Annotated in this window: 48 protein-coding genes (1 of these 48 running past the window's edge); 27 read left to right on the top strand and 21 right to left on the bottom strand. The window is 33.1% G+C overall.

The genetic code is table 11. The annotated features are described in order from the left end of the window. The 3 genes from der to HNQ90_RS09845 form a co-directional block, all read left to right on the top strand. Positions 1-1173 carry the 3' portion of a ribosome biogenesis GTPase Der gene (gene der, locus HNQ90_RS09855; RefSeq protein ID WP_144115629.1) on the top strand. It extends 132 nt beyond the left edge of the window, so 1173 of the gene's 1305 nt are visible here — the last part of the coding sequence; its start codon lies beyond the left edge, outside the window; the stop codon is at positions 1171-1173. A gap of 175 nt (positions 1174-1348) precedes the next feature. After that, positions 1349-4132 (top strand): outer membrane beta-barrel protein, encoded by a 2784-nt coding sequence (locus HNQ90_RS09850; protein ID WP_144115628.1) that lies wholly within the window; start codon positions 1349-1351, stop codon positions 4130-4132. Positions 4133-4222: 90 nt separating this feature from the next. Next, positions 4223-5227 (top strand): sugar kinase, encoded by a 1005-nt coding sequence (locus HNQ90_RS09845; protein WP_144115627.1) that lies wholly within the window; start codon positions 4223-4225, stop codon positions 5225-5227. 96 nt (positions 5228-5323) lie between these two features. On the opposite strand, the gene HNQ90_RS09840 is transcribed toward HNQ90_RS09845, so the two are convergent. The 5 genes from HNQ90_RS09840 to HNQ90_RS09820 all read right to left on the bottom strand — a co-directional run bounded on the left by HNQ90_RS09840 (position 5324) and on the right by HNQ90_RS09820 (position 8626). Continuing rightward, positions 5324-6169 carry a TPM domain-containing protein gene (locus tag HNQ90_RS09840; protein WP_144115626.1) on the bottom strand — a complete coding sequence of 282 codons (846 nt, stop codon included), beginning with the start codon at positions 6167-6169 and terminating at the stop codon, positions 5324-5326. Positions 6170-6178: 9 nt separating this feature from the next. Next, positions 6179-6622 (bottom strand): TPM domain-containing protein, encoded by a 444-nt coding sequence (locus HNQ90_RS09835; protein WP_144115625.1) that lies wholly within the window; start codon positions 6620-6622, stop codon positions 6179-6181. Between the two features lie 5 nt (positions 6623-6627). Further along, positions 6628-7224, bottom strand: coding sequence for a LemA family protein (locus HNQ90_RS09830; RefSeq protein ID WP_144115624.1), 597 nt, complete (start codon positions 7222-7224; stop codon positions 6628-6630). Between the two features lie 101 nt (positions 7225-7325). Further along, complete coding sequence (locus HNQ90_RS09825; protein WP_092851243.1) at positions 7326-7655, bottom strand: MerR family transcriptional regulator; 330 nt, start codon at positions 7653-7655, stop codon at positions 7326-7328. Beyond that, a complete protein-coding gene (locus HNQ90_RS09820; RefSeq protein ID WP_092851245.1) occupies positions 7655-8626 on the bottom strand; it encodes a M23 family metallopeptidase in 972 nt (323 codons plus the stop codon). The genes HNQ90_RS09825 and HNQ90_RS09820 overlap by 1 nt, the downstream gene beginning before the upstream one ends. 223 nt (positions 8627-8849) lie before the next feature. Here HNQ90_RS09820 and alaS point away from each other — a divergent pair, with 223 nt between their 5' ends. From alaS to HNQ90_RS09805, 3 genes are all read left to right on the top strand, one after another. Continuing rightward, complete coding sequence (alaS, locus tag HNQ90_RS09815; RefSeq protein WP_144115623.1) at positions 8850-11465, top strand: alanine--tRNA ligase; 2616 nt, start codon at positions 8850-8852, stop codon at positions 11463-11465. A 26-nt stretch (positions 11466-11491) separates the two neighbouring features. Then, positions 11492-12436: a GSCFA domain-containing protein gene (locus HNQ90_RS09810; protein WP_144115622.1), complete on the top strand. Its 945-nt coding sequence runs from the start codon at positions 11492-11494 to the stop codon at positions 12434-12436. Between the two features lie 484 nt (positions 12437-12920). After that, on the top strand, positions 12921-13535 hold the full coding sequence (locus HNQ90_RS09805) for a DUF4230 domain-containing protein (RefSeq protein WP_144115621.1): 615 nt from the start codon (positions 12921-12923) through the stop codon (positions 13533-13535). Here the strand turns inward: HNQ90_RS09805 and HNQ90_RS09800 are convergent. Further along, positions 13530-13835, bottom strand: coding sequence for a rhodanese-like domain-containing protein (locus HNQ90_RS09800; RefSeq protein ID WP_144115620.1), 306 nt, complete (start codon positions 13833-13835; stop codon positions 13530-13532). The two genes, HNQ90_RS09805 and HNQ90_RS09800, sit on opposite strands and share 6 nt — an antisense overlap. A gap of 111 nt (positions 13836-13946) precedes the next feature. Here HNQ90_RS09800 and HNQ90_RS09795 point away from each other — a divergent pair, with 111 nt between their 5' ends. The 3 genes from HNQ90_RS09795 (at position 13947) to HNQ90_RS09785 (ending at position 16979) form a co-directional block, all read left to right on the top strand. Continuing rightward, the gene (locus HNQ90_RS09795) at positions 13947-14696 is read left to right on the top strand and encodes an enoyl-CoA hydratase/isomerase family protein (RefSeq protein ID WP_144115619.1); all 750 of its coding nucleotides are present in this window, start codon (positions 13947-13949) and stop codon (positions 14694-14696) included. Between the two features lie 185 nt (positions 14697-14881). Beyond that, entirely contained in the window at positions 14882-15424 is a 543-nt protein-coding gene (locus tag HNQ90_RS09790) for a hypothetical protein (RefSeq protein ID WP_144115618.1), read from the top strand. Positions 15425-15518: 94 nt separating this feature from the next. Then, positions 15519-16979 (top strand): potassium/proton antiporter, encoded by a 1461-nt coding sequence (locus HNQ90_RS09785; protein ID WP_144115617.1) that lies wholly within the window; start codon positions 15519-15521, stop codon positions 16977-16979. A gap of 43 nt (positions 16980-17022) precedes the next feature. On the opposite strand, the gene HNQ90_RS09780 is transcribed toward HNQ90_RS09785, so the two are convergent. After that, positions 17023-18780: an aromatic amino acid hydroxylase gene (locus HNQ90_RS09780; protein WP_144115616.1), complete on the bottom strand. Its 1758-nt coding sequence runs from the start codon at positions 18778-18780 to the stop codon at positions 17023-17025. A gap of 144 nt (positions 18781-18924) precedes the next feature. On the opposite strand from HNQ90_RS09780, the gene HNQ90_RS09775 reads away from it, so the two are divergent. Beyond that, positions 18925-20484, top strand: coding sequence for a tetratricopeptide repeat protein (locus tag HNQ90_RS09775; RefSeq protein WP_144115615.1), 1560 nt, complete (start codon positions 18925-18927; stop codon positions 20482-20484). Positions 20485-20533: 49 nt separating this feature from the next. Here the strand turns inward: HNQ90_RS09775 and HNQ90_RS09770 are convergent, their stop codons facing one another. Further along, positions 20534-21091, bottom strand: a complete 558-nt coding sequence (locus tag HNQ90_RS09770; protein WP_144115614.1) for a DUF4136 domain-containing protein — start codon at positions 21089-21091, stop codon at positions 20534-20536. A 114-nt stretch (positions 21092-21205) separates the two neighbouring features. Further along, positions 21206-21370: a C1orf53 family protein gene (locus HNQ90_RS09765; protein ID WP_172625830.1), complete on the bottom strand. Its 165-nt coding sequence runs from the start codon at positions 21368-21370 to the stop codon at positions 21206-21208. Between the two features lie 156 nt (positions 21371-21526). Between HNQ90_RS09765 and HNQ90_RS09760 the strand changes: the two genes are divergently transcribed. From HNQ90_RS09760 to HNQ90_RS09740, 5 genes are read left to right on the top strand one after another with little or no spacing between them, the layout of a single operon-like run. Next, the gene (locus tag HNQ90_RS09760; RefSeq protein ID WP_144115613.1) at positions 21527-21865 is read left to right on the top strand and encodes a hypothetical protein; all 339 of its coding nucleotides are present in this window, start codon (positions 21527-21529) and stop codon (positions 21863-21865) included. Further along, on the top strand, positions 21855-22763 hold the full coding sequence (locus HNQ90_RS09755) for a 1-aminocyclopropane-1-carboxylate deaminase/D-cysteine desulfhydrase (protein ID WP_144115612.1): 909 nt from the start codon (positions 21855-21857) through the stop codon (positions 22761-22763). Before HNQ90_RS09760 ends, HNQ90_RS09755 begins: the two co-directional genes overlap by 11 nt. A gap of 4 nt (positions 22764-22767) precedes the next feature. Then, positions 22768-23553, top strand: a complete 786-nt coding sequence (locus HNQ90_RS09750; protein ID WP_144115611.1) for a glucosaminidase domain-containing protein — start codon at positions 22768-22770, stop codon at positions 23551-23553. Between the two features lie 5 nt (positions 23554-23558). After that, positions 23559-24845, top strand: coding sequence for a glutamate-1-semialdehyde 2,1-aminomutase (gene hemL / locus HNQ90_RS09745; RefSeq protein ID WP_144115610.1), 1287 nt, complete (start codon positions 23559-23561; stop codon positions 24843-24845). A 16-nt stretch (positions 24846-24861) separates the two neighbouring features. Next, positions 24862-25344 (top strand): SRPBCC family protein, encoded by a 483-nt coding sequence (locus tag HNQ90_RS09740; RefSeq protein WP_144115609.1) that lies wholly within the window; start codon positions 24862-24864, stop codon positions 25342-25344. Between the two features lie 98 nt (positions 25345-25442). On the opposite strand, the gene HNQ90_RS09735 is transcribed toward HNQ90_RS09740, so the two are convergent. The 3 genes from HNQ90_RS09735 to HNQ90_RS09725 form a co-directional block, all read right to left on the bottom strand. Further along, entirely contained in the window at positions 25443-25928 is a 486-nt protein-coding gene (locus HNQ90_RS09735) for a hypothetical protein (RefSeq protein WP_144115608.1), read from the bottom strand. Between the two features lie 334 nt (positions 25929-26262). Next, on the bottom strand, positions 26263-27480 hold the full coding sequence (locus HNQ90_RS09730) for a hypothetical protein (protein WP_144115607.1): 1218 nt from the start codon (positions 27478-27480) through the stop codon (positions 26263-26265). A 35-nt stretch (positions 27481-27515) separates the two neighbouring features. Further along, positions 27516-29033: a hypothetical protein gene (locus HNQ90_RS09725; RefSeq protein ID WP_144115606.1), complete on the bottom strand. Its 1518-nt coding sequence runs from the start codon at positions 29031-29033 to the stop codon at positions 27516-27518. 153 nt (positions 29034-29186) lie between these two features. Between HNQ90_RS09725 and yiaA the strand changes: the two genes are divergently transcribed. The 5 genes from yiaA to HNQ90_RS09700 all read left to right on the top strand — a co-directional run bounded on the left by yiaA (position 29187) and on the right by HNQ90_RS09700 (position 33369). After that, positions 29187-29669, top strand: a complete 483-nt coding sequence (gene yiaA, locus HNQ90_RS09720) for an inner membrane protein YiaA (protein ID WP_144115605.1) — start codon at positions 29187-29189, stop codon at positions 29667-29669. Positions 29670-29805: 136 nt separating this feature from the next. Further along, a complete protein-coding gene (locus HNQ90_RS09715; protein WP_144115604.1) occupies positions 29806-31092 on the top strand; it encodes a DUF2157 domain-containing protein in 1287 nt (428 codons plus the stop codon). A 5-nt stretch (positions 31093-31097) separates the two neighbouring features. Beyond that, positions 31098-31661: a GDYXXLXY domain-containing protein gene (locus HNQ90_RS09710; RefSeq protein WP_144115603.1), complete on the top strand. Its 564-nt coding sequence runs from the start codon at positions 31098-31100 to the stop codon at positions 31659-31661. 45 nt (positions 31662-31706) lie between these two features. Next, entirely contained in the window at positions 31707-32585 is an 879-nt protein-coding gene (locus HNQ90_RS09705; protein WP_144115602.1) for an alpha/beta hydrolase, read from the top strand. Next, the gene (locus HNQ90_RS09700; protein ID WP_144115601.1) at positions 32545-33369 is read left to right on the top strand and encodes an alpha/beta hydrolase; all 825 of its coding nucleotides are present in this window, start codon (positions 32545-32547) and stop codon (positions 33367-33369) included. The genes HNQ90_RS09705 and HNQ90_RS09700 overlap by 41 nt, the downstream gene beginning before the upstream one ends. Before the next feature lies 1 nt (position 33370). On the opposite strand, the gene HNQ90_RS09695 is transcribed toward HNQ90_RS09700, so the two are convergent. Both HNQ90_RS09695 and lysS read right to left on the bottom strand, forming a co-directional pair. Continuing rightward, a complete protein-coding gene (locus HNQ90_RS09695) occupies positions 33371-35839 on the bottom strand; it encodes a hypothetical protein (RefSeq protein WP_144115600.1) in 2469 nt (822 codons plus the stop codon). Between the two features lie 331 nt (positions 35840-36170). Then, entirely contained in the window at positions 36171-37865 is a 1695-nt protein-coding gene (gene lysS, locus HNQ90_RS09690) for a lysine--tRNA ligase (protein ID WP_144115599.1), read from the bottom strand. Between the two features lie 319 nt (positions 37866-38184). Here lysS and HNQ90_RS09685 point away from each other — a divergent pair, with 319 nt between their 5' ends. Together HNQ90_RS09685 and lipB are read left to right on the top strand one after the other, a co-directional pair. Then, entirely contained in the window at positions 38185-38343 is a 159-nt protein-coding gene (locus HNQ90_RS09685) for a YqaE/Pmp3 family membrane protein (RefSeq protein WP_092851274.1), read from the top strand. Between the two features lie 63 nt (positions 38344-38406). Then, positions 38407-39105 (top strand): lipoyl(octanoyl) transferase LipB, encoded by a 699-nt coding sequence (gene lipB, locus HNQ90_RS09680; RefSeq protein WP_144115598.1) that lies wholly within the window; start codon positions 38407-38409, stop codon positions 39103-39105. 103 nt (positions 39106-39208) lie between these two features. On the opposite strand, the gene HNQ90_RS09675 is transcribed toward lipB, so the two are convergent. The 7 genes from HNQ90_RS09675 to HNQ90_RS09645 form a co-directional block, all read right to left on the bottom strand. Next, a complete protein-coding gene (locus tag HNQ90_RS09675; protein WP_144115597.1) occupies positions 39209-39601 on the bottom strand; it encodes a response regulator in 393 nt (130 codons plus the stop codon). Next, positions 39588-41459 (bottom strand): sensor histidine kinase, encoded by a 1872-nt coding sequence (locus HNQ90_RS09670; RefSeq protein WP_144115596.1) that lies wholly within the window; start codon positions 41457-41459, stop codon positions 39588-39590. The genes HNQ90_RS09675 and HNQ90_RS09670 overlap by 14 nt, the downstream gene beginning before the upstream one ends. Before the next feature lie 307 nt (positions 41460-41766). Then, complete coding sequence (locus HNQ90_RS09665) at positions 41767-42816, bottom strand: nucleoid-associated protein (RefSeq protein WP_144115595.1); 1050 nt, start codon at positions 42814-42816, stop codon at positions 41767-41769. 123 nt (positions 42817-42939) lie between these two features. After that, positions 42940-43617, bottom strand: a complete 678-nt coding sequence (locus HNQ90_RS09660) for a TapB family protein (protein WP_144115594.1) — start codon at positions 43615-43617, stop codon at positions 42940-42942. A gap of 77 nt (positions 43618-43694) precedes the next feature. Next, positions 43695-44147 (bottom strand): hypothetical protein, encoded by a 453-nt coding sequence (locus HNQ90_RS09655; protein ID WP_183822328.1) that lies wholly within the window; start codon positions 44145-44147, stop codon positions 43695-43697. A 95-nt stretch (positions 44148-44242) separates the two neighbouring features. Further along, positions 44243-46675, bottom strand: a complete 2433-nt coding sequence (locus tag HNQ90_RS09650; protein WP_144115593.1) for a ribonuclease HII — start codon at positions 46673-46675, stop codon at positions 44243-44245. A 31-nt stretch (positions 46676-46706) separates the two neighbouring features. Continuing rightward, entirely contained in the window at positions 46707-47306 is a 600-nt protein-coding gene (locus HNQ90_RS09645; RefSeq protein ID WP_144115592.1) for a ribonuclease HII, read from the bottom strand. A gap of 273 nt (positions 47307-47579) precedes the next feature. Between HNQ90_RS09645 and HNQ90_RS09640 the strand changes: the two genes are divergently transcribed. The 5 genes from HNQ90_RS09640 (at position 47580) to HNQ90_RS09620 (ending at position 56981) form a co-directional block, all read left to right on the top strand. After that, positions 47580-50924, top strand: coding sequence for a SusC/RagA family TonB-linked outer membrane protein (locus HNQ90_RS09640; protein WP_144115591.1), 3345 nt, complete (start codon positions 47580-47582; stop codon positions 50922-50924). Positions 50925-50935: 11 nt separating this feature from the next. Beyond that, positions 50936-52438: a RagB/SusD family nutrient uptake outer membrane protein gene (locus tag HNQ90_RS09635; RefSeq protein WP_144115590.1), complete on the top strand. Its 1503-nt coding sequence runs from the start codon at positions 50936-50938 to the stop codon at positions 52436-52438. Positions 52439-52464: 26 nt separating this feature from the next. Continuing rightward, positions 52465-53322, top strand: a complete 858-nt coding sequence (locus HNQ90_RS09630; RefSeq protein ID WP_144115589.1) for a substrate import-associated zinc metallohydrolase lipoprotein — start codon at positions 52465-52467, stop codon at positions 53320-53322. Between the two features lie 11 nt (positions 53323-53333). Continuing rightward, positions 53334-54737, top strand: a complete 1404-nt coding sequence (locus HNQ90_RS09625) for a DUF4302 domain-containing protein (RefSeq protein ID WP_144115588.1) — start codon at positions 53334-53336, stop codon at positions 54735-54737. 240 nt (positions 54738-54977) lie between these two features. Beyond that, a complete protein-coding gene (locus tag HNQ90_RS09620) occupies positions 54978-56981 on the top strand; it encodes a putative porin (RefSeq protein ID WP_172625829.1) in 2004 nt (667 codons plus the stop codon). Positions 56982-57671: the final 690 nt, after the last annotated feature.

The following is a 57671-nucleotide window of genomic DNA, read 5'->3' as shown; positions in this document are numbered from 1 at the left end:
AGTGATTGGAACGGAAAAGAGTTTTCTTTAATAGATACTGGAGGTTACGTTTTAGGAAGTGATGATGTTTTTGAAGCTGAAATTGATAAGCAAGTAGAATTGGCTATTGATGAGGCCGATGCTATTATTTTCATGGTCGATGTAGAATCTGGTGTAACCGGAATGGATGAGGATGTAGCAAAGTTGCTTCGTAAGGTAAGTAAACCTGTATTTCTTGTCGTTAATAAAGTAGATAATGGTAAGCGTGCAGAAGATGCTGTAGAGTTTTATGCCTTAGGTTTAGGAGAATATTACACTGTTGCTAGTATAAACGGAAGTGGAACAGGAGAATTACTAGATGCTTTGGTTGAAGCTTTACCAGAAAAGGAAGAAGTTGTAGAGGAAGCGTTACCTAGGTTTGCCGTAGTGGGGCGTCCAAACGCAGGGAAATCATCCTTTATAAATGCACTTATTGGAGAAGATAGATATATTGTTACCGATATTGCAGGAACAACTAGAGATTCTATAGATACTAAATACAATCGTTTTGGTTTTGAGTTTAATTTGGTTGATACTGCCGGAATTAGAAGAAAATCTAAAGTAAAAGAAGATTTAGAGTTTTACTCGGTAATGCGTAGTGTAAGAGCTATCGAGCATGCCGATGTCTGTTTAGTAGTATTAGATGCCAACCGTGGTTTTGATGGACAGGTACAAAATATTTTCTGGCTTGCAGAACGTAACCGTAAAGGTATTGTAGTGCTAGTTAATAAATGGGATTTGGTTGAAAAAGACCATAAATCGGTTAAGGAATACGAAAAAGTAATTAGAAAACAAATGGAGCCGTTTACCGATGTGCCAATTGTTTTTATCTCTGCATTAACCAAACAACGTATTTTTAAGGCTATTGAAACTGCTGTGGAGGTGTACCAAAACCGTTCTAAAAAAATTAAAACAAGTCAGCTTAACGAAGTCCTACTTCCAATTATAGAAAATTATCCGCCACCAGCATATAAAGCAAAATTTGTTAAAATTAAATATATTATGCAGTTGCCAACACCGCAACCACAATTTGCTTTCTTTTGTAATTTACCTCAATATGTAAAGGAGCCTTACAAGCGTTTCTTAGAGAATAAATTAAGAGAAAAATTTGGTTTTAACGGTGTGCCTATTAGTGTTTACATGCGTAAAAAGTAATACATATCTTGGGTAAGAATTTCTTATTCAAGTCAAAGTTCAAGTTTATTTAAAGTCTTAAAGCTTAAAAAATTAAATATTAGTTTTTTAAGTTTTAAGACTTTTTTAAGAAAAATCACATGATGTTCAAACTATATTAGAGGTTTTAAATAAAAATCAATCAAAAATCAATACAATGAAGTCTATTCTTTTAGTAATAGTCATTTTGTTTGCATCATTATCTTTTTCTCAATCTAAATCCTTCGAAATCTCTGGTACACTACTATCCGAGGAAGATGCTGTTCCTTTGGAGTCTGCAACGGTTTATTTACAACGCGTTACCGATAGTAGCTTAGTTACTTATGGGTTAACCAATAAAGAAGGTAAATTTACTTTAGAAGGAAAACTGGCGCATAAAAAAGGTAATCTATTTATTTCTTACGTTGGGTATCAAACCTATTTCCGTGAGGTTAATATGGATAAAAAAATCATTGATTTAGGAACTATAAATTTACAAGTAAGCTCTGATGCTTTAGATGCTATAATTATTAAATCAACAGCTCCAATAACCATTAAAAAGGATACTTTAGAGTTTAATGCAAAGTCTTTTAAAACAAAAAAGGATGCCAATGTAGAAGACTTGTTAAAACAGCTTCCTGGAGTAGAAATTGATGAAGAAGGTAATATTAAAGTTAATGGAAAAGAAGTAAACAAAATACTCGTTAATGGAAAACCATTTTTTGGAGACGATCCCACAATAACAACCAGAAATTTAACCAAAGATATTGTAGAGAAAATACAAGTTTTAGATACTAAAACTAAAGATCAAGCATTTACAGGCGCAACTGCCGATGGCGAAAATAAAACCGTAAACCTTGTTATAAAAGAAGAAAACAATAAAGGTGATTTTGGTAGGGTAGCTGCAGGGAAAGGAACCGATAAACATTATGAGTTTGCAGGTATGTATAATCATTTTGATAACGACCAACGCGTTAGTGTTTTGGCAGGTGGTAACGATATTAACTCACCAGGTTTTAGCTTTGGCGAAATTCGTAAAATGTTTGGTGGCGGTAATAGTGTCCGGTTTAATGGAAATGGTTCTTTTTCTATAGATGGTAGGTCTTTTGGAGGTGGTCAAGGTATTACAGAATCTCAAAATTATGGTGCTAATTATGCCGATGAGTATGGTGAAGGTAAAGATATAGCAGCTAACTATTTTTATTCTGGAAGTAGTTCAGAAAATAGAAGTAAAAGAGATCGAGAAAATATTTTATCTGATTCAAGATATTTTACATCTTCAAACTCCAGTTCTTTCAGTGATAACGAAAGTCACAGTGCTAATGTGGAGTTTGATGTTAAGGTAGATTCTACACTTTTAATTAATTTTGAGCCGTCATTCAGCTATACAAAAAGTAAAAATTATTATAATGAAGATGAGTCTTCAACCAACGACTCCAATGCATTAATTAACGAATCAACATCCAATTCTAATGTTGAAAATATTGGTAAAAATTTTAGTAGTGATCTTGATATTACTAAAAAATTTGGTTCTAATGGTGCGTTTATAAAGTTTAGTTTTGATAATGATATTAGAACACGAGAACTCGATGATTATTTAGTTTCAAAAACAAATATTTACGGAAATGCGCCAGAAGAAATTAACAGAAATCAGTATACTGAAGGTGAAAATAAAGTCAATAATTTTAGATCCAATTTTACTTATAGATTACCCTTAGTAGGGAAAACGTTTTTCTTGGAATTTAAATATGGGTACACGAGAAACAAGCAACAAGACAGACGAAGCACTTTTGATAAAGAAGACCCTGATGCTGAAGATTATACCGATTTTAATGACGAGTTAAGTACAGATTTTGAGTATATTAATGAAATGTCAACGCCCGCGTTAGAGTTGGAGTTTAAAAACGAAAAAATATCTGCAAGGTTTGAAACCACCTATGTATTTAGAACTTTAGAAAATAATGATATTTTAAGGCCAACCTTAAGTTTAAAACGAAATTTTGAAGCTATCGAATTTCGATCAAGATTTCGTTATAAATTTAGTGATAAAGCGTCCATGCGAATGGGGTATAACTTAGATAATAATCCGCCGCAATTATCTCAATTACAACCGTTTTTAAATGTGTCTAATCCTTTAAATACTGTAATTGGAAATCCTAATTTGGTACCTCAAAATAACCATAGAGTTTATGCGAGTTACAATACCTTCGATTTTCAAAAAGGTTCTGGTTTTTACGGATATTTAAGTGCTAATTTTGATAATAATAAAGTCGTTTCTAAAACTATTATTGATGAGGATTTGGTAAGAGAAACAACCTACGATAACGTAAACGGTTCGTATAATGTAAATGGTTATTTATCGGTTAACAAGAAGGTGAAAGTAGATAGTTTACGCACGGTTACATTTTACTTAGGCGTTGGGCCAAGTATTAGAAAATCAATAAACTTCAATAACGGTGTTAAATATTCGAGTACTAATAATTCGGCTTCTCCAAACGTGGGCTTACGTTTTAACTGGAAAGATGTTTTAGAGTTCAACCCTAATTATAGACTGTCTTTTACCAGAAATACATTTGATTTAGAAGCCTTCGAAAATCAAGAGTTTGTCAGTCATTCACTTAATTTGAATACAGCTACTTTTTTGCCAAAAGGTTTCGAATGGCGAAATGATATGAGATATAGTTACAATCCCAATATTGCAGATGGGTTTCAAAAAAGTGCATGGTTTTGGAACGCTACACTAGCATACTCGATGCTTAAGGATAAAGGTACCCTTACTTTAAAGGCTTACGATTTACTAAACCAAAACACCAATGCCAGACGAATTGCCACAGCCAACTATATAGAAGATTCTCAAAGCACCGTATTGCAACAATATTTCATGCTTAGTTTTAGTTGGAAATTTAATAGCTTAGGTAAGGCCGGAGAAACAGGAGGCGGTTCTAGGTATTATAGACATTAATTCGGGCAAAGTAAAAGTTTATAAATATTCTTCCAGTTTCAATGTAATATTTAAACTGATATTTCCTATTTTAGTTTAAAATAGAATACTATGAGTCAGATTATTACATTTGGTGAAGTGCTTATGCGTATATCACCGCGAGGAAATAGAAAATTTATCCAATCCAATACAGTTGAGTTTTATTTTGGTGGTACAGAACTAAACGTAGGACTTTCTATTGCTCATTTTGGTGAAAGTGTAAAACATATCACATGTATTTCTAATGATTTTATAGGCAATACAGCTTTGGCTTACCTAAATAAATTCGATTTAGATACAACGGCTATTGTTCGGTCAAATAGACCTTTAGGGGTTTATTTCTTAGAGGTTGGAGCCGTTATGCGTCCTAGTCAAATTTCGTATAACAGATCGCATTCTGCTTTTTCTGAAATTAAACCAAGTATGGTAGATTGGGAAAAATCTTTGGCAAATGGCAGCTGGTTTCATTGGACGGGTATTACACCTGCATTAACTCAAGGCAGTTTCGATACTTTAAAAGAAGGCTTAAAACTGGCTAGAAAAAAAGGGATGCAAGTTTCGGCAGACCCAACATATAGAAGTGGTTTATGGAAATATGGAGTCGATCCTAAAGAGGCTTTAACCGAATTACTGCATTGCTCTACTATTTTTATTGGAGGTATTAACGAAATGAATGAGGTTTTAGGTACCGATTTTGGTTATAGTAACGACGAGTTTATTGAAGCTAGTAAGTTACTTATTGAAAAATTCCCAACTATAGTTAAAGTATTCGATAAAATAAGAACATCCATAAATTCTTCATGGCATAAAATTAGAGCAAGAATGTGGAATGGTAAAAAATTCTACGAAACTCAAGATTTCGATATTACACATATTGTAGATCGTATTGGAACAGGTGATGCCTTTGCAGCAGGTTTAATTTATGGTTTGCAACACTTTAAGGATACTAAATCTATGGAGTTTGCAAGTGCAGCCTGTGCTTTAAAACACACGTATGTAGGCGATGTTAATTACGCTACTATCGATGAGGTAATGCGTATTGTTGAAGGTAATGTGTCCGGACGTTTTAATAGATAATAAACGCAGTAATTAAGCAAAAAGAGTTAGGTTTTTTTGAGTTCTCCTAAAATTGAACAGTTTACTGAGACTGAAACTGAGACTGCAAACTAAACCTTACCAGCCACCAGAAGCACCGCCACCGCCAAAGCCACCGCCGCCGAAACCGCCACCAAAGCCACCACCTCCAGAAAAACCGCCACCGCCAGAACTTCCGCCCCAACCGCTAGATCCACGTCGGTAACTACCACGGCCCATATTACTTAAAATTATGGCTTCTAAAATATCGCTTCCTGTCGATCTATGACCGCCATTGCGTCCACCACCACCTCGTCTGTTTTTCGATATGGATATTAGAATAATAATAAAAATAAAGATGAGGATAAAGATAATGCCAATAGGAAATTCGCCTTCACTAGATTGACGTGTGCCTGTGTATTCGCCATTTAAAACTTCAAAAATGGCATCGGCACCTCGGTTTAATCCGCCAGGGTAGTCATTCTGTCTAAAATAAGGAATAATGTCTCGTTCTATAATTCGCTTAGACATGGCGTCGGTTAACAAATGCTCTACGCCATAACCTGTGCTAATGGCTATTTTTCTATCATTTCTAGCTAATAGAATTAATACGCCGTTGTCTTTTTCCTTACTGCCACCAATTCCCCATTTCTGACCCCATTTAGCACCTAAGTAACTAATGTTTTCACCGTTGGTGGAATTTATAATAGCCACAACAATTTGTGTTGAGGTAGTATCGGAATATTTTATAAGTTTATTTTCTAAGCTAGATTTTTCTGAAGCACTTAATAAATTAATATAGTCATATACACTAGTTTGAAACTTGGGTGTTTCAGGAATTTCGAATTGAGCATGAGCAACATTCAAAACAAAGCATAACATTAAAAAACTAATAATGCTTTTTGTTTTTAAAAATGCTGGTAAACTGAATATTGAAAACTGCATACTAGCTATTTATCCTTTAGAAATTTCGTTTGTTAATTCGTTAGTGTCAGTATCAGAATAAGGAAAATACCTTTTAAGTTCTTCGCCAGATTTTAAAATGCCTTCAATTAACCCTTTTTTAAAATTACCTTGTTTGAAACGCATTTGCATCACATTTTTAGTGCTATCCCAAAAAGTGCTTTCCACTTTATCGTTTATACCTTTATCGCCATAAATGGCAAAGGCTTTATCATCAATAGCTACATAAATTAACACGCCATTTTGAAGTTTTGTGTTATCCATTTTTAAGGTGTGAAATAAATCTAAAGCACGAGTAGTTATACCATTGCCTTTGCAGGTTTGTTCGATGTGCACACGTATTTCTCCCGAAGTATTTAGTTCGGCAACTCTAATAGCTTCAACAATCTCTTGCTCTTCGCTAGTACTTAAGAAATCTTCAACGTTATTTGGCATATGGTTTAGTTAAAATCGAAATCAACATCTGGAGCTTTTTCACTTCCAGCTTCAGATTTAAAATAAGTCATAGGTTCAAAACCTAAAATACCAGCAAGTATAGAATTAGGGAATACTTTAACGTGGTTGTTATATGGCTCTACGCTTTCGTTAAAACGATCTCTAGCTACGTTAATTCTGTTTTCTGTACCTTCTAATTGGCTTTGTAATTCTAAAAAGTTTTGGTTTGCTTTTAGTTCTGGGTAACGCTCAACAGTTACTAATAAACTTTTTAATGCACCAGATAAACCACCTTGTACTTCATTGAATTTAGCAAGTTGCTCTGGCGTAATGTTCGATGGATCTATGGTAACAGAAGTTGCCTTTGCTCTAGCTTCTATAACGGCAGTTAGTGTGCCTTTTTCGAAATCGGCAGCACCTTGTACGGTTTTTACTAAATTACCTATTAAATCGTTTCTTCGTTGGTAGCTACTTTCAACATTAGCCCACGTTTTAGTTGCGCTTTCTTGAAGGTTTACAGCAGTATTGTTAAATCCTTTTCCCCAAGAATAAATTCCTATTGCAACAATTGCTATAATAATTAATGGTAAAAATTTTTTCATGATATAATATGTATTGGTTTTTGGTATTGTTTGTTAGACTCCGCTTTTAAATAAAAGTTACTTGTTTTAAGCGTTTTTTTTATTTTTTTAACTCAAGCACTTTAAAGATGCTCCTTAATCTTGGTAAGTTGGCTTTTAATATCCTCCAGTTTACTAATAATTTCGAAGTTATTAAGGGCTTGTTTTTTTTCTTCTTTTAGGTGGGTTTTGGCACCTTCTAAAGTAAAACCACGTTCCTTTACTAGATGATAAATAAATTTTAAGTTTTTTATATCCTCTGGCGTAAATTTACGATTGCCTTTGGCATTTTTTTTAGGTTTAAGTACATCAAACTCGCCTTCCCAGAAACGAATAAGCGATGTGTTAACCCCGAAAGCTTTCGCGACCTCTCCAATAGCATAATAGCGTTTTTCTGGTAAATCTATATACATTAATCTAGCGATTGGTTTTCTAAAGAAGCATGCTCCAATAGTTTGTTAAATTCTTCGGCGGTTAAACTACCATAGTAAAAGTTTATTGGGTTAATACGGTCGCCGTCTTTAAAAATCTCATAATGTAAGTGAGGTGCTTCAGAGCGTCCCGTGCTTCCAACAAAGCCTATTAAATCGCCACGTTTTACCTTTTGGTTTTTTCTAACATTGTATTTGTACAAATGCGCGTATAAACTAGTGTAACCGTAACCATGGTCTATTCTTATATGTTTTCCGTAACCCGATGAGTTACTGTCGGCACGTTCCACAACACCATCGCCACTGGCATAAACAGGTGTGCCTCTTGGAGCAGTAAAATCCATGCCCCAATGCATTTTTCTAACCTTTGTAAATGGATCTGAGCGCATGCCGTAACCAGAAGCCATTCGAGTTAAATCTTCATTGCTAACCGGTTGTATTGCTGGAATTGCAGCAAGTAATTTTTCTTTTTCTTCAGCTAGAATAGCAATTTCATCTAGCGATTTAGATTGTACTACAATTTGTTTTTGTAAAATATCTAAACGCTTATTACTTTCTATAATTAATTTAGAATTATCAAAACCTTCTAAACTCTTGTAACGATTTATACCACCAAAACCTGCTTTTCGTTGTTCGTCGGGTATTGGGTTAGCTTCAAAATAGACGCGGTAAATATTATTATCTCTATCGGCAACATTGGCTAAAACGGCCTCGGCATGTTCCATTTTTTTGTTCAGCAATTCAAACTGTAATTGCGTGTTTTGTAATTCTCTTTTTAAAGCACGTTCTTTTGGTGATTCTACATACTGACTCGCAATAAAAACAAATATAAATGCAAAAAAAGCGGCCGCTAAAATAAAGAGCGTCGCATACTTAAAAGTAGTCCGTTTTTTGCGCTCTATTTTGCGGTATGAGAGTGATTCTTTATCGTAGTAATATTTTACCTTACTCATGTCTTAAATTATACTATTTTTGCAACTAAATTTTATGCAACAAAAGCTGTTGTTTAAAGTATGTTAACGAACAAACCTACGAAATTATTATCAAAATAGTTGTGATGATAATTTAAAAGTAGATTAAGTATCTCCTTAATTTTAAATATTTTTGGAGAGTAAATATAGAAAATTGTTTTTATTAAAAGTAAATTAATAAAAACACGATGCATAATAACGATACATGAAGTCACAAGAAGTTAGATCAAAGTTTTTAAGTTTTTTTGAAGAAAAGAAACACGGCATAGTGCCATCGGCGCCAATGGTTTTAAAGGACGACCCTACATTAATGTTTGTTAATGCAGGTATGGTACCTTTTAAAGAGTATTTTTTAGGTAATGGAAAACCTAAAAATAACCGTCTTGCAGATTCTCAAAAATGTTTAAGGGTTTCTGGTAAACACAACGATTTGGAGGAAGTAGGTTACGATACGTATCACCATACTTTATTTGAAATGTTAGGAAACTGGAGTTTTGGCGATTACTTTAAAAAAGAAGCCATTGCTTGGGCTTGGGAGCTGTTAACCGAAGTTTTTGGTATTGATAAGGATATTTTATACGTAACCGTTTTTGAAGGAAGTGATGATGCCGATAACTTAAAAATGGATACCGAAGCTTATGATATTTGGAAACAATACATATCTGAAGATCGCATTTTAAAAGGTAATAAGAAGGATAATTTCTGGGAAATGGGCGATCAAGGACCATGCGGACCTTGTAGTGAAATTCATGTAGATATTCGTTCGGCTGAAGAAAAGGCTAAAGTTTCTGGTAAAGATTTAGTTAACGAAGATCATCCTCAAGTTGTCGAGATATGGAACTTAGTATTTATGCAATACAACCGAAAAGCCAGCGGTGTTCTTGAAGGCTTACCAAATAAACACATCGATACAGGTATGGGCTTCGAGCGTTTATGTATGGTGCTTCAAGGTGTACAATCTAACTATGATACCGATGTGTTTACACCAATAATTCGCGAAATTGAAACTATAACTAATAAGACTTACGGGAAAAATGAAGAAGCAGATATTGCTATTCGCGTAATTTCCGATCATGTTCGTGCCGTAGCATTTTCAATAGCCGATGGTCAATTACCAAGTAATACTGGTGCTGGTTACGTTATTAGACGAATTTTACGTCGTGCCGTGCGTTACGGATTCACTTTTTTAGATAAAAAAGAACCATTTTTATACAGATTGGTCGATGTTTTAAGTAATCAAATGGGAAAAGCCTTCCCGGAATTAAAAGCGCAAAAGCAATTAATTGAGAATGTTATTAAAGAAGAAGAACAATCGTTTTTAAGAACCTTAGATCAAGGTTTGGTATTATTAAATCGTATTGTGGACGAAACAAAAGGTGATACCGTTTCGGGTGAAAAAGCATTCGAATTATACGATACCTATGGGTTTCCTATAGATTTATCGGCTTTAATTCTTTCTGAAAAAGGCATGAAGCTTGATGAAAAAGGATTTAACGACCATTTACAAAAACAAAAAGAGCGTTCTCGTGCGGCAAGCGAAATGTCTACAGAAGATTGGACTATTCTTGTTGAAGATGCTGAAGAAGAATTTATTGGCTATGACAGTTTAGAAGCTAATGTAAAACTTACTAGATACAGAAAAGTAACCTCTAAAAAAGAAGGTGATATGTATCAGTTGGTTTTTAATTTAACACCGTTTTATCCTGAAGGAGGCGGACAAGTTGGAGATAAAGGTTATTTAGAAGATACACACGGCGATGTCGTTTACATTTTAGATACCAAAAAAGAGAATAATGTAATTATTCATTTTACTAAAAATTTACCACACCATGTTAATGAAGTGTTTAAGGCTGTTGTAGATTCCAAACAACGTTATAAAACAGAATGTAATCATACAGCTACGCACTTGCTACACCAAGCATTGCGCGAAGTTTTAGGAACTCACGTAGAACAAAAGGGGAGCGCAGTGCACTCAAAATACTTGCGTTTCGATTTTTCTCATTTCTCAAAATTAACAATTGAAGAATTACAAGAAGTCGAGAATTTTGTAAACCGACGTATTGAAGGTAAACTACCCCTGCAAGAAAAACGAAATATTCCTATAGATGAAGCCATTGCCGAAGGCGCAATGAGTTTGTTTGGCGAAAAGTATGGTGATACTGTACGTGCTATTCGTTTTGGTAAATCGATAGAGCTTTGTGGAGGAACACACGTAAAAAATACAGCAGACATTTGGCATTTTAAAATAGTATCTGAAGGTGCGGTAGCATCTGGGATTAGAAGAATTGAAGCTATTACCAACGATGCTGTAAAAGATTTTTATTTTGAAAACAACAGGGCGTATTTCGAGATGAGAGACTTGTTAAACAATGCTCAAGAACCTGTTAAGGCACTTCAAAACTTGCAAGACGAAAATACAAGTCTTAAAAAGCAAATAGGAGGTTTACTAAAGGATAAAGCTAAAAACATAAAAGGCGAACTTAAAGGAGAATTGGAAGCTATTAATGGCATTCAATTTTTAGCTAAAAAACTAGATTTAGATGCTGGCGGATTAAAAGATGTGGCTTTCGATTTAGGTAGCCAGTTTGATAATTTATTTTTATTATTCGCAACCGAGCAAAACGGAAAAGCATTATTGTCTTGTTACATTTCTAAAGAATTAGTGGCAAGTAAAGGTTTAAATGCTGGGCAAGTAGTTAGAGAATTAGGTAGATATATCCAAGGCGGTGGCGGCGGACAACCATTTTTTGCTACTGCCGGAGGTAAAAACCCTGCAGGAATAAAGGAGGCTTTAAGCAATGCTAAGAAATACTTGATTTAAACGGGTTGCGCTATAAAAAAACCAAGATGAAATTTCAAACCAATATACCGTTAGAATCACAGTCAGAAAATCAAATAAACTACCATTCTAATGTGCTGTTGTTTGGTTCCTGTTTTTCAGAAAATATTGGCGAGAAGCTAAGCTATTTTAAATTTAAAAATACTCAAAACCCGTTAGGTATATTATTTCACCCTAAAGCTATTGAAACCTTAGTTTCTAAAGCTGTTAATGGTTATGTATATACACAAGACGATGTGTTTTTTCATAACGAGCAATGGCATTGTTTTGATGCCCATTCAAAATTAAGTCACTCATCAAAAGCGCATGTATTAGATCAATTAAATGCTCAAATTAATGTTACGGCTTTAAATTTAAACAAAGCATCGCATATTGTTATTACACTAGGTACAGCTTGGGTGTATACCAATATTGAAACAAAACAAATTGTAGCCAATTGCCATAAAATACCGCAAAAGCAATTTAAAAAGGAATTGTTATCCGTTGCAAAAATAGAAGCCTGTTTAAAAAACATTCTTAGCTTAATAAAAAGTGTTAACCCTTCGGTTTCGGTACTATTTACGGTTTCTCCAATACGCCATATAAAAGATGGGTTTGTGGAAAACACACAAAGTAAAGCGCATTTAATAGCGGCTATTCATCAAGTTTTAAAGGGGCAATCTTATTATTTTCCTTCTTTTGAAATAATGATGGACGAACTTCGCGACTATCGTTTTTACAAGGCAGATATGATTCACCCAAGCCCATTAGCGGTAACATACATATGGGAAAAATTTAAGGCGGTTTGGATTTCGGAGGCATCATTTAAAACCATGGAAGCGGTTAATGTTATTCAAAAAGGTCTACAACATGAGCCTTTTAATGAAGCATCAGAAGCACATCAAAAATTTCTTAAAAATTTACAGCAAAAAACAAAGGCACTTCAAATCTTGCATAAGCACATTCAGTTTTAAAGCAGTACATCTAAGGTCCCATATTTAAATAGAGGTTAGTTTGCTGTCTTTGTATGACGACGTGTGTTTAAAATTCTTACCTAATGCGGCTTTGTTTTTGGTATTGATAATCAGCTTGTTGCGATTAGCTTTTTTTTTGTACACTTAGTCGAGAATTTAATTAAGCTCTAGAAAATAATTGTAGATTCATAGTGCTATTAATCAATTCATATTAAAAAGCACCAATATTTTAATCAGTTACATGATTGAGTTTTGGTGTTTTTTTTTGCTCGATTGTTTCTTGGTTAATGGTGGTAAATTAATAATTCGTTAACCTTTAGGTAATATAAAAGCTACTATTGTGCTTTATATTTGCAGTGTTAGTTTAGTTTAGTAAAAATGCATTGGTTTAGACTTCTTATGTCGAAGGAAACTGATGTTTTTTTTTGTCTAAAAATTAACTTATACCGCCCTTATAGTATTAAAATTATTTCTAAATTAGTACATGCGAAAAATTCTGTTAGGTGTAATTATTACTTTAGTGGTACTCTTTACTTTTAAATATTGTGGAGATAGGCAAGAGGATAAAGTAATGCTTCAAGAAAGTTCGGTCCTTATTCAAGAACAAATAAAAAATGTAGGTAAGCTTGTTGTTACCGAAGGGCATTTTAGCGAAGTTTTTAATTATAAAAACTCAAAAGATATTTTTGGTGATTTGTTTTCGGTTGAAAAGAAAGCCTTAATTGTTGTAAATGCCGATGTAACCATTGCTTACGATTTAAGTAAAATTGAATTTGAACTTAATGAAGCTGATAAAACCTTAACGATTTTAAGTATCCCAGATGAAGAAGTAAAAATTCATCCAGATTTAGAGTATTATGATGTGCAGGCAGATTACTTAAATCCATTTGAAGCCAAGGATTATAACGATATTAAAAATACGGTAAATGTGATGCTAACAAAAAAGATTGAAGCTTCAGATTTAAAAGCAAATGCTAAAAACAGATTAATTAGCGAACTATCAAAATTTTATATCCTAACCAATTCTTTAGGGTGGACATTAAAATACAACACACAGCCTGTTCAATCTGCAAAAGATTTACAAAGTATTAAGCTATAGTTTGTTTCTTAAGCTTGTCCAGCCACCACCATTTATAGCCTCAATACCATTACTGTTTAAAATAGAAGCCGCACTACCAGATCGCATACCACTCGCACAGCAGGTTATTACAGGTTTGTTTAATTTCTTTATTTCAGCAATTTTAGTATTTATAGTTTGTAAAGGAATGTTTTTAGATCCTGGTATGGCTCCTTGGCTATATTCATTAACCGTTCTTACGTCAATAATAACGGCACCTCTTGTTTTAAAATCGTTAATCATATTATTTTTATTACCAAATAGAAAATTGAATAAGCCCATAGTTTATTTTTTATGCAAAGTACTTTAATTATTTTTAAAGTTTAAGTAACATGAGTTGCATAACGATGCATTAAAAATTTATGTATATTCAGCTTTTAAAATTTTAAATTTATGGAAGCTTACGTTTCGCTTACTATTACTAATAATGTGGGGTATATAGAGTTTTATCATCCTAATAGAAACTCTATGCCTAGCGATGTGTTATTAAAATTAGAGCAAACTATTATAGATGCCGGTAGTAACGATAGCATAAAAGTTATTGTTTTAAAAAGTGGCGGTAACAGAACCTTTTGTGCAGGTGCTAGTTTTAACGAGGTTATAGCTATTGATAACGAAGTTAGCGGAAAACAATTTTTCTTAGGTTTTGCAAACGTTATAAACGCTATGCGTAAATGCCCAAAATTAATTATAGGGCGCGTGCAGGGTAAAACTGTTGGTGGTGGTGTTGGTTTAGCTGCAGCAACCGATTATTGTTTAGCTTCAAAATTTGCTTCTATTCGATTAAGCGAATTAAGTATTGGTATAGGACCATTTGTAATAGAGCCTGCAGTGTCTAGAAAAATTGGAGTAAACGCTATGTCGCAAATGACTATTGATGCAGAAACATTTTTTTCGGTTCAATTTGCTAAAGAAAAAGGTTTGTATGCCGAAGTATTTGAGACTACCGAAGAGTTAGATATAGCTGTTTCAGATTTAGCCGAAAAATTAGCGAGTTACAACCCTGAAGCAATTAATGAAATGAAAAAAGTGTTTTGGAAAGGCACCGAAAATTGGGACGCATTACTTGCCGAACGTGCAGAAATGAGTGGTAAACTCGTATTAAGTAAGTTTACTAAAAATACCTTGAAAAGGTTTAGGTAAATTGTATTGAGGTTCACTTTTCTTAGGTTTTTTATCCTATTTTTCCTATGAAAAACAATTATCTTTACCGGATTACAGAATTGTAATATTTATGTTATCCTAATTTGTTTATGGGGTAGTATTTGTATTAGTTTCGTTTTAAATTAAGTAGTTTTAACCATATTTTACATTTCGCCGAAAATTAAATGAATAAGGCATATTACGCTGAGAAAGGATTATTTGTTGGAATCACTTCGGTTGTTTGTGCGTTTTATTTTTTTGCTCCCACTCTTTTTACTTTAAAAAGTTCGCTAATTGAAATTAATGGAGAAATAAGTGAATTAAATATTTATTATACCAGTGTGGAGAGTTATAGAGGTTCAAATAGTATTAAATCAGAACTACAATTTACACTGAATTCGTCTCAAAGTAGATATGTCCTTATGAAAAATATAGGGCAAAGTGGAATTAATGAAAGATTTGAGAATTTAGAAAATCAATTAAGACAATCAGGAAGTGCTAGTGTTTGGATAAAACAAAGCCAAAAAGATGAATATAAACCGACCGTTTTTCAAATAGCCGATAAGAATAGAAGTGTAATTTATGGTTTTGAAGAATCGAAATCCCATTCAAGATTCGGATTTTTGATTTCTTTTGCCTTAGGAATTTTTGGAATTGGATTATGGGTGAGACATAAATACTTTAAAAATCCCGATATGAGGAAGTCTAAAAGAATTAGCTTTTTTTAACTTTAAGAATATTCCGAATGGATTTTAAGAGTTTTATTAATTTTTACAAAAAAATATAAATGCCTTTACTTAATAGAAGTAAGAGAATGAAACAATGAACTTAACTATCGAAAACATATTATTAGTTGGCTCCTTATTACTTCTTGTAAGTATTATAGCGGGTAAGACTACCTATAAATTTGGTGTACCAACCTTACTCCTTTTCTTGTTTATAGGCATGTTGGCAGGTTCAGATGGTATTGGTGGTATCCGGTTTGATAACCCAAAACTTGCACAATTTATTGGTATTGTATCTCTTAATTTCATTTTGTTTTCGGGTGGATTAGATACCAACTGGAAAGACGTTAAACCCATTTTAAAAGAAGGTGTGGTGTTGTCCACATTAGGAGTTTTATTAACGGCAGTTTCTCTTGGAACTTTTGTATACTACGTTACAGACTTTACTATTTACGAGAGTTTATTGTTAGGGTCTATTGTATCTTCAACAGATGCTGCTGCTGTATTTTCAATTTTACGCTCAAAAAGTATTGCTTTAAAAACGAATCTTAGGCCAACTTTAGAGTTAGAAAGTGGGAGTAACGACCCTATGGCTTATGTACTTACCCTTGCGTTTTTAACATTAGTAATACACCAAGACCAAAGTTTTATATCTATAATTCCACTGTTTTTACAGCAAATGGTTTTGGGAGGTATCGCAGGTGTTGCTTTTGGGGTATCTAGTAAATATATTATCAATAAAATAAAACTTGATTTTGAAGGCCTTTATCCTGTATTAGTAATCACATTAATGTTTATTACCTTTTCAGCTACCGATTTTGTGGGCGGTAATGGGTTTCTAGCCATATACATTTGTGCTGTTTATTTAGGTAACCAAGATTTAATACATAAAAAAACCATTTTAAAAATGTTTGATGGTTTAGCGTGGCTTATGCAAATTGTTCTATTCCTTACATTAGGGCTGCTTGTTTTTCCATCGCAAATCATTCCATATATGGGTATTGGTTTACTTATTTCGGTATTTTTAATTTTAGTTGCTAGACCTTTAGGTGTGTTTATTAGTCTTATATTTTTTAAAATGAAGCTTAAACGCCGATTTTATATCTCGTGGGTTGGTTTACGTGGTGCAGTTCCAATTGTGTTTGCAACCTATCCGCTTTTAGCTGGTATTGATAAAGCGCACATGATTTTTAATATAGTATTCTTTATTTCGGTAACTTCCATATTAATTCAAGGCACCACGCTATCCGTCGTTGCGAAATGGTTAAATGTGGCTTTACCTGAACAGGCAAAAAGATTAACGGCAACAGATTTACTCATGTCAGATAATCCAAAAGCAGAAATGAAGGAAATTTTAATAACTTCAGGTTGTTTCGCGGTAGACAAAAAAATTGTGGAGTTAGGCTTTCCTAAAAATGCAATAATAGCCATGATTATAAGAGATAATAATTATATGACACCCAACGGAGCGACAGTAATTAAGGCTGAAGACACCTTAATAGTGCTTGCAGATAAACACAACGTTTTCGATGATGTGTATAAAGCTCTAGAAAAGTAGAAAGCATTTATACGGCTAAAACCACATGTAAATTAAAACGATATTAACTTAATTGTTTTTGATTAACAATCTCTAATCCATTATCAATTAAGTGTCCTAATTCTGGTTTGTTTTGTTTAACGGTTTCCAGATGCTTCAATATTTTGTCGCATAATTCGGTTTCGCTGCCAAGGTATGCTAATTCATATAATTCAACGGCTAGTAACCAATCATTAGGGTGGTTTTCAATAAGCTGTTCTAAAACTTTAGTTCTAGAAATGGTAGTGTTGGTACCTTCTCTGTAATCTCTAACTTGTTGGTACAATGTTTCCAGGGCTAACTGAGTTTTTGTTTTTTTAATATGAATGGTGTTCGAGCTTGTTTTATGTGTAATTAAATCGAAACTAATTAAATCGGCAGGTCCCGAAAAGGCCGATACAATAGCTTTACCCACAGCCATGTCATAAATGCCCCATTCGGGTTTAAAAAGAATGGTGTCGTTATATGAAACAGTACAGTTTTTAAAACTAATAAGTATAATTTTGCCCTGTAAATTTCGTTTTCCGGTTATAATTTCTCCCGAAACTTGTATACCGCCTTCAAACTCTAAGGTAACCACCTTTTCTTCATAAATATTGTAAGCTGCCAAATCTCGAGGACTCATATCTTCAATGGCTAAATTAATACCTTTTAGTTTGCCTATAGGCGAGCCAAATCCTTTGTTGTGGGTGCTAATACCGTGTCCTACTAATTCTTTTTCGCGATAAGCTAGAGCCGTTGGTCCTGTGGTTTGTATGTAACTCGGTTGGCCTTCGCGTTGGATTACTTGAGTAAAAACACCCGAAATTTGTATACCTGTGCTCAACTCAATAGTGCCTAATGCATTCGAGTTAATTAGTTTTTGCACACCTTGTAATCCGCCTTTACGCAAAGCCATGGTGTTTGCAAATTCTTCTAGAATTAAACTTAAATGTGCAAAATTTGGTGTTACATAAAGTTGAGGTTGTGGCTTAGTTATATCAAAATCTTTATAAGTAGCATTAATGTTGTAGGGCAGTTTTTTTACGGCATCCGTCATGCACCAAGCACTTTCTCCTATGGACGATAATAATCCAGCACCATAAATTTTTGGATTTTCAAGGCTACCTATTAAACCATATTCCACGGTCCACCAATGTAGGTTTCTAATTAATGCCATTTCACTAGGTTCACCCATGTTTTTTTGCAAATGGTCAACTTTTTCTTCCGCGGAAGCGATATCCTTTTCCGAGGAATTAGGAGCTTCTTTTATAATGGATAGGTGCCTTACAGCCTCGTAAAGTTCGTAATCTTTAGCCGATGAAATAGCTTTACAACCAATTTCGCCAAAACGCCGTAGGTATTCGGCATATTCTGGGTTTGCAATAATAGGGGCGTGTCCTGCACCTTCATGAATTATATCGGGTGCCGGTGTATATTCAATATGTTCTAATTGCCTAATGTCGCTTGCAATTACTAAAACATTATAAGCTTGAAATTCCATGAATGCATTTGGAGGTATAAAACCATCAACCGCAACAGCCGCCCAACCAATATCTTTTAAAATACGGTTCATGCCATACATATTTGGAATATGATCAATGGAAATCCCTGTTTGTTTTAAACCATCTAAATAAGATTTATGTGCCACTTTACTTAAAAAATCGACATTTTTACGCATCACGTATCTCCAAACCGCTTGATTAATAGCTGAATAATCCTCGTAATTTTGAGGTTTAATAAACTGTTTTAAGTGTTTTGGTAATTTTTTTAGTATTTCGTTCGATTCAAATAAATCCGACATTGTTAAGTTTTATGTGTGAAACCACTATAAAAATACGAATAATTGATAGAACGGAAATTTATAATTAGGTAAACAGAAGAATTTAAATCCTAAGAATTGTAAAAAAAATCTGTATTTTTAACGTGATAAATTTTGAATTTTAAAATGAGTAAGAAAAGTATGGATTATCAAAGGATAATTGACGTTTGTAAAGTAATTGGAGCTTTTGTTGGTATACTATCAGTTCTAGTTACAATTATTGGTCTTTGGGCTTATTTTAAAAATAAAGAAGTAGTAAAAGTTAATGAGACGCTCAAGGAGAAAAGAATAGTGGAAAATGAAAGTAAAATTACCAAAAACAAGGAGGGTTTCACAGCTAATAAAAAAGAGATATTAAACCTGAAAAGGCAAATGCAGGAATTGATAAATGAGAGGAGACAGATTTCAATCAATTATGGTGATTTATCAAAAGAAGAACAAGACCATATATTTCGGGATAGGTTTAACTTAAATAGTGAAGAAATTGGCGTCTTGATAGAAAAAGCTACTAGAAAAACTCAATCTTATATTTCTCAGGCTATGGGTTACGAGCTAAAATATCATTACGATAATGCTATTAAATATTATAAAAAAGCATTAAACGAAGCTGCTTCCCAAAGTGACAAAACTTGGATTTTATATAGCTTAGGTAATAGATATTTTGATTTAAATGATTATGAAAATGCTGAAAATAAATATCAGGCAGTATTATCTCATTATAATGATTTACAAGACAAATCAAATACGGATTTAGTTATTGAGGGTAATATTTATGCTTGCTTGGGTATAATTGAAAGAAGAAAAGCAAGTAATTATGAAGGGGCTATCAATTATCATGAAAAAGCAATTGCTGTTAGAAATCAGCTAGTGAATAAGGATTTTGATAAGTATGCCTTTGAGTTGTCAAAAAGCTATAATGATATAGCAGTAGCGTATAAACATTATGGAGCATTAGATGAAGCTCTTGATAATATTGAGCAAGCAATTGGAATTAGAAAAAAACTTGTTTTAAAATTTAATGAACCAGCTAACAGCTATTATTTGTCAAGATCTTTATCTAATTTAGCAAATATTTATTTTGATAAGGGAGAAAATCTAAAGCACAATCAAGAAGATTATCTGCTGTTTTATACTAAATCTAAGAGTATTAGTGAAGAAGCTATTAATTTGGTTACATCATTAAAAAATAAGATTAATCTGGTGAAATATAAGGATCAACTAGCATTGCTTAACATTAATTATGCTAGAACACTACATGCACTTGGGGACTATCAGGGTTCAATAGTGCCACTTAAATCAGCTATTAGTAGTTTGAATGAGTTGATTCAAATAAATAAAGAAGAATTTATAGAGAAATATGCTGGAGCAAAGACAAATTTAGCAAGAACTTATAGGGATTTAGGAGAGGTAAAGTCTTCAATCACCATGTTTGAGGAAGTTTTAGATATTCAAATTAATATTTTCAAAAGAACTAAAACAGGGGATTCTGAAATACAATTAGCTAATACGTATTGCAATTTAGCATTTTTATATCATCAAAACTTAAGGGATGATAAAAATGCGTTATTGAATTTTAGAAAAGCCCATAATATATATAATGATTACCCAGATTCTGCATATGCTAAAAAGTGGAATGCTGTTTGTGTAGAACTTATAGAAATGTTGGAACAAAAAAAGCAACCCTAATTGAGTTGCTTTTTTAAATACATTTTTGGAATTATAAATTCCTAAAAAATTAATTTTCTGCTCCAGGAGGATATTTTTCCATAATTTGTGAAACAAACTCCTTAATACGTTCTTCTTTCTTTTCCATGTTTCTGCTTAAATAGCCAGTGCCCATACCTTGCCAAACCAATTCTTTTTTATTGGCATCAATAATGTCTATGTATAAATGGCCTTGTGTGCTTACGCTTGTACTAGGTTGATTCCAACCCCAGCCCCATCCAGGACCAAAGCCTCCATAACCGCCCCAACCCCAGCGGCCCATGCCCCAAGAATTGTTATAAACATCAACACGTTGTTGCGATTTTGTAAATAAACTAATTAATACATCTGGGTTTTCAGATTTTGTAAAGCCTTTGGCTAAAAGTTCGGCTTCGATAGCACGAAGAATTCTGCGTTTATCTAAATCGCTAATTTCGGCTTTATCAATACCTGTTTTAAAAAAAGCAAAGGTTTTGTATTGGCTAAATGTAGCTTCTTTGTCGTAATCGGCCGCTACTCTTACAGAGCTGCAAGACGACACCACTAAGATTAATGCTAAAACTGGCAGGAAGGTGAAAAGTTTTTTCATAGTACAAATTTTAAGGGTTATGATAGCTGTAAACTGTTAATTTTCAGCTTTATTATAAAAACATCATGTTAAATAGTAGTATCAATAATCGTACCAAGGCTATTGGTTTTGTAACTACTTTTTGGTAGAGTTAGTGGGTTTATTGTAGCCATAAGGGCAATGTCGGCATCCGCTTTCGCAGCAATATCCACGTTTTAGGTGGTATTGTTCAGTAAAACAACGATAACCTTCGGGTGTCCAATAGAAATCGCCTTCTTCAATAGGAATTATTTTTTTCATTTGTAACAAAGATAATGTAAATTGAAAAAGCTTAAACGCGTTCCTTTGTAATTTGTTACTGTTTTTCTTTTAATATAGCTATTAATTTGGTGATTGTAATTGAAAAAAATAATACTGTAATGTAAATATTGGAGTGGTTTTTGAAAGGTGTTTAATATGATTTTTATTTCGAAATATTTGGTTCCTAAAGGATATACAGGCATGACTATTTATCCGTTTGTGTTTTTAAAATCTGAAAATTTAAGGGCGAACACAGTTTTAATAAATCATGAAAAAATACATTTAAAGCAACAGGTAGAGCTTTTAATACTACCTTTTTATGTGATTTACCTTGCCGAATTTTTAATACGACTTTTGCAGTATAGAAATTGGCAAAAAGCTTACCGGAATATTTCGTTTGAGCGCGAAGCTTATTGCAACCAGACTAATTTAGAATATATTAACGGTCGCTCTATTTGGAGTTTTTTAAAGTATCTTCGCCATCATGATATTTAAGCTTGAAAATAGTATTAACCAGCATATAAAACTGCCTAATAAATTGGTGGAACTTTATATAAAACGCGAAGATGCCATCCATCCATTTGTGTCTGGTAATAAATACCGTAAGTTAAAATACAATTTACTTGAAGCGAAAAAACACAACTACGATACCATGTTAACTTTTGGTGGCGCGTTTTCAAATCATATTGCTGCTGTAGCTGCGGCAGGTAAAGGTTCTGGTTTAAAAACAATTGGAGTTATTCGCGGCGAGGAACTTGCAGAAAAAGTGGCGAGTAATGCTACATTAAGTTTTGCCAAGGCTAATGGTATGGATTTTAAATTTGTATCTCGCGAGACGTATAGAAGTAAAACAAATCCAGAGTTTTTAGAAGCTCTAAAAAAAGAATTTGGTTCGTTTTATCATATTCCGGAAGGTGGCACTAATGCGTTTGCTATTAAAGGTTGCGAAGAAATTTTAACTCCAGAAGATTCCAAATTTAATTACATCTGTACAGCAGTTGGTACTGGTGGTACAATTTCTGGGCTAATTAATTGTTTAAAACCTAGTCAACAAGTTTTAGGTTTTCCTGCCTTAAAAGGCGACTTTTTAAAAGAAGATATTAGTAAATTTGCCAACAAATCCAATTGGGAATTAATTACCGATTATCATTTTGGTGGTTATGCTAAAATTAATGAAGCCTTAATTGCTTTTATTAACACGTTTAAACAAGATTACGGTATTGCTTTAGATCCTGTTTATACCGGGAAAATGCTGTTTGGTATTTTAGATTTAATTGAAAAAGGATATTTTCCAGAGGGTTCAAAAATATTAGCTATTCATACAGGTGGTTTGCAAGGAATTGCTGGTATGAATGCTGTTTTAAAAAAGAAAAATTTACCAATAATTATGTAGTGTAATGAATAGAATTATAATAATTATATGTTTGGCAGGTGTGCTTTTTAGTTGTAAGTCTAAAAAAAGTGTGGTTACCAAAAAGCCAAATACCACAACAAGAGATGTTCGCAAAACTACCGAAACTCCAAGTAATACTAAAGTATATGCAAGTAATACCGAGCGTTATGTTGATGTGCATCGTGAAACGGCACAGCAAGAAATGAGTTTGTATGGTATTCCTGCAAGTATAACCTTGGCTCAAGGGATTTTAGAATCTGGTTCTGGTAATGGCCGTTTGGCTGTTGAAGCTAATAACCATTTTGGCATTAAGTGCCATGGTTGGACAGGGCAAAAGATTTATCATGATGACGATGCGGCACAGGAATGTTTTAGAAAGTATAAAGATGCTAAGTATTCTTTTAGAGACCACTCGTTGTTTTTAACAGAGCGATCTCGCTACTCGAAGTTATTTAAATTAAAACAAGAAGACTATAAAGGTTGGGCCAAAGGTTTACGAGCAGCTGGTTATGCTACAGATCCTAAATATCCGCAAAAACTTATAAGTTTAATAGAGCGCTACAAGTTATATGAGTTTGATAAAGCTGTTCTTGGCGACAACTATGTAAGTTATAAAAGCCCAGTAACATCAAACCGAACTACCTATACCGTTGTTAAGGGCGATACGCTGTATTCCATTTCACGACGCTATAATATTTCGGTAAAAGAACTTCAAAATTTAAACGGTTTACCTGATTCTGCAATTAGTATTGGGCAGGAATTAGTGGTTAAGCCATCAACAAAAAATTAGTTATAATGATTTATAAGAGAAGCAGTGCACTATTTGCCGAAGCAGAAAAAGTAATTCCAGGAGGCGTAAATTCTCCAGTTAGAGCCTTTAAAGGTGTTGGAGGAACGCCCATTTTTGTAAAAGAAGCTAAAGGTGCGTATTTATATGATGAAGACGGAAACCGTTTGGTGGATTATATAAATTCTTGGGGTCCTATGATTTTAGGTCATGCCTTTGAGCCTGTGGTTAAAGCCGTTGTCGAGAAAGCCAAAAAAGGAACCTCGTTTGGAATGCCAACCGAAATTGAAACGCAAATTGCAGAGTTAGCGGTTTCGATGGTGCCTAATATTGATAAAATACGGTTTGTTAATTCTGGAACCGAAGCTTGTATGAGCGCTGTGCGTTTGGCAAGAGGATATACCGGAAAAGATAAAATAATAAAGTTTGCTGGTTGTTACCATGGACATTCCGATTCTTTTTTAATTCAGGCAGGAAGTGGTTTAAGTACTTTTGGAGTGCCAAACAGTCCTGGAGTTACTAAAGGAACGGCGCAAGATACTTTACTAGCACGTTATAATGATCTGGATAATGTAAGGGCTTTAATTGAAGCAAATAAAAACGAAATAGCCTGTATAATTATTGAGCCTGTGGCTGGAAATATGGGTTGCATTCCTCCCGTAGAAGGATTTTTACAGGGGTTACGAGATTTATGCGATGCGCATAATATTTTATTGGTTTTCGATGAGGTGATGACTGGTTTTCGTTTAGCAAAAGGTGGAGCGCAGGAATTATTTAATATAAATGCAGATATAGTTTGTTTTGGAAAAGTTATTGGCGGCGGTTTGCCGGTTGGTGCTTTTGCAGCAAGAAACGAGATTATGAATTACTTAGCGCCTTTAGGGCCTGTTTATCAGGCGGGAACTTTAAGTGGTAATCCGTTGGCTATGGCTGCAGGATTAGCAATGCTTACGGAGTTAAATGTAGATGCAGAAGTTTTTAAAAGACTAGAAGAAAAAACCGCTTATTTGCATTTAGGTATTGCGAAGGTTTTAAATGAAAACAAGATACTACATACTATAAATAGAACCGGTTCTATGATTTCGGTACATTTTGATGGGGCAACAGTTATTGATTTTGATACCGCTGCAAAAGGTAATAATGAAACGTTTAAAACGTTTTTTCATGGCATGCTTAACGCTGGTGTTTATATTGCACCAAGTGCTTTTGAAACTTGGTTTATTACAGATGCCTTAAGTTATGAGGATTTAGATTTTACAATTGCTGCTGTGAATGCCGTGGCTAAAACACTGTAGTTTTTTTATTTGTGTAATGCCTAGAATTGAAATTAAAACGGAAATAGAAGCGCCAAAAGAAATTGTTTTTGATCTTTCTAGAAGTATCGATTTACATAAAATTTCCACCAAGCAAACCCATGAGAAAGCCATTGCAGGAACCATTGGAGGTTTAATAGGCTTGCATGAAAGTGTAACTTGGAGGGCGAAACACTTAGGGGTTTACCAGAACCTAACTTCGAAAATTACAGAATTTAATCGTCCGGATGTATTTGTTGATGAAATGCAAAAAGGAGCTTTTAAATCGTTTAGGCATGAGCATCATTTTAATGCACTAAATAATGGTGGGACATTAATGATTGATGTTTTTGATTATGAATCGCCTTATGGTGTTTTTGGAAAATTGGCAGATTTCTTATTTTTAAAAAAGTATATGACTAATTTACTTGTGGAAAGAAACTGGATTGTAAAAGAATTTGCCGAATCTGAGAAATGGAAAGCTGTATTGTTAACAGATTAATCTGTTTAACGGGTTGGTAAAATAATGTATAAAAAAAACGCATCTCAAATAATTGAGATGCGTTTTTACATTAACTAAACTCTAATTAAAATAACTAATTATATTTTACCTTCATCATAGCCTCTTTTTTGGCCTTTCTTTTTTCCTTCGCCTTTTCTTTTTCCTTTTTTCCCCATTCTAGCTTGCATCTTTTCCCATTTTGCATATTGCTTGTCGTTTAAAATGTCTTTCATTTTAGCTTTCTCTGCAATTTTATGGTCTAATCTGGCATTTACCATTGCTAAACGCTCTTCTTTTGTTGGTTTTTTAGCATCGCCATTTTCTTTTTTAGCTTTGCGATCTTCCATCATTACTTTACGTTTGGTGGCATTTTCTAGGTTTAATTTTTGAACCTTGCTTTGTTGTGACTCTGTTAAATCTAAGGCAAGTATCATTTTTTTAGTTTGAAATGTTGCCATTTCTTCGGCTGATAGGTTCATCATTCTTTCTCCTCTTTCACCTCTGTTGTGTTTTTCTTTTTTTTCTTCTTGAGCCGAAACTTGTAATGCGAACAATGCTACAGCGATTAATATTAATTTTTTCATTTTTTATTGTTTTTAAATTTATTTGTCTTTTGGACTTCCTAAAATTAAAAGGGTTTAATGGGAGTATTGTTTTTAACTACATATTAACAGTTTTACGGTGTGTTTGGAATTTAAAATGCCTTTGGTTATGGACGATTTAAGTTGGTCTGTTTGCGGATATGTGGTAACTTAAAATAGGATAGTGGCTGTAGCGGACTTGCCCGCGTTAGGGATTGCAATGGAAAGCCCACAGCGACCTTTTGGGAGCGAGGACTTGTAATGGAAAGCCCGACTTTTTATGATCCTGCAAGGTTTTGGAAACCTTGTAGGTATGAGTAAAAAGTAACGCCCAAAATTATTTAGCGATTGGTACTTTTAAACTTATGCCTGTTTGAAAATCTGGTGCGTTGTTTACTCTTAAGTCTTCTTTTACAAAGAGTGATACTTTATATTTTGGTGTGCCGTAGGTGTAAATAAAATTCCAGCTTATTAGTGGCTCGTATAGTGTGTATACGCCATTTTGCCATCCGCCTTCTATTTCGCGCCATTTGCCAATAAGTCTATAATAATTGCTTTCGTCTTGTTTGTTATATGCCGATTGGGCGTGGTAATTAATACCAAAGGCGTTAAAATTGCCCTTTTTTGTGTATTTGGTTAGTTCTATTTCGCTTTCGAAGGTGGCTAGGAAAGGGCTGTTTCCTAGGTCGATAACCTCTTTAAAGTTTACAATGTTTTTTGCTAAGGTGTTTACGCCTACTGCGAAGTTAAGCTCGTAATTATTTTTTAATGCCAGTTTTTTTATAAAGTTTGCCGAAATACCAGTGTCCAAGGAGGCATTGTATTTTGATGTGTTCCAGCCTAAGTGTGTGCCAAAATTAAGATAGATGTTTCTGGTTTTGTTTATGGCTAATTTTGGGTAATAATAATGTGTTAGTTCTAAGCCGCCAGTAAAAAAATCGTTATTGTTGAGTTGTAATGTGTTGCCGTTTCGGTCTAAATAGTTAAAGTTTACTTGGTTTAATCCGTAATAGCGTCGTCCAAAAGGATCTTCGCCACCTGCTACATTACTGTGAAACCATTCTATACTTTCGTCGCTAGTAAACAAGGAAAATGGGTATTTTCCATTGGTAATTAAATAGGACCGTAGTGTTACCTCTAGTTCATGCTGCTTATTTATAGGTATGTTTGCTGTTAGCCGAAATTCTTTAATTACGGCATCTATAACAATGTTTAGATAATCGGCTGGTGTTAGCTCTTGATCTAAAAATTCAAACCTACGGCTGTACCAGATTACTTCACTTAGTTTTTCTCTTACTACGGGGTCTTTAGGGTAATGTGCTTCTACAAACGGGTGAAACGTGTTTCCGGATGTATAGTTTATGGCTAATGTAGTTTTTTCTGGCGGTGCGTATTTAAAATTAGTATTTATACGCGAGCTAAATATACCAAAGTGGTGGGTAGATAATATACTTGGGTTGTCAATTCCGTTTTTAAAGGATAAACTATCTTGTGCTTGTGCCGTAAGCATGAAGCTACATAAACCGAGTAAAATGAATATACTTTTTTTTAGCATTGCGCAAAAATAGGTAAACTTTAAATAATTATAGTTTAAGTGATAGTTAATTCTGATTGCGCCTTATTTATTAGGTTTAATGTGGTTTTAAATACTGTGGTTTTGGTTGTTTTGCTAATTAGCCAGCTGTAAAAGCTAATTACAAAAATGTCTTGTTTATGTATTTGTTGCCAATTAAAGTTTGCTTTTATTTTGGTTTTAAAAGCGGTTGTACATGCATTTTCTGGGCTTTTATAATACATTTCTATAAAACTTAAATAGGTGTTAACGCGCTGTTGGTTTATGCTTTTTAAGTAAGGGGCGTATTGGCGTTTAAAGCTTAGTAATTTAGATTCTACTAGATTGATGTTCTGTAACTCGATATGTAAAAGAATTTCAATGAGATTCTTTTTAATAACCCATTCTTTTCCTGCTTTTTCGGCATACCAAGTATCCGTATGGTATAGTTTAGAGAGTAAGCTGTGGGCTTTTTTGAAATCTAATTTCTGGAAATAAAAGACGATAAGGCTTAAATTAATATCTAATAGCGTTTCAATATCTTGATGTTTAGCGGGACGTATAGTTTCTAATAATTGTATGGCACTGCCTTGCTTGTTGCTATAGTTTAAATTTAAGGCTTTTAATAAATGATACTTTAGGACAAATGTTTTATGGTATTTCTTTTTTTGCAATTGCATGTGTTGGTGCATAAGCTCTAAGTATTGCAAGGATTCATTAAATTTTTTATTTCTGAAAAGTGCATTTGCAATGGCGTATAAAATATGGATGTGGTAAAACAGTTGTTTCTGTTTGTTTTTATGTTTGATGATTATTTGGTAAGTGTCGATTAAAAAAGGTTCGATTTTTAAATAATCTTTAGTTATAAATGCCGAAATACTTGATATGGTTACTAATTGGTATAATGATTTAAACGACATAGAGTCGTTTATAGTGATGTTGTGCTCTTTTAGAGTATTGGTTAAAATGGTTTGAAAATCTAGAACTTCACCTTTATAGGCGATGCTGTTAAGAGTTTGCCTGATTTTTGCGTACACGATATTTAGCTCGTCTTCTAATTGAATGTTTTTTTGATTGGTTTTAAATTTTACTGTAAGGGCATTAATATCTGCATTGGGATATGCGTAGGCGTATTGAATTTTGGTGTGATATATTTCGTTTAAAAATGGAAATAGGTCGTTGGTTGAAGCTAATTTTTCGGCTTTATCTAAAATTTTATAAGCCACTTTATACTGCTTTTGTTGCAAGAAGGCTTTGGATGCTAAGATGAACTTGATAATTTGCATATCTATCGAGTTTTCTTCTTGTAGGCTTTGGTTGGCTGTAAAGTCTATTAATGACTCATACAGCCGTTTCCTAAGTGCATGGTATGCGTTTTTTTTATTGCCATATAGTTTAGTGCAAATAGCGTTTGAGGATAATTCGTTTTTGCATAGCAAATTAAATAGCTTGATGTTTTTGGTGTCGTTTCGTTTGTTCTTTTTATCTAGATAAGTGATGAATTTTTGCTGGTCTTCGCTAGAAAACGCCGAAACTATCTCGTTTAAATCTGTCATTTAATCGTCATTAAATAATACGTATAAGTATTAAATATAGGTGTTTTTATTGTTTTACTATATTTTGTATCGTCATTTATTTGTAAAAGTTGTGTTTTAGGAGGTTTAGTTATTTCGCAGATTTGCCTCATAATCATTAAAAACAAAAACATTATGAATTATCAAACAACAGTTTCTGTTGATGAAAAATCAAAAGAAACAAAACGTAAAAAAGACGATAAAGGAAACAATCACAAACCAACTTCAGCTTTCATTGGCGCATCTTGGTCTGCATTATTAATTGGTATGGCTTCTTTTTGTATTGGTTTATGGAATGCCGATATGCTTTTAAATGAAAAGGGTTATTACTTCACCATATTATTGTTTGGCTTATTTTCTGTAATATCTGTTCAAAAAGCCGTTAGAGATCGCATGGAAGATATTCCGGTAACCGATATTTATTATAGCATTAGTTGGTTTACAACCGTAATATCTATTGTATTATTAGTAATTGGACTTTGGAATGCCGATTTACTATTAAGCGAAAAAGGGTTTTATGGCATGTCGTTTCTGCTAAGTTTGTTTTCTGCCATTGCAGTGCAGAAAAACACAAGGGATGTTCAATTTATAAATAGAACTAGTGATGATGAGGATTAGAAAGAGTTTAAAACCATAAAAAACAAAAAATATAAAAGGGTTGTTTTTATGATTGGTTAGTTAACCCAAAACCTCGTTGCTTTTAAGGTGGCGAGGTTTTAAAAAACACTTATCTTTCATTAAATAAATTAAAATTATGAATTCAAAAATTCAAACCGATATTGAAGAACTTGTTGCTCAGCGAGTTATCTCTGTTGATGTGGCCTCGGATATTGAGCGGTATTATAGTTCTAAAAAATCAGATGCACCAAACCGCTTATTTACTGTGTTTGCTGTATTGGGGTCTACATTAGTTGGTCTTGGTATTATTTTAATATTGGCTCATAATTGGGACGATTTTTCAAGATCTATAAAAACAATTTTTGCCTTTGCTCCATTAGTCATTGGTCAGCTTATTATTGGCTTTTCTATTTTAAAGAAAAAGAGCGCGACATGGCTTGAAGGTTCTGGTGTGTTTCTGTTTTTTGCCGTTGGAGCAAGTATGGCGTTAGTAAGCCAGATTTATAATATACCAGGTAATTTTAGTAGCTATCTACTAACGTGGATCTTACTTTGCCTGCCTCTTGTTTATCTTTTAAAATCGAATGCACTAGCTATTTTGCATATTGCTTTTACAACAAGTTACGCCTGCTCATTTGGTTATTTTGATGGTAATGATACACCTTGGTTCTACTTGTTGCTTTTAGTTTTAGTACTGCCGTATTATTACCAATTGTTAAAACAAAAAAAGGAACATAATATTACTTCTGTTTTTAATTGGCTTGTGCCTTTAAGTGTCATTATTGTTCTAGGAGCTTTTGTGGAAAGAAGTGCAACATTAGGTTTTTTAATGTATGTTATTCTGTTCGGGTTGCTTTATAATATTGGAAAGTTGCCCTATTTTGATAACCAAAAATTACGACGGAATGGGTATTTGATTTTAGGATCGTTAGGAACGGTTTGTATGTTGCTAATAACTAGTTTTGAATGGCTTTGGAATGATATTTTAAGAGATAATTTCCTGTTTAATAGTCAAGAGTTTTATGTCGTGTTGGTGCTTTTAATTTTGACTTTAGGTGTGTTAGGTTATACGTATTTTAAAAAATGGATAGAGGGTTTCAATCTGTTTCAATATGTCTTTATTTTATTCACAATTATATTTTTTATAGGGTGGTCTAACAGTTTTACTTCCTTGGTGTTAATTAATTTATTAATACTTGCATTAGGCGTAATAGCTATTAAAATTGGTGCAGATAAATTCCATTTTGGTGTTTTAAATTATGGTTTACTAATAATTACTGCGCTTATTGTTTGTCGTTTTTTCGATACCGATATGAGTTTTGTTGTAAGAGGCTTGTTATTTGTAAGCGTTGGTGTTGGCTTCTTTTTAACCAATTATATCATGTTGAAAAAGCAAAAATTAAATTCAAATAATAAAAAATAGAACAGATGAAAACCATCAACATATTCATACTATTTATAGTAGTTGCAATGGCTCAGTTATTCGTGCCTGCTCAAATGATTTTTAATAAGGAATCTATTATTAAATCAGGCGTAGCCTATAAATTTAAAACTCAGCCTGTGGACCCTAGCGATCCGTTTAGAGGTAAATATATTAATCTTAATTACGAGCTAAATGCTTTTGTAACAAACGATTCAGTTTGGGAGAGACACGATAAAGTTTACGTGTACCTAGAATCCGACAGCTTAGGTTTTGCTAAGGTAAATGATATTAGTAAAAGGCCTTTAAATTTAGCTAAAGATCATATTATAGCAGATGTTAATTGGTATAATTCAAACGATAAAAAATTAAATTTCAATTTACCATTTAACAGGTATTATATGGAAGAAACTAAAGCTTATGATGCCGAGGTTGCGGTAAGACAGAATGAGCGCGATTCATTACCAAATACAACTTATGCCTTAGTGTATGTTAAAGATGGAGAAGCCGTGTTAAATGATGTTGTTATTAATGAAATTTCTATTAAAGATTATGTAGAAAAGGACGATTGATATTAATTATCTCAATTATTGTATCTTAGTCATAAAACGCCACACATGCCATATTGGTTACATATTCTTATTTGGTTTTTTGTTGCTTATGTGGCGATAAGTATTGCTTTGTTTTATCTGCAAGACTATATGTTGTTTAAGCCAGAAAAGCTTCCTAAGGATTTTAAGTTTTATTATGAAAACCAAGATTTTGAAGAGCATAATCTAGAAACAAGAGATGGCGCAACCATAAACGGTATTTTGTTTAAACCTAAAAGCGAATCGAAAGGGATTGTTTTGTATTTAAAAGGAAACTCGAAAAGTATTAAAGGTTGGGGTAAGTTTGCGGTAGATTTTACCAGACATGGCTATAATGTTTTAATGGTAGATTATAGGGGTTTTGGAAAAAGCACAGGCAGACGCTCGCAAAAAGCAATAAAAAGAGATTTACAAGTCGTTTATAATAAAATAAAGGGACGCACCACCGAAGATAGAATTATCTTGTATGGAAGATCGTTAGGTTCTGGCTTTGCAGCAAAATTAGCATCAATGAATAATCCAAAAATGTTAATTTTAGATGCACCTTATTACAGTTTAACCAAAGTAACCGCACGTTATGCACCTTTTATGCCATTATCATTATTAATAAAATATCCGTTGCCCACTTACAAATGGTTAAAATATGTAAAATGTCCAATTCATATTATTCACGGTACCAACGATAAGCTTATTCCGTATAGAACTAGCGTTAAACTATCGAAAGTAAATCCGAAACGCACAAAACTACATTCGGTTATTGGCGGCGGACATAAAGATTTAAATAATTTTGAATCGTATCATAAAATGATTCATGAGATAATAAATAGTAACCCTCAAGAAATCGATTTATCAACTACAAGTATTCATGTTAAACACAGCTCAAAACCCAATAAAACGAAAACTTAAAAAAGTATTTTTAGTTTTAATTAGTTTCTATCTTATGGTTGGATCGTTATTATATTTTTTTCAAGAAAAACTCATGTTTTTGCCAACAGTTTTGGAGCAAGTTTATGAATATCAATTATCATATCCTTTTGAAGAATTATTTTTTAAGACTGAAGAAAATGCTGTAATAAATGCGATTCATTTTAAAATAGAAAATCCAAAAGGTGTGGTGCTGTTTTTTCATGGAAATGCGGGCGATTTATCGCGTTGGGGAACATTAGCAGAATACTTTGTTGAAAAACAGTATGATGTTTTGATTATGGATTATAGAACTTACGGAAAAAGTAAAGGCAAGCTAAGTGAAAAAGCATTGTATTTAGATGCGCAATATTGTTATGATTATTTAAAAGGAAAGTATAATGAAGAAGATATTACTATTTACGGACGCTCTTTAGGAACGGGTTTAGCCACGTATATTGCATCCAAGAACAAACCTAAAAACCTTATTTTAGAAACACCTTATTATAGTATTTTAGATGTGGCAGAATCTAGGTTTCCCATATTTCCGGTGAAAAATCTTTTAAAATATAAAATACTTAGCTACCAATTTATTATAGAAACTGCCTGTCCTATTTTAATACTTCATGGTACCGACGATCAAGTGGTACCTTATGAATCTGCAAAGAAACTATTTGATGCTGCTCCAAAAGAAAAAACCACATTTATTACTTTTGAAGGCGGAAATCATGGTAATTTAAGTACTTATGAAAGTTACCATAAACATATAGTTGATATATTGAAATAATTTAGTCTACCTCTAAGGTGGATAAATGATATACAGGAATACCTGAATCTGTAATACCTTCAATTTTTATAGCATAATTACTTTTCTTATCGCTAGTAAAAAAGGAAACTTCAGCCTTAGTGTTATTTTCATTGAGTACTATTTTGGGTTCCCAATGCAAAGTGGTTCTAATATCAGCTTTCATGGCTTCTTCAAAACCATTTAAATGATCCGGAGCGTAGAACTCTCTAGCAGTGTAGAAACCTATGGCTTCAAAATCAATAATTCCTGGTTTGCGTTTTACATTTCTAACCGAAATATTGGCGCCTGTTCTAGAATATATGGCAACCACACCATTTCCAGCATTGCTAAACGATGATGCTTCAGCACCCGATAGCACGTCTATAAAATCGATGTCGCTACCTGTTAGGTGAGAAATATCTATTAATTCAACCTGAAAACCGTCCAAATAAACTGCTGGTGTCTCGTTTCGTACATATATAGAATCATTTAGAGTAGTAACACCAGGAAGCATGTTTAGTAAATCGAAAATAGATAAGTGGCTTTGGTTCTCAAGACTTTTCATGTCTAGTCGTTTTGATGCATAGCCATAATCTGTTCTGTCATTTAATTCTTGCTCTCTTTGTTCTTCTTCAGTTTCTTTTTGAGCTGTTATAACAATTTCATCTAGTACTCGTGCAGATTTAGCAAATTCTACATCAATTTGAAATATGTTTTTGGCTTGTTGTAAAAAGCTGTTTATTTTACTACTGTCTAGTAATGTTGATTTTAAAACATCATTTCTAGTAATTTTTGGACTAGCAAAATTAGTGTTGTTTAAAGCAATGGAAACTAACCTGTTTTTTTTGTCATTATCAGATTTAAAATCTTTAACGCGAGCTTCTAAAAGTATTGGTAACGTATCATTAAAAACAAAAGGACCGTAATTGAATACACCTTTAACATCGGTTTGCTTTTTTTCTTGGTATGGTAAACCTCCCATAAGAGTAATTCTTGTAGTCGTTGGTATAGGTTGCTTATTTCCGTTTAAGCTACTTGTGTTGCCTGAAATAAGAATACCTTTTTCTGGATTAAAGCGATTTTTTGTTGGTGGTTTATATAATAAGTCATTCCAAGTAAAACGTCTCCAGCCATGAGTAAGCATTAAAACATCTAATAAATAACGTCGTTTTATATCGTTTTCCTTCTGAAAGAAATAGCCAGGGTCTTCAATACGTCCTCTTAAATCTGAATTTAATAAAAGGTAGGTTTTTATGTTTTCGCTTTGCGCACTTTGTCCAACAGCATCAATATCGGTAATTGACATTGATAAATTTCCCGACAAAGGTTGTCCGGTTTTATCAGTTAAATCTATTTGCATAGAAACCTTGTCTCTGGTTTTAGGCGCTTCATTATCTAAGGTTACCTTTATGTTTGCATTATCATTTTGGTTGTCTACATAAACTAGCCTTTCGCAAACAGGATTACCGCTGCTATTAAATAAAGTAAAACTAACTACGCCATTCTTTAAAGCAGCCGTGTTTATTTTTACTTTGTAGTTATTTTTGTCATCAGTTTCTAGCCTTTCATAAATTAAATGTCCACGTTGATGCGCCACCAAAAACGTGTTTTTTAAGCCAATACCAGTGTTAGATGATGCTTGCACGATAATTTGGTTGCCAGAATTAATCATGTTTAGGTTGTAACCGCTTGGTAAAGCTTCTGGTAACGGATATTTTACTTCTTCACCATTAAACATAATGCTGGCGTAATAGGTTTTGCCTGCTTCGGGTAATAAGGATGCAACACTTAACCCAAATTTGTAGGTAGCAAAGGTTGAAACCACGTTATTATTAGAATCTTTAATGTTGCCTTTTAATTCAATATCGTGATAAGCTTGGTCCTTAATTTTAATACCTACTTTGGTATTTAGTCCGTTTACTAAATAACCACTTTCAGGATAAAATCCAATTTCAGGTGGTGTTACAGCGCCTTTTTTAGTACTGAAAGAAGTATTTGATAAAACTTTAGACTTTTTGTTAAGAGTATCATGTTCTGAAACATTCCAGATAGGAATTTGAGTCTGGAAAAAATAATCAGCATCATCATTTCGCATATGGTTTGTATAGGCTCTTAGCAGGTATTTTCCAGATTTCCAATCTTTGTTTATTTTAAAATCGCCGGCAACACTAACATCTTCAGTGTAAAGCTGTCGTTTAGATACAATGCTATCTTTTTCATTAACAAGTTCTACATAAAGCACCCGACTTAAGTCTGATTTTTGATGCGAAATACCGTTTACTAGATAGGCAGTGTACCAAATATCTTCGCCTGTAGTGTAGTATGGTTTATCTGTTTGGACATATATTTTTTCAGGATAATTAGCTGCGTAATTTTCTAATTTACCTAGCACTAGTTCTCTAAAATTATTTGCTAATGTGAACCCTAAAAGTATAAATAGTGTAATACCTATTGCAATTTTTTTAATCATGCTAATTGTAATTAGTGATGCTTCTTTTTTAAACAATAAATATAGTAACTAAAGTATTAAGTTATTGTTCTCGTGTAAGACTTTATAAAAAGGAATTAGTTTAAAATTACCTTGTAATATCTTAAAAAATTAACATACCATACCTAGAACTCTTAAAGAAAAATTAAAATTAGAGAAACCACTGTTAAACATTTCTAAAAGCGAAGATTGAAAAGGGATAAATGTGTGATATTTGACCTGAGTTTAGTTAATAGATTTAGTTGGTTAGTTAAAAAAGCCAGTAATTTTAAAAAATTACTGGCTTTTTTGTGTTTTATGGTTTAAGTAAATATTATACCACACTAACAAACAACCCATCATCCGTTTTCTCAACTTTAGCAAGGTTGTTTTTAGTTAATTCTTTAATTGTTTTATCCCATTTTTTATTCGATAAACCAGACTGACCTTTTAAAGCCACAAGGTCTAGTTTTTCAGCTTTCTTTAAAATGTCTAAAACAGCTTTAGCATCATCACTAATAGCTAAAGGTTTTTTCTCTGGGCGCATTTGCGGGAAAAACAACACTTCCTGTATGGATTGGTTGTTGGTTAAAAACATAATTAAACGGTCCATGCCAATACCCATACCAGATGTAGGAGGCATACCATACTCTAAGGCACGTAAAAAGTCATGATCAATAAACTCGGTAGCTTCATCATCACCTTTAGCAGCCAATTTAAGTTGGTGTTCAAAACGCTCACGTTGGTCTATTGGGTCGTTAAGTTCAGAATATGCATTTGCTATTTCTTTACCACAAACCATAAGCTCAAAACGCTCTGTTAATTCAGGGTTATCACGGTGTTCTTTACACAGTGGGCTCATTTCTTTTGGGTAATCTGTAATGTAGGTAGGTTGTATGTAGTTGCCCTCACATTTTTCACCAAAAATTTCATCAATAAGTTTGCCTTTACCCATGGTGGCATCAACTTCAATACCTAGGTCTTTTGCTGCTTGTCTTATTTCATCTTCAGATTTATCTGTAATATCAAAACCAGTAAAATGCTTAATAGAATCTGCCATGGTTACTCTAGCATAAGGCGCTTTAAAATCTATTTCATGCTCGCCAAAAGTTGCTTTAGTACTGCCGTTAACAGCAATAGCACAATGTTCTAATAAACGCTCACAGAAATCCATCATCCAGTTATAATCCTTGTAAGCAACATAAATTTCCATGGCTGTAAACTCAGGGTTGTGGGTTCTGTCCATACCCTCGTTTCTAAAGTTTTTAGAAAACTCATAAACCCCATCAAAACCACCAACAATTAGCCTTTTAAGATACAATTCGTTTGCAATTCGCATATACAACGGAATATCCAAAGCATTGTGGTGTGTAATAAACGGACGCGCCGCAGCACCACCAGGAATAGGCTGTAAAACAGGAGTTTCAACCTCGAAATAACCAGAATCATTAAAAAACTGGCGCATAGCATTAAACAATTTTGTACGCTTAACAAACACCTCTTTAACCTGTGGGTTTACCACCAAATCGGCATAACGTTGTCTGTATCGCTGCTCTGGGTCGGTAAAAGCATCATGCACTTTTCCATCGGCATCGGTTCTAGGTAATGGTAAAGGTTTTAAAGCCTTACTAAGCAAAGTGAAGTTTTTAACTTTTACCGTTTTTTCTCCTACCTTGGTTAAAAACAATTCGCCTTCAACACCAATAAAATCACCAATATCTAGTAATTTTTTATACACATCGTTGTACTTGCTTTTATCGTCGCCAGTACAAATTTCATCTCTATTAAAATACACTTGTATGCGGCCATCGGCATCCTGTAACTCAGCAAAACTTGCATTACCCTGTATACGTCTAGACATTAATCTACCAGCAATAATCACCTTGTTTTCCTCCTTAAAATTGGTTTTTATGGATTTCGATGTGTCCTTAACAGGATATAAATCTGCCGGATAAGGATTAATACCCAAATCGCGTAATTTTGCTAATTTCTCTCTTCTTACAAGTTCTTGCTCAGATAATTGTGACATATTCTAAATACTAGGTGAAAATTTTTAAGGCACAAAGATAAACATTTGATTTCCCATTTACATCTATTGATTTATGAATTTTTTGGGCGCTACCCAAGGGTCGGGCTATCCGCTACAAGTCCTCGCACTTCCTTCGTCAGGCTGTGGGCTATCCGCTACTATCCCTAGCGCGAGTTAGTCTGCCATTTACAGTAATTGTTCTGCAGTATCTTAGTGTATTTATAAGGATTTTAAAATAAGTAGTATTTGCTACATAAAGTGTAACAAACACGTAACTTTATCGTCCAATAGGTAAATCATCAATTAAATTAAATCAAACATGAGTTTCTGGAGAGTATTACTGTCTATTATTTGCCCGCCTTTAGCCGTTATCGATAAAGGTTGCGGCTCTATTATTATCGTCTTTTTATTATGGCTTTGTGGCTGGGTGCCCGGAGTAATTGCAGCATTAGTTATAGTAAATAATCCTAAGAGTTAATTTGCAGTAGGTAGTCATTTGTCTTCGGTCATTTTTATATAAAATATTGTAATTTTGCAATCCATGAATAAAAAAATAGAACTTCAAGATTTAGACTTAAAAGACTATAAAGAAACTTGGGATTACCAAGAAACTCTTTTTCGTGGTATAGTAGACTCAAAAATTAAAAATAGGCGAGAAGATGCCGGTTTAGAAACTAAAAACTATTTTTTATTTGTTGAGCATCCGCATGTGTATACGTTGGGTAAAAGTGGCGATATGTCTAACCTATTAGTAGACCAAGCACAACTTAAAGAAAAAAACGCGAGTTTTTATAAAGTAAATCGTGGGGGCGATATTACCTATCATGGTCCTGGGCAAATAGTTGGTTACCCTATTTTAGACTTAGATAATTTTTTTACCGATATCCATAAATATCTTCGTTTTCTAGAAGAAGTGATTATCCTAACCCTTTCCGGATACGGTTTAAAAGCAGAACGCAGCCCAGGCGAAACAGGTGTTTGGTTAGATGTAGGAACACCATTTGCACGTAAAATTTGTGCTATGGGTGTGCGTGCTAGCCGTTGGGTAACCATGCACGGTTTTGCACTAAATGTAAATGCTAACTTAGGGTATTTCGATTTAATGATTCCTTGTGGTATTCGAGGAAAAGCAGTAACCTCTTTAAATGTTGAGCTTGGTAAAAAAGAAGTCGATCAGGCTGAGGTTAAAACAAAGTTATTAAAACATTTTGCTGAACTTTTTAAGGCGGAGTTTGTTTAACTGTTTTAATCCGTTTATAGGATTCTAATAATTTCGATTTCGCACATAAAAAAAACACCTCTTAAAAAGTGTTTTTATTTTTATCTATTAATCTCAGAGCTAATTAAGCTTCAAAAACAGTTTCTTTTAATTTCTCTAAAGTTATAGGTTTAACAATGTAGTTGCTGTTAATGTTATATTCTTCAGCACGACGTTTGTCTGCTTCAGAATCAGAGCTGGTAACAATAAAAATTTCTAATTTTTGCTCTACAGGTATGGTTTTAAAGGCATCTAAAAACTGCCAGCCATCCCAAATAGGCATGTTTAAATCCAATAAGATAAGTTCAGGAAGTTTTTCTCCATTCACGATTATCGATTTTAATTTATCAAAGGCATCTTTACCGTTAGAGCAAATTAAAACAGATTCAACCAAACCACTCAGGTTTAAAAAACGTTTGGTGATATAAACGTGAGTTGGATCGTCCTCAATAATACAAGCTAGATTAATTTTTTTCATTTCTAAAATTTACTTTAAAGGTTGTTCCAATATTTTCTGTACTTTCTACTTCAATTTTGCCGCCTAAGGCTTCTACTTGGTTTTTGGTTATAAATAAGCCAATGCCTTTAGAGTCTTCATTTCGATGAAATGTTTTATACATACCAAAAAGCTTGTTTTTATGCAAGTCTAGGTTTATTCCAAGCCCATTGTCTGTAAATTCTATTGAAGTAGATGTCGTGTTTTTTTTGTAATTTATATCTAGGTAACTATCTCTGTCTTTGGAGCGATACTTTATAGCATTTGTAATAAAATTTAAAACAATACTATCTAAATAAGCTTTAATACCAATAACCTCAAGATTATCTGGGATATTGTTTTTTATTTTTACCCTGTTCATTTCTGCAAGGGGTAAAATAGATTCAATTTGTTGATCGATAATTGGTTTTATAGGTATGTTGGTAAGCGTTTCTTTAGATAACATGTTTATTTGCACAATTTCTGAAAGATCTGAAATAGTTTCTTCCAAATTCTGAGATGATGTTTCCAAAAGCTGAACCATTTCATTATTGAACAGCTCGGGCAGTTCACTTTTTAAAATACCTAAAAGTGCCGAAATACCTCCTGAGTGCGACCTTAAATTATGCGAAACAATATGGGCAAAGTTTTTTAAACGCTCATTTTGGTCTTTTGTTATGGATATAATTTTTTCCATCCGTATTTCTTGCTCCTTAATTAATGTGATATCCACTATTTGAGAAACAAAATGAAGCACATCGTCGTTTATGTCTCTTACCACAGAAACTGCTAAATGTATATAAACAATATGGCCGTCTTTATGAAAATAGCGCTTGTCCATTTTGTAATGGTCGCGTTTTCCAGTAATAATTTCTTTTAATAAGTATAAATCTAAATCAAGATCATCTGGATGTGTAATATCTTGAAATGAAAGTTTATGTAACTCCAAAGCTGTATAACCAATAATATCACAAAGCGTTTGGTTAACTTTTAACCATTTACCATCCTTATCTAAAATAGCCATACCAATGGCAGCATTTTCAAAGCTACCCCTAAAAGCTTGCTCACTTTGTTTTAGCTTAATTTGATTGGTTTTTAATAAATCTATATCTTGAATAGTCCCATAGATCCTTTGGAAGGAACCGTTATTCTTTTCTGGTATTCCAATTACTTTTACCCATTTGGTATGGTTTAATTTTGTTACAATTTGCAGCTCTTCAGTAAACCCTTTTCCGTCATTTAAAGCAAGAAGTACGAGTTCGGTAATTCGATCTCTGCTATAGCCTTTCTTGTAGAAATTTATTCCTGTATCAAGGGAAGGTTCATAGTCTTCATCAACTTCATGTATTGTTTTGGTTGTACCGCTCCAGATTACTGTTTTGTTGGTAACATCCATTTCCCAAAAACCAATATGAGCTTCTTGATTACATCTATGTAAAAAGCGTTCTTGTTCTTTTAGGTTTGTAACTTCAATATGAGATCCTAACATTCTAATAGGTTCTCCTTTTTTATTTCTTATTGCTAGACCTTTGCAACGTATCCAAACTATTTTACCAGTTTTATGTGTGTAGCGAACAACTTGATCGTATGGGTGGTTTGGGTCGCTTAAATGTTTTTGAAAGTTAGCAACGGCAAGTTTTAAATCGTCTTGGTTTATAATGTTTTGTCTTGCAGAGGCTTTGTGTGGCATGTTTTCTGGATTGTAACCTAGGGTTTCCCAAAAGCGTTCGTTCATCCATTCGTTTTCTGGGTTTTCCAAATCCCAGAACCACATACCGTCTAGAGAATTACTTTGTATGAACTCGAAAATAGTATCATCCGATTTTACAAGATCGTATAATTCCTTTTGTAAATAATTCATTTTTAATTATTTATGTAATATTGCTATTAATTAATACTCCTTTAAAGTAAACTCTAGGGTTTACACGTATTGTATAGCTTTGGAGAGACGACTTGTTTATAGATAAGTGAGAGGTAAATTATCACTAAAACAGTAGGGGGCTAGCTACTTATTTAGTTGTAAATTTAGTAAATTAGTAGCGATAATTATAAATAATTGTAGTTATTTTAAAAATAAAGCATGCCGAACTGTGTCTTTGTTATAGTTAAAAACAGGATGTATTTAAGTGTTAGGTGGATAAAGAGTCTTACTTTCTTTGAAAAGAAAATTAATCTTCCTCATTAAAAAATACCTTGTAATAATGCATTTTCTTTACTTCGTCATAACCACGTTCTAAATATTCGGCTGATGCATCTGGCGCATCAATATCTAGTTTTATTTGTATGTTAGTGTCTAGTTTAATGTCTGTTTTAATTTTTCGTTTAGCCTTGGTTACTACAGCTTCAGCAACATCAAATTGGTTTCTTAACACCAGATTTTTTTCACCCTCATAATCTTTCTTGTAGTTTTCAAACTCTCTAATATGCTTTTCGTCTTCAAAGAGTTCTTCTTTAAAACGTTCTACATTTACAATTTCATTTTCTTTAAAAAAATCGATAGTATGTGCTAAAAATGTATTTTGTTCTTTGGCGCCATAATTAGGTTTTAAAACCTCGGTCGAGAATTCTTTACAAAGCTCTATGTATTGTTGTGTGTGGTTGTTGGCATCATCGGCATATTTTATATTTAAAAAATGATTAAGCCAATATTGAGCATCGTAGCTGTTATTATCTACGCTTAAAATAATATTACCTTCGGTATCACTTTGGTTTAAAATTAAACAGCCTTTATCAACTTTTCTGGAGTTTATTCCTTTTTGTACCAATACATCATAACTGTTATTTTCTAAATAGGTTTGAAAGAAATTAACTTTGCTTTCAATTTTAAAAATTCCAATAGCGTTGGTAGACATATCTCTAAATTCGATGCCTTCAAACATAACAATTAAAACATCTCCTGTTTTTATTTGAGCCGAACTCGATTGCTCATATAAATGTGTTACTATATGTTTTGAAACTTCAACAAAAGCCTCCTCGTCGTTAAACATTTGTGTACAATAGCTATTAATTTCGTTTAACGAAATACTGGCATGGTGGTTAAACCTGTAGCTTTGTACTACGCTACCAAAGGGCCTTAATAAGAAAGGTAGCATTAAGTCGTAACTTGGTTCATCAAAATCAACTAACTTTTCTGAGAAAGCATTTTTTGTATCGTTGAATTTATTACCAACTTTATGAATAATGAATTTTGATATGGCAGCGTTTTTTCTTGAAATCATGTGTAGAATATTATAAATGCAATACTATAAAATTAAGCTGAATTTGATATAAAAAAAGAGCACCAAAGTACGATACTTTGATGCTCAATATTTGAGGACTGTTTTTTGGAGGTTAATAAGCCTTTATTTTTTAAAACTTGTAAGCTCAGAGTAGCCCATAAGTTTTCCGTTTTTGTTATACGATTCGCTTTTTACAACGCCAACACCTTCGGCAATCCATTCCTTTATTTTAAATGTTATTTTCATGCCCATTTTCATTTCGTTATCATAACTTAATGCAAAACAGTTAAAGGTGCCTGCTGGTGTGGTTATCGATTCTTTTTGGTCTACTTTTCTGTTTACTATGTTAACGCTCATATTCATATTTATACCGCCCATATTTATAGCCATATTCATATTAGCATCTTTTAAAGATTGGCCAACTTGTAAATCGTTAGGCAATTCAATATTTGTGCCTGTAACTTCCATTTCCATATCCTTATATTGTTTAAGCATATCTGGGTTAATCATAGATTTAAAATCTATTGAAACGGTGTTTCCATCGCACATTATGTCGTAGCTGGTAGTTGTAACTTCTTTTCCTTTAGCATCGTAAATAATGGTTTTTATAGTAGCTGTGTTGCCTACAATATTTGTTACTTCGTAATTAACAACACCTTCCTTTTTGCCTTTTTTGTTGTAGTTTGTTATTTCGAAGGTAACACCTTCTTCAAAAGGATAGTAGGCTTTACATGCATTTTGACTGTAAGACGAAACGCTTATAAAAAATAGGCCTATTAATATTATAATTTTTGTTTTCATTTTGTTTGATTTTTTAGAATACGCTTTAAGTATTATGTTTTTAATATATTTTATTTGTTAAGTAGCTTCTATAGGTGCTAATCATCTTCAGCATCAATATCATTTTCCTCTGCTTTAGTGTTTTTCTCGCCGAGTAATATTTTTTTTGAAGTTTTAATACTGTATTTAAGTGCTTTTTTTGCTTTATTAATTCTAAGGGTTGCTTTTCCTTGTTTTAATATACTTAAGCCATCCAAATCATCTAGAATATTTGAAGCACTATCCATTAAGCCTTCTAAATCATTTCGAGCTTCCTCTAAGGAGTCGATATCTTCATCCTCTAAAGGCGTTCCTGTTTCTGAATAACCATCGTATTTATAAACTTTATCGTAAATATCGAATGATTTAGTAACAAAAGTATCTACACTAGCAACACCAATGTTACTATTAGGGCGTTTTAGTTGTTTGGTTTGCGCATCGAGTTTTGGGAATGGGGCAATAAAAGCAATCCAAAAGAGAAGGATGCTTACCGCATTTTTTGGTGATTTCATTTTGTAATGAGTTGATTAATAGCTGCCTTAAAGATAAAGATTAATTTTTATCGATATACAACGCATGTAAATTTATTTACATCGTTATCAGGTAGTTAATTAATTTGATACAAAAGTATAGAGTTGTTTTCTCCCTTAGTTACAAATTCTAAATTACTGTCTTTATCAATATTATCAAGTTCTATTGAAGCGTTTCCGTAAACCGGGAAATTTGGGAGTAATTTAGATTGGCTATCGTATAAATAGATTTTATGCGATTGCAAATCGGTAGTGGAAACGTAAATTTTATTATTAATGTAGAAAAGTTTCGGGTTGGAATAATCTCCAAAGTCTAACTCGGTAGTTTTATTTTTAATAACAAGTTTGTTTTCGCTTTGCGTTACTAATGTTTTACTCGTTGTTTCAATATGATGATTCTCGGTTAGGTTTAAGTTTCTAGACGATGCATTTCCTTTTGAATCTACTAGAACTAGATCGCCAGAGGCTGTGGTTGTAGTAAATGCATTGTTATACAGAAAAACAGGTTGGTCTGAATATGAATATGATGTTTTAGGTTTAACTCTAGTTTTTCCTATTCTATCTAATATATAAAGTTTGTTTTCTGTTTTTAGGGTAATGTAATCTTTAGTCCCAATTCTAAAATGTTTAGGCTGAGAAATAATACTGCTGTTAGCCGATTTAAAAGTGAAACCTTTTACCGTATTCCCTTTAGTGTCGTACATTAAAACGTTTTTACCTTGAGTAACTAACAGCCTGTAGTTTTTTCGGTTATCATAATCGAAAACAGCCAAAGGTTGGGTGATGTTATCATTAAATTTTAAAGCAAATGGTTTTACTTCCTTACCATTTCTATCTAAAACATAAACTCGGTTTGGTGTGGCAAAAGCTAATTGTAAGCGGCCATTTTTATAAATATCTATTTGCTCAATTTTTCCTAAAACAGGGCCTTGCAGTTGTTTTTTCCAAAGGATTTTTCCTTGGTTAGATATTAAATATAAGCTATTGGTTATATCTTGAACCACAATTTCCTTTTGATTTGTAATGTGGTTTTTTACAAATTGTGGTGTGTTTAAAATGGCTTTATCTAGCTTAATATTTAATTCTTCTGACACCGTATTTACATGCGCTCTTTTTTTATTTTTCGCTATAATGCCATTAACATGCGCAAAATTAGTATCGTATATAAATTGAATGGCTGTTGCATTGTAGCCATCGATATTGTAAGATGTATTATCTGGTATGTTTTTATTTAATAGCGTTTTTAGCGATGCTACATTAATAATTTGTAGTAAGGAAGAGGCATCACTTAAGTGTTCTTTATTGTTTTTAAAATACGATGTTGTACTTAAGGTTGTTTTGTTTTGATAGTTAGCAATAATATTTTGAAGCATTTCGGTATTTCCACTAAATATAAGGTAGTTGTCTATAATACAATACAAGTTTGCATTGGTAGTAGTAATTAACGGAGAAAATGTATTGGCAAATACACCAGAATCACTAAAACTATAAATATCAATTTCTCTGTACGTTTCAACGCTTGTTTGCTCGCTTAAAAGTGCATCTTGGGTTGCAATAATATCAATAGAGTTTAATATGATTGCACGATTATTACCTTCATAAATAACACCAACTTCTATTATGTCATTAAAAAGGTTGGTATTCGTATTTAAGGAATCTGTACTTTGGTATTTAACTAAGTTTGCTTGAAATTTAGTGAAATCGTTAAATGTAAATGCTAATACACCATCGCTATTAGTTGGTGTTATGTTTTGAATTTGATTGACTTGCGGAATCGTGTTTTTAAAAATTTTTAAAAGGCTTTTTGTAGAATCAGTAGCCTTAGCAATTCCGTTAAAGTACGTGTCGTTTTGGTTTAATTCAACATCAATAGCCATATATTCTGTAAGCAGGTTAAGCGATAAAGAATCTTCAATAAAAATCGAAGGTGCTAAGCTTGATTTGGTGTTTAATAGAAGTGATGCTGTTTTGTCTTTGCTCGATGACTTGTAAAGCTTTTTTAAGTTGTCGTCATTAAAAGTAGAATTAAAAACTTGATCAACGATCTGTTTTGATGATGAAGCAAAAAAGGTACTATCAATAATAGTGCTGTAAAACGTGTTTTTATTAATGGTATGTTTTTTAATTGATTTGTTGTTGTATTTAAGTAGCTCTTCGGTATAATTGGGTAAAGAATCAGTTAGAAACAAATCTTTAGTCAATTTCGTTATTACCGAATACTGCATGCTATCTGTATTATCTTCAGAAAAGCAAATTAAAAGTTCGCTTGCAGGGTTTAAATGGGTTAACGGCGATAGTTGTTTTTCTAAATTCTTATAAGTACTCGTGCCCGATATACTTTGTAAAAAGTCACTATTGTTAATACCGCTGTTTAATCCTTCAGTATTATTAGTTTTTAAAATAAACGCGGTGTTTTCGGGTACATAATCTAAAAGATTAGTGCGTTTGTTGTTTGTTTTAGAACATCCAAAAACGAATAATAATATATAGGAAAAACAAAGTAGTCTCATGTAAGGGATTAATTTATACAAATATAAAAACTTAAAGGTCTAACTTAAATTGGTCGGGTAATAATCTAAACGATTTTCTGTGGTATTTTGTTATACCATATTTTTTAATGGCTGCCCGATGTTCTTTAGTAGGGTACCCTTTGTTTTGTTTCCAGTTATACATGGGGAATTCCTGGTGAATTTTGTCCATATATAAATCCCTGTGTGTTTTTGCTAAAACAGAAGCCGCCGCAATACTTAAATATTTGCCATCACCTTTAATTATGGTTTCGTGGGGTATGTTTTTATAAAGTTTAAATCTGTTACCATCAACAATAATAAATTCAGGAGTCTTACTTAATTTATCTATGGAGTGATGCATAGCCAAAATTGAGGCATTCAATATATTAATCTCATCAATTTCTTCTTCAAAAACATGGGCAACTCCAAAGGATAGAGCTTGTTCTTCAATAATAGGTTTTAAAAGCATTCTTTTCTTTTCGCTAAGTTGTTTGGAGTCGTTTAAAACGGTATTACTAAAGTTTTCTGGAAGTATTACGGCTGCAGCAGTAACAGGTCCAGCTAAACAACCACGACCAGCTTCATCTGTTCCGCACTCTAAAATTAAACTGGAATGATTTGCTAATAACATGGTGCTAAAATATTGATAATTCTTTTAATTCAATTATTATGTATACATAGTATTTTTAAAGTTTAAAATATAAATAGTTTAAAAATCATTATCTAATTTTTAGATATATGCATTTTTTGTTAAAATTTTATGATTAAAAAGGGGGTTTTGTTGAGATATATGAGTTTTTGAAATGTTAAAAGTGATTTTGTTAAGAATTTTTTAAGATAAATCTTTGTTTCTTTAAGATAATATTTAGAAATTCGTCAATGACTAACTCAAATAATTATTTATATGAAATTAAAATTGACCTGGTTGTTAACACTATTAATGGTGTTTTCAATTCAACTGTCTAATGCTCAAGAAAGTCAAATAACTGGAAAAATAATTGATCCCAGTGGTTTGCCTTTACCCGGAGTAACTATTGTAGTAGACGGTACTAGTAAAGGCGTAGTTTCCGATTTTGATGGGGTTTATTCCATTAAGGCTAAAAAAGGAGATGTACTTCGAATGAGTTTTATTGGTATGAAAACTCAGCGTATAACCGTTGGAGAAGCATCAACATTAAATATTACAATGTCTGAAGATTTGGAAAGCTTGGATGCTGTAGTGGTTACGGGGTATCAAAATGTAGATAGAGAATTATTTACAGGAGCATCGCAAACAGTTAAAGCAGCAGATATTAAAATTGACGCTGTTCCCGATATAACAAGAAGTTTAGAGGGGAGAGCAGCTGGTGTAAGTGTTCAAAACGTTACAGGAACTTTTGGTGCGGCACCTAGAATAACTATTCGTGGGTCGTCTTCAATTTTAGGAGACACAAAACCAATATGGGTTATTGATGGGGCAATACAAGAAGAGATTGTAGATATATCTTTTCAAGATTTAGTTGCGGGAGATATTAATAGTTTATTAAGTTCAGCATTAGCAGGTCTAAATGCTAATGATATTGAGAGTTTTGAGATTCTTAGAGATGCATCTGCAAGTGCCCAGTATGGAGCTAGAGCTTTAAATGGTGTTGTAGTAATTACAACGAAATCTGGTAAGAGAAATCAAAAGCCCGCTTTTAATTATTCCTCTGAGTATGCTGTTAGAGCTGTTCCAAGTTATAACCAATATAACTTATTAAACTCTCAAGAAACAGTATCCATATACAGGCAATTAGCAAGTCCACAAGTAGGCCAAATAACAAACACAGGTGTGGTTAATGGTAGAACTGGTGGAATTTACAACTTGCTTTATAATTCATTAGAACCAAATGAACAAGGAGTTTTTGAGGTTAGCAATACTCCAGAAGGAAGAGCCAGTTTTTTGCAGCAATACGAATTGGCTAACACCGATTGGTTTAAGGAGTTATTTAGACCTACACCTACGCAAACTCATACTTTAAGCTTTTCTGGCGGAGGAGATAAAAGTACAACATATGCATCTTTAGGGTATTTTACAGATCCAGGGTGGACCATCGCAGATAGAGTAAGAAGATTAACAGGTAACTTAAGAAATACATTTTATTTTGGAGATGACGATAGATTAAAGGTTACTACACAGTTAAATACGTCTATTAGAAATCAAATGGCTCCTGGGACTCTAGATAGGGAGTCAGATCAATTTTTTGGTTCCTTTACTCGAGAATTTGATATAAACCCTTTTAATTATGCGCTTAATACAAGTAGAGCAATTCGTCCTAGAGATAATAATGGAGATTTAGAATATGTTCGAAACAATTGGGCTCCGTTTAATATCCTAGAGGAAGTTAAGAATAACTATATTGAATTAAATGTAAATGATGTAAGGTTTCAAGCGCAGTTAGATTATCAGATTAATGATAATTTAAAATATTCATTCTTAGGAACTGCTCGTTATGCAAGCTCAATTTCAGATCATGCCACAACAGAGTTTTCTAATGCGGCTGGGGCGTATAGAGCAGCTGATAATACAATTATTAGAGATGCTAATACCTTTTTGTTTCAAGATCCTGAACAACCAAATACAAGTCCATATGTAGTTTTACCTGTTGGAGGTATTTTAAGAAATAGTAGAAACACTATTACAACTTATACAGTAAGAAACACCTTAGAGTATAAGAAAAGATTTAAAGATGATCTTCATGGGTTAACAATTTATGGAGGGCAAGAGTATAGACATACAGATCGTTCTTCAGGTTTTGATACAGGATATGGCTATCAATTCTCTAGAGGGGGAACAGTTTTTACAGATCCTGATATTTTAAGAAAAGCAATTTTAGATGGTGATGATTATTTTGGTTATCAAGAAACTAGGAATAGAGAAATCACCTTGTTTGCTAATGCAACGTATGATTTTGATAAAAAATATATTTTGAATCTTTCAGGGAATTACGAAGGTTCAAATAGAGCTGGTAAATCTGACGGAACAAGATGGTTGCCAACATACACTGTTTCAGGAAGGTGGAATGTGCATAGAGAAAATTTTATCGATAACTCGGGTGTTTTAAATAACCTAGTGCTAAGAGGTTCTTATGGGTTATCTGCTTTAATTGCTAACACAGCATCTAATAATGAAGCTATTTTTAGAAATCAAGTAACCGATAGATTATTAATATCTGATAGAGAAAATGCAATAGATATCATCGATTTGCAAAACTCTGGGTTAACATGGGAAAAACAAACGGAATATAACTTAGGATTAGATATCGGCTTATTCGGAAATCGAATTGCAATGAATGTTGATGCGTATTATAGAGATGGAAAAGATTTAATAGATTTTATAACAACCTCAGGTATTGGGGGAGAATCAATAAAATTAGGTAATTTTTCTTCTTTAGAAACTAAAGGTATAGAGTTTCAGCTGAATACTGTAAATGTATCAGGTGATGATTTTAAATGGAATTCAGGGTTTAATATATCATTACTAAATCAAAAAATTACAGAATTGCAACAAGAACCTAATGTATTCGATTTAATTACTGGAGGTCAATTTGGTAATGCGGTAGGTTATGCACCAAATTCGTTGTTCTCATTTAATTTTGAAGGACTTGATAGTGATGGTTACCCAACTTTTACATTACCTGAAGATGGTATAGATTTTCAGTCAACCGATGATCCATTGTCATATCTTAAATATGAAGGTGCAACATTGCCAAATGTAACAGGTGGTCTTGCTAATAATTTTAATTATAAAAATTGGGATTTTAGCTTCTTCATTTCGTTCTCTGCAGGAAATAAAATTAGGTTAGATCCTGCTTATTCTTCAACCTATTCAGATTTATCGGTTTTTCCAACTGAATTTATTAATAGATGGTTGGTTCCAGGAGATGAAGAGTTTACTGATATACCAGTTATACCATCAACACAATTAATACAGAGAAGAGGAACAACAGATTCTAGACAAATTTTTAATGCCTATAATTATTCATCTGAGCGTATAGCTGATGGAGATTTTATACGTATGAAGAATATAACACTAGGCTATTCATTAGACAAGAATGTTGTTAAAAAATTAGGAATGACTCGTTTCAGGTTAAGCTTGCAAACAACAAATCCGTTCTTAATTTATTCTGATGATAAATTAGCCGGACAAGATCCTGAGTTTATAAGATCTGGTGGTGTGGCCTTTCCAATAACAAGGTTATATACATTTACTGTTAATGTTGGATTTTAAAAAAAAAAACTATGAAAAAATATAATTTAATAAAATTACCAATCATTGCACTGCTTTTAGTAATGGTATCATGCGATGATATATTAGATGAGTCACCAGATAATAGAACAGAAATTGATTCTTTGGATAAAATTAGTGAGCTTTTAGTTAATGCATATCCGCAAGCCTTATATACGCCTTTTTTAGAACCAATGTCAGACAATGCAGATGAAAAAGGTTTTTCTGCAACAACAAGTCGTTTAAATGATTTAATGTATGAGTGGGGGGAGTTTTTTGATGATGATGATGACACGCCAACCAATTATTGGAATGAAGCATATGAAGCCATTTCGCAAGCAAATCAAGCCTTAGCTTCGCTAGATGAATTAGGAGAAACCAACGTGAATGAAAGAGGTGAAGCACTTTTGTGTCGGGCGTATGGTCATTTTATGTTAGTGAATATTTTCGCTAAAGCATATAATCCTACTACAGCTTCAACCGATTTAGGGATTACATATATTACTAAGCCAGAAAATGAGTTATTACCACAATATTCAAGGAGTACGGTACAAGAAGTTTTCGATTTTATTGAGGCAGATTTAGTTGAAGGTCTTAAGTATATTGGAAATGATTTAAATTATAGTGAACCAAAGTTTCACTTTAATGCAAGAGCAGCAAATACATTTGCATCTCGTTTTTATCTTGTAAAGGGAGAATGGCAAAAAGTTGTAGAGCATAGTAATAAAGTTCTAGGTTCGGGTTCTGGTGTTGAGGACATAAGAGACTATACGAATGATTATAGGGGGGCGGCTTTAAGTTATAGTGAAAGAGCTTTTAGGTTTTCTTCGGCAATAGAGCCTGCAAATTTGTTAATTATTGTCGGGTCATCTGTATATAGTAGAAATCATGCTTCTTTACGTTTTCAACTTAGTGGTGGTTTAGCTAGAGAGCTTTTCTTTAATGGTAATGCTGCTGGACTGGCATGGTCTGAACAAGTATATGGAGGTAGCGACGTCGTATATAATGTTCCTAAATACGATGAATATTTTAAAGTTACGAACCAAGCAGCTGCAACGGGAACAGCTTTTGTACAAACTCCTATTTTAACTACTGATGAAGCAATGTTTAACAGAGCCGAGGCTTATGCTATGTTAGGAGAATTTCAGTTGGCAGCAGATGATTTAAATACGTTGTTATCGGTTAAATCAGAGGGGTATTCTAGTGATGCCATACTAACAACAGATGATATTACAAATAATTTTGGAGTCGACTCTAATTATTATACGCCATTTTATACAATATCAGGAGACGCTTTACCTTTTGTAAATGTTATATTACAGACAAAAAGATCTGTTTTTTACAACGAAGGTTTACGTTGGTTTGATATTAAAAGACATGATATAGTAGTTGAACATGTAAAACAGGTTACACCAAATGTTTCTGAAACATTAGTGCTGTCTAAAGGAGATAATAAAAGGGTGTTGCAAATCCCAACAGAAGCGCAATCTCGAGGTATTTTACCAAACCCAAGATAACCTTGATAAACTTTAAAACAATTAAAATGAAAAACATAAAAAATATAATACTGGTAAATCTTGTATTAGGCTTCTTGTTGCTAGGTTCCTGCAGTGAATCGTCTGATACCATAAAAGAAAGCCAAATAGATACGAGCACGCCAATTCTTTCAGATTTAGATATCTGGTTAAGATCTAATTTTGTAGCACCATATAATATTGAAATATCTTATTTGTGGGGTGCTAGTGATACTGATATTGCGAGGTTTTTATATCCTATTAATGAGAATGGTGTAGAACGTTGGTCCGAAACAATTAGAAACGCATGGATAGAACCTTATAATCAATTAGGGGGCCATGATTTTATAGCAAATATTACACCTCGTCAATTAGTTTATTCTGGAGGTTTTAATTATAATCCAAATAGTCCAACTATAACCTTGGGAGTAGCAGAGGCGGGAACTAGAATAACGTTTTTTAATTTGGACTTTTTGGACTATTCAAATGAAGAAAATATTAGACAGCCTTTAAGAACTCTTCATCACGAATACGCACATATCTTAAATCAAAAAATTCCTTTTTCAGACGATTATGGTTTAATAACTCCTGGAGATTACACGGCGCAATGGTTTAATGTTAGTGATCAAGAGGCTCTTGATTTGGGATTTATTACACCTTATGCATCTAGTCAGCCAGGTGAAGATTTTGTTGAAATAGTAGCAAATATGCTAACCAATTCTAAAGAAGGTTTTGATGCAATTGTTAGTACGGCTAGTCCTACAGGACAAGCGTACATACGACAAAAACAAGAAATCGTTGTGGCGTATTTTCAAGAAAATTTCGCAATAGATTTGTATGAACTTCAGGAACTAACATATCAAGCGCTTTTAGATAGTTTGGACTAAAAAAAATAAAAATGAAAAAATATATTAAATACATACTCAGTTTATTATTGCTAACAGTAGTTCTTAATTCTTGTGAAGTTGATAGAACCGAAGCAATATTTGAAGAAGCACCTTCAGATAGAATACAAAAAAATATTGAAGAGTTGAGAACACTTTTATTATCTCAATCACAAGGTTTTTCAGGCGTTTACTTCCCCAATAATAGTGTTGTTGGTGGTGTGAATTTTCATATGAATTTCACAGAAGATTTAAGAGTTAAAATAACTTCCGATTTTAAATCTAATACCGAGCTTACAGACACAAGATATGATGTTGTAACAGGAACTACAGCAGCAGAATTGGTGTTCACATCAGGATCTAGACATATTACAGATTTAATCCAAGATGGGGCTCAAGGATTCAATACTTTTTATGGAGGTAATTCTTTTCAATATGTGGGAGAAGAAAATGGGGTTATCACATTTAAAGAGGTGCGTAGCGATGGTGTTTTTGTAATTTCACCTTCTGGCTTTACAGACTTTGAAACAGAAAGTGTTGCTAGTGCTGATATTACTTATACTAACAGGGAAGTCTTCACAGAAGTAGATTGTGAAACGGCATCTGTTTATGATAATTTAGTATTAGCAGTAGACAATGCGGGACAATCTACTAATTACATTTTAAATTATGATTCAACTAATTTTTTCTTTGATGCAGGTACAACAGATGAAGAGGGAGTTAGCTCAAGACAAGGTTTAGGGGTAGCGTTTACTTTAATCGACGGCGAACAAGCAATACTAATTAGTCCTGCTCTTGAGGTAGGAGGTAACAGCTTCGAGAATTTTATTTTAGATTCAGAATCCGATAAAGTGCAATATGTGGCTAGTGTAAATGGGGCAACAGCCACAATTTCTCAGACTTCTTTATCTGCACCTACAGGAGAAGATATAATGGATTTACCAGGTTCAATATATGTTTATGATGTAGCAGATGGTACAAACCCGTTATTAAGCCCTTGCTTTAGAGATCTCGTAATAGAACAAATTAATACTAACCTTGATAATAGGTTTGGAGCAGGAACGCTAAAGTTTTCTTTTTATTACCTGTTCCTTAATTTAGAGGGAGGGTGTTCCAATTTAGCAATATTTTTGGAAGATGCTAATGGCGGCTTATATAGAGCTAATTATTGTATAGTTGCTAATATAGAAAGCAACACAGTGTTTTTTGATTATCTAGGGCCATATTCTGGTTCAAATGATGCGTTTTTCGAAGAAAATTTACAACCTTTAATGGATTTCTTTAGTGGTCCTCAAGGTTTACTTTACACTAATGAAGGTTCTTTTAGTGCTAGTATAAATAGCTACCTAAATGCTTCAGGATCATTTACTAGTTTAGATACCCCATCATTAAGGTCTTATGGTTATTTCTTTCCATAAAATTTTTATGTGAGGCTTAATTAATATTGAAACCCCTATGTTTATTTATTAAAGCATAGGGGTTTTGTTTATTTGAAAAATACGATAAAATATAATTTTTTCATTTTACAACGTTATCATATTTTGTATTTACATTTGCAAGGTTTTAATTTTGTTTAATTTTGAGCGTAATTAAAAGATTAATTGTAGAGTGCTAGTAATCGCTTTAGATTTAAATTATATTAATAAAAATATCCCAGAATGCATAAATTAGTCAATATACTTCTTTTGTTATTGTTTTCCTTCTCCATGAAGGCACAGGTTTTACCTCAAAAATATGAAAAACAAAGCGGTGTAGAGTCTAGTCAAGTTCAGGATTCTATAAGGAGAAAGCCTAAAACACAAGTTAAGGAGAACAACTCCGAAAAACCAAAAGCCAAAATTCAAGACTACCTAATCATTTCTCACGAGCGGGATACAACATATTTAGATACCTCATTAACTATTCAAAAAGAATACAAGTTTAATTACCTGCGTAAAGATAATTTTGGGCTAATTCCATTTTCCAATTTAGGGCAAACCTATAATAGTCTAACACATAATTTTGCTAATAGTAACTCAATGCCATTATTTGGTGCTAGAGCAAGACATTTTAATTACATGGAAATTGAGGATATCAATTATTACCATGTGCCAACACCATTAACAGAGTTGTTTTTTAAAACAGCATTCGAGCAAGGTCAACTAGCCGATTCCTTTTTTACGGTAAATACCTCGCCACAATTTAATTTTTCAATTGCTTATAAAGGATTACGATCCTTAGGTAAATATCAAAACATACTAACCAGTACAGGTAACTTTAGGTTTACATCAAATTATACATCAAAAAATAAACGTTATACAGCACGAGGCCACATAGTAACTCAAGATTTGTTAAATCAAGAAAATGGAGGGTTGGAAGACGATAGCGTTATCAATTTTGAGTCCGGTGACCAAGAGTTTATCGACAGATCAATTTTAGAAGTTAATTTCGAAAATGCCGAAAGCATAATGCGAGGTAAACGTTTCCACCTAGACCATAGCTATATAATTCTAAATAAATCAGTAAAAGCAGAACTACCAGAAACATTAAACGATTCAACCTCCAAAAGCACCATAACAGTAAATCATATTATATCCTTCGAGGATAAGTATTACGAGTATAATCAAACCGGCGACGAGCCAGATTATTTTGGCGACGCATTCGTAACAACAGGACTAAAAGACAAAGCCACTCTAGAAAATTTCTATAACAAAGTTGAGGTCGATTACTTTAACAACGTACTAGGTCAGGTTAAGTTTAATGTAAACACCAATAACTATAACTATGGCTACAATAAATTAGTCGTCTTAAACGGAAATACAATAACAAACCGAATAAAAGGGCATATAGTCGCCGTAGGCGGTAAGTATAGCAAACGCTATAAAGGTTTCCAATTAAATGGAGAGTTAGGAGCCAATATATCTGGCGATTTCGATGGCAACTATCTAAAAGCAAACGCAGTTTTTAATTTAAATAACGAGATATCAGCATCGGCATCCATTAATCACAGCTCAAAAGTGCCAAATTATAACACCCTATTATATCAAAGCGATTATATTAATTATAACTGGCAAAACAACTTTAACAATATCGAAACCCAACAAATAGGGTTTAACCTAAAATATAAAAACCTAGCAAACCTAACAGTCGATTATTCTACAATCGATAACTATGTATATTTCCAAAAAGACGCAACCACACTCCAGGTATCACCATTCCAAAATAACAGCACAATAAATTACCTAAGAGTAAAACTAGCAAACGAAATAAAGTTCGGTAAATTCGCCTTAAACAATACCATATTATACCAAAACGTAAAAGACGATAATAATACCCTAAACGTACCCGAGTTAAACACACGTAACACCATATACTTTTCAAGTCCACTATTTAAAAATGCTTTGTATTTACAAACAGGCATCACCTTAAATTACTTTACCAACTATTATATGGATTCCTATAATCCTGTCTTGGCAGAATTCTATGTGCAAAACGATACCGAATTTGGTAATTTTCCGCGTCTGGACTTTTTCTTAAACGCAAAAATTCGTCAAACTAGAATCTATTTCAAAGCAGAACACTTTAATGCAGCATTCACTGGCTATAATTATTATTCAGCACCAAACTATCCATACCGCGATTTCTCAATTAGGTTTGGGGTCGTTTGGAATTTCTTCCTGTAAATAGCATTAGGGCGTTACCCAAGGGTCGGGCTTTACATTACAAGTCCTCGCACCTCCTTCGTCGGGCTGTGGGCTTTCCATTGCAATCCCTAACGCGGGTCTATCAACAAGCATATACAATAGCTGTAAGTAAATAGGTCATCCTATATGGGTATCAGTTTTATTATTCATAGTTATATACAATGCGCTTGTAAGCAATCAAGCAACTAATATTTCATTAAATCAGGTTAGGATTTTTTTATAAAGTGATTTTTTTCATGATGTAAACTCCATCAAATAAGCCTGTTAAAAGGTTGGTGATAAAAAATTAAAAAAAAAGATAAAAAAAGTCATTGTCAAAATAAAAAAGGATAGTAAGTTTGCACCCCGTTAAAAACGCAATAAGTATTTAATGGAACGTTCATAAAAAGGTTGATTGATAATTTTAAGAGGTTGAAAAAACTTTTCAAAAAAAATATCAAAATCACTTGTAAGAGTTAATAAAAAGGTTGTAGATTTGCAGCCGCTAAAAACGGTAATTACCGCAGATAGCAAAACGCTCATATAAAGGTTTGGATATTATTTTAGGAAGTTAAAAGATTTTTTAAAATAAATCAAAAAACTATTGTGAGAGTTAAAAAAGGGTTTTATATTTGCACCCGCTAACAAGGAAACGAGTTAACAAAAGAGAAACAAGTTCATAAACATATT

Origin of the sequence: Algibacter amylolyticus (genome assembly GCF_014202225.1) — a bacterium.
Lineage (GTDB): Bacteria > Bacteroidota > Bacteroidia > Flavobacteriales > Flavobacteriaceae > Algibacter_B > Algibacter_B amylolyticus.
Note: the sequence above shows the minus strand (reverse complement) of the source record. Positions and strands in the feature narration are given on the sequence as shown.

Coding starts and splice junctions, on each gene's coding strand:
- HNQ90_RS09710 (WP_144115603.1), top strand. CDS start 31,098: ATGAAAACCATCAACATATTCATACTATTTATAGTAGTTGCAATGGCT.
- yiaA (WP_144115605.1), top strand. CDS start 29,187: ATGAATTATCAAACAACAGTTTCTGTTGATGAAAAATCAAAAGAAACA.
- HNQ90_RS09695 (WP_144115600.1), bottom strand. CDS start 35,839: ATGATTAAAAAAATTGCAATAGGTATTACACTATTTATACTTTTAGGG.
- HNQ90_RS09640 (WP_144115591.1), top strand. CDS start 47,580: ATGAAATTAAAATTGACCTGGTTGTTAACACTATTAATGGTGTTTTCA.
- lipB (WP_144115598.1), top strand. CDS start 38,407: ATGAATAAAAAAATAGAACTTCAAGATTTAGACTTAAAAGACTATAAA.
- HNQ90_RS09660 (WP_144115594.1), bottom strand. CDS start 43,617: ATGAAAACAAAAATTATAATATTAATAGGCCTATTTTTTATAAGCGTT.
- HNQ90_RS09830 (WP_144115624.1), bottom strand. CDS start 7,224: ATGAAAAAATTTTTACCATTAATTATTATAGCAATTGTTGCAATAGGA.
- HNQ90_RS09750 (WP_144115611.1), top strand. CDS start 22,768: ATGAATAGAATTATAATAATTATATGTTTGGCAGGTGTGCTTTTTAGT.
- HNQ90_RS09780 (WP_144115616.1), bottom strand. CDS start 18,780: ATGTCGGATTTATTTGAATCGAACGAAATACTAAAAAAATTACCAAAA.
- HNQ90_RS09785 (WP_144115617.1), top strand. CDS start 15,519: ATGAACTTAACTATCGAAAACATATTATTAGTTGGCTCCTTATTACTT.
- HNQ90_RS09740 (WP_144115609.1), top strand. CDS start 24,862: ATGCCTAGAATTGAAATTAAAACGGAAATAGAAGCGCCAAAAGAAATT.
- HNQ90_RS09795 (WP_144115619.1), top strand. CDS start 13,947: ATGGAAGCTTACGTTTCGCTTACTATTACTAATAATGTGGGGTATATA.
- HNQ90_RS09775 (WP_144115615.1), top strand. CDS start 18,925: ATGAGTAAGAAAAGTATGGATTATCAAAGGATAATTGACGTTTGTAAA.
- HNQ90_RS09735 (WP_144115608.1), bottom strand. CDS start 25,928: ATGAAAAAATTAATATTAATCGCTGTAGCATTGTTCGCATTACAAGTT.
- alaS (WP_144115623.1), top strand. CDS start 8,850: ATGAAGTCACAAGAAGTTAGATCAAAGTTTTTAAGTTTTTTTGAAGAA.
- HNQ90_RS09825 (WP_092851243.1), bottom strand. CDS start 7,655: ATGTATATAGATTTACCAGAAAAACGCTATTATGCTATTGGAGAGGTC.
- HNQ90_RS09840 (WP_144115626.1), bottom strand. CDS start 6,169: ATGCAGTTTTCAATATTCAGTTTACCAGCATTTTTAAAAACAAAAAGC.
- lysS (WP_144115599.1), bottom strand. CDS start 37,865: ATGTCACAATTATCTGAGCAAGAACTTGTAAGAAGAGAGAAATTAGCA.
- HNQ90_RS09625 (WP_144115588.1), top strand. CDS start 53,334: ATGAAAAAATATATTAAATACATACTCAGTTTATTATTGCTAACAGTA.
- HNQ90_RS09635 (WP_144115590.1), top strand. CDS start 50,936: ATGAAAAAATATAATTTAATAAAATTACCAATCATTGCACTGCTTTTA.
- hemL (WP_144115610.1), top strand. CDS start 23,559: ATGATTTATAAGAGAAGCAGTGCACTATTTGCCGAAGCAGAAAAAGTA.
- HNQ90_RS09805 (WP_144115621.1), top strand. CDS start 12,921: ATGCGAAAAATTCTGTTAGGTGTAATTATTACTTTAGTGGTACTCTTT.
- HNQ90_RS09650 (WP_144115593.1), bottom strand. CDS start 46,675: ATGAGACTACTTTGTTTTTCCTATATATTATTATTCGTTTTTGGATGT.
- HNQ90_RS09715 (WP_144115604.1), top strand. CDS start 29,806: ATGAATTCAAAAATTCAAACCGATATTGAAGAACTTGTTGCTCAGCGA.
- HNQ90_RS09760 (WP_144115613.1), top strand. CDS start 21,527: ATGATTTTTATTTCGAAATATTTGGTTCCTAAAGGATATACAGGCATG.
- HNQ90_RS09755 (WP_144115612.1), top strand. CDS start 21,855: ATGATATTTAAGCTTGAAAATAGTATTAACCAGCATATAAAACTGCCT.
- HNQ90_RS09645 (WP_144115592.1), bottom strand. CDS start 47,306: ATGTTATTAGCAAATCATTCCAGTTTAATTTTAGAGTGCGGAACAGAT.
- HNQ90_RS09670 (WP_144115596.1), bottom strand. CDS start 41,459: ATGAATTATTTACAAAAGGAATTATACGATCTTGTAAAATCGGATGAT.
- HNQ90_RS09800 (WP_144115620.1), bottom strand. CDS start 13,835: ATGGGCTTATTCAATTTTCTATTTGGTAATAAAAATAATATGATTAAC.
- HNQ90_RS09665 (WP_144115595.1), bottom strand. CDS start 42,816: ATGATTTCAAGAAAAAACGCTGCCATATCAAAATTCATTATTCATAAA.
- HNQ90_RS09655 (WP_183822328.1), bottom strand. CDS start 44,147: ATGAAATCACCAAAAAATGCGGTAAGCATCCTTCTCTTTTGGATTGCT.
- HNQ90_RS09620 (WP_172625829.1), top strand. CDS start 54,978: ATGCATAAATTAGTCAATATACTTCTTTTGTTATTGTTTTCCTTCTCC.
- HNQ90_RS09770 (WP_144115614.1), bottom strand. CDS start 21,091: ATGAAAAAACTTTTCACCTTCCTGCCAGTTTTAGCATTAATCTTAGTG.
- HNQ90_RS09835 (WP_144115625.1), bottom strand. CDS start 6,622: ATGCCAAATAACGTTGAAGATTTCTTAAGTACTAGCGAAGAGCAAGAG.
- HNQ90_RS09850 (WP_144115628.1), top strand. CDS start 1,349: ATGAAGTCTATTCTTTTAGTAATAGTCATTTTGTTTGCATCATTATCT.
- HNQ90_RS09790 (WP_144115618.1), top strand. CDS start 14,882: ATGAATAAGGCATATTACGCTGAGAAAGGATTATTTGTTGGAATCACT.
- HNQ90_RS09705 (WP_144115602.1), top strand. CDS start 31,707: ATGCCATATTGGTTACATATTCTTATTTGGTTTTTTGTTGCTTATGTG.
- HNQ90_RS09630 (WP_144115589.1), top strand. CDS start 52,465: ATGAAAAACATAAAAAATATAATACTGGTAAATCTTGTATTAGGCTTC.
- HNQ90_RS09730 (WP_144115607.1), bottom strand. CDS start 27,480: ATGCTAAAAAAAAGTATATTCATTTTACTCGGTTTATGTAGCTTCATG.
- HNQ90_RS09685 (WP_092851274.1), top strand. CDS start 38,185: ATGAGTTTCTGGAGAGTATTACTGTCTATTATTTGCCCGCCTTTAGCC.
- HNQ90_RS09675 (WP_144115597.1), bottom strand. CDS start 39,601: ATGAAAAAAATTAATCTAGCTTGTATTATTGAGGACGATCCAACTCAC.
- HNQ90_RS09820 (WP_092851245.1), bottom strand. CDS start 8,626: ATGAGTAAGGTAAAATATTACTACGATAAAGAATCACTCTCATACCGC.
- HNQ90_RS09725 (WP_144115606.1), bottom strand. CDS start 29,033: ATGACAGATTTAAACGAGATAGTTTCGGCGTTTTCTAGCGAAGACCAG.
- HNQ90_RS09700 (WP_144115601.1), top strand. CDS start 32,545: ATGTTAAACACAGCTCAAAACCCAATAAAACGAAAACTTAAAAAAGTA.
- HNQ90_RS09810 (WP_144115622.1), top strand. CDS start 11,492: ATGAAATTTCAAACCAATATACCGTTAGAATCACAGTCAGAAAATCAA.
- HNQ90_RS09845 (WP_144115627.1), top strand. CDS start 4,223: ATGAGTCAGATTATTACATTTGGTGAAGTGCTTATGCGTATATCACCG.
- HNQ90_RS09765 (WP_172625830.1), bottom strand. CDS start 21,370: ATGAAAAAAATAATTCCTATTGAAGAAGGCGATTTCTATTGGACACCC.